General features: G+C 60.9%; 51 protein-coding genes (2 of these 51 cut by a window edge). 25 read left to right on the plus strand and 26 right to left on the minus strand.

Annotation, left to right across the window (positions count from 1 at the left end; all coding sequences use genetic code 11):
* The 6 genes from AC3WRD_RS02025 to tauD all read left to right on the plus strand — a co-directional run.
* Positions 1–66: the 3' end of a PaaI family thioesterase gene (locus AC3WRD_RS02025; RefSeq protein ID WP_085712709.1), read on the plus strand. Its footprint begins 318 nt before the window's first position; 66 of the gene's 384 nt are visible here — the last part of the coding sequence; its start codon lies off the left edge, out of view; the stop codon is at positions 64–66.
* 214 nt (positions 67–280) lie between these two features.
* Positions 281–1,864 (plus strand): glutamate--cysteine ligase, encoded by a 1,584-nt coding sequence (gene gshA, locus AC3WRD_RS02030; RefSeq protein WP_102620597.1) that lies wholly within the window; start codon positions 281–283, stop codon positions 1,862–1,864.
* A 298-nt stretch (positions 1,865–2,162) separates the two neighbouring features.
* Entirely contained in the window at positions 2,163–3,140 is a 978-nt protein-coding gene (tauA, locus tag AC3WRD_RS02035; RefSeq protein WP_102620596.1) for a taurine ABC transporter substrate-binding protein, read from the plus strand.
* 16 nt (positions 3,141–3,156) lie between these two features.
* Positions 3,157–3,951, plus strand: a complete 795-nt coding sequence (tauB, locus tag AC3WRD_RS02040; protein ID WP_102620595.1) for a taurine ABC transporter ATP-binding subunit — start codon at positions 3,157–3,159, stop codon at positions 3,949–3,951.
* Complete coding sequence (tauC, locus tag AC3WRD_RS02045) at positions 3,948–4,787, plus strand: taurine ABC transporter permease TauC (protein ID WP_064382739.1); 840 nt, start codon at positions 3,948–3,950, stop codon at positions 4,785–4,787. Before tauB ends, tauC begins: the two co-directional genes overlap by 4 nt.
* A gap of 57 nt (positions 4,788–4,844) precedes the next feature.
* On the plus strand, positions 4,845–5,687 hold the full coding sequence (tauD, locus tag AC3WRD_RS02050; protein WP_096821900.1) for a taurine dioxygenase: 843 nt from the start codon (positions 4,845–4,847) through the stop codon (positions 5,685–5,687).
* 46 nt (positions 5,688–5,733) lie between these two features.
* Here the strand turns inward: tauD and mgrA are convergent, their stop codons facing one another.
* Genes mgrA through AC3WRD_RS02065 form a run of 3 tightly spaced genes read right to left on the minus strand, consistent with a single transcriptional unit; the run spans position 5,734 to position 10,357 of the window.
* A complete protein-coding gene (gene mgrA / locus AC3WRD_RS02055; RefSeq protein WP_102620594.1) occupies positions 5,734–6,771 on the minus strand; it encodes an L-glyceraldehyde 3-phosphate reductase in 1,038 nt (345 codons plus the stop codon).
* A 39-nt stretch (positions 6,772–6,810) separates the two neighbouring features.
* Positions 6,811–8,130, minus strand: coding sequence for an LLM class flavin-dependent oxidoreductase (locus AC3WRD_RS02060; protein ID WP_102620593.1), 1,320 nt, complete (start codon positions 8,128–8,130; stop codon positions 6,811–6,813).
* Between the two features lies 1 nt (position 8,131).
* The gene (locus AC3WRD_RS02065; RefSeq protein WP_102620592.1) at positions 8,132–10,357 is read right to left on the minus strand and encodes a TonB-dependent receptor; all 2,226 of its coding nucleotides are present in this window, start codon (positions 10,355–10,357) and stop codon (positions 8,132–8,134) included.
* Positions 10,358–10,563: 206 nt separating this feature from the next.
* On the opposite strand from AC3WRD_RS02065, the gene AC3WRD_RS02070 reads away from it, so the two are divergent.
* Positions 10,564–11,601 (plus strand): LacI family DNA-binding transcriptional regulator, encoded by a 1,038-nt coding sequence (locus tag AC3WRD_RS02070; protein WP_102620591.1) that lies wholly within the window; start codon positions 10,564–10,566, stop codon positions 11,599–11,601.
* 22 nt (positions 11,602–11,623) lie between these two features.
* On the opposite strand, the gene AC3WRD_RS02075 is transcribed toward AC3WRD_RS02070, so the two are convergent.
* Positions 11,624–12,025, minus strand: coding sequence for a type II toxin-antitoxin system HicB family antitoxin (locus AC3WRD_RS02075; RefSeq protein WP_102620629.1), 402 nt, complete (start codon positions 12,023–12,025; stop codon positions 11,624–11,626).
* A gap of 59 nt (positions 12,026–12,084) precedes the next feature.
* Positions 12,085–12,267 (minus strand): type II toxin-antitoxin system HicA family toxin, encoded by a 183-nt coding sequence (locus tag AC3WRD_RS02080; RefSeq protein WP_065261145.1) that lies wholly within the window; start codon positions 12,265–12,267, stop codon positions 12,085–12,087.
* A gap of 261 nt (positions 12,268–12,528) precedes the next feature.
* Here AC3WRD_RS02080 and AC3WRD_RS02085 point away from each other — a divergent pair, with 261 nt between their 5' ends.
* On the plus strand, positions 12,529–12,789 hold the full coding sequence (locus AC3WRD_RS02085; protein ID WP_096821896.1) for a hypothetical protein: 261 nt from the start codon (positions 12,529–12,531) through the stop codon (positions 12,787–12,789).
* A 24-nt stretch (positions 12,790–12,813) separates the two neighbouring features.
* On the opposite strand, the gene betT is transcribed toward AC3WRD_RS02085, so the two are convergent.
* A complete protein-coding gene (gene betT, locus AC3WRD_RS02090) occupies positions 12,814–14,775 on the minus strand; it encodes a choline transporter BetT (protein ID WP_173861336.1) in 1,962 nt (653 codons plus the stop codon).
* Positions 14,776–15,063: 288 nt separating this feature from the next.
* Positions 15,064–15,990 (minus strand): serine O-acetyltransferase EpsC, encoded by a 927-nt coding sequence (gene epsC, locus AC3WRD_RS02095; protein ID WP_096821894.1) that lies wholly within the window; start codon positions 15,988–15,990, stop codon positions 15,064–15,066.
* A 190-nt stretch (positions 15,991–16,180) separates the two neighbouring features.
* Here epsC and AC3WRD_RS02100 point away from each other — a divergent pair, with 190 nt between their 5' ends.
* The 12 genes from AC3WRD_RS02100 (at position 16,181) to AC3WRD_RS02155 (ending at position 28,180) form a co-directional block, all read left to right on the plus strand.
* Complete coding sequence (locus AC3WRD_RS02100) at positions 16,181–17,173, plus strand: D-cysteine desulfhydrase (RefSeq protein WP_096821893.1); 993 nt, start codon at positions 16,181–16,183, stop codon at positions 17,171–17,173.
* A gap of 246 nt (positions 17,174–17,419) precedes the next feature.
* On the plus strand, positions 17,420–18,220 hold the full coding sequence (tcyJ, locus tag AC3WRD_RS02105; RefSeq protein ID WP_096821892.1) for a cystine ABC transporter substrate-binding protein: 801 nt from the start codon (positions 17,420–17,422) through the stop codon (positions 18,218–18,220).
* A complete protein-coding gene (tcyL, locus tag AC3WRD_RS02110) occupies positions 18,220–18,885 on the plus strand; it encodes a cystine ABC transporter permease (RefSeq protein ID WP_085733348.1) in 666 nt (221 codons plus the stop codon). The genes tcyJ and tcyL overlap by 1 nt, the downstream gene beginning before the upstream one ends.
* A gap of 4 nt (positions 18,886–18,889) precedes the next feature.
* Positions 18,890–19,639, plus strand: coding sequence for an L-cystine ABC transporter ATP-binding protein TcyN (gene tcyN, locus AC3WRD_RS02115; protein ID WP_096821891.1), 750 nt, complete (start codon positions 18,890–18,892; stop codon positions 19,637–19,639).
* Between the two features lie 473 nt (positions 19,640–20,112).
* Positions 20,113–20,877, plus strand: coding sequence for a hypothetical protein (locus AC3WRD_RS02120; protein ID WP_102620590.1), 765 nt, complete (start codon positions 20,113–20,115; stop codon positions 20,875–20,877).
* 209 nt (positions 20,878–21,086) lie between these two features.
* Positions 21,087–22,328 (plus strand): SfnB family sulfur acquisition oxidoreductase, encoded by a 1,242-nt coding sequence (locus AC3WRD_RS02125; RefSeq protein WP_102620589.1) that lies wholly within the window; start codon positions 21,087–21,089, stop codon positions 22,326–22,328.
* 38 nt (positions 22,329–22,366) lie between these two features.
* Complete coding sequence (locus AC3WRD_RS02130; RefSeq protein WP_102620588.1) at positions 22,367–23,560, plus strand: SfnB family sulfur acquisition oxidoreductase; 1,194 nt, start codon at positions 22,367–22,369, stop codon at positions 23,558–23,560.
* Positions 23,560–24,924, plus strand: coding sequence for an LLM class flavin-dependent oxidoreductase (locus AC3WRD_RS02135; protein WP_102620587.1), 1,365 nt, complete (start codon positions 23,560–23,562; stop codon positions 24,922–24,924). Before AC3WRD_RS02130 ends, AC3WRD_RS02135 begins: the two co-directional genes overlap by 1 nt.
* Before the next feature lie 13 nt (positions 24,925–24,937).
* Complete coding sequence (locus AC3WRD_RS02140; RefSeq protein ID WP_102620586.1) at positions 24,938–25,747, plus strand: MetQ/NlpA family ABC transporter substrate-binding protein; 810 nt, start codon at positions 24,938–24,940, stop codon at positions 25,745–25,747.
* Between the two features lie 2 nt (positions 25,748–25,749).
* Positions 25,750–26,871 (plus strand): methionine ABC transporter ATP-binding protein, encoded by a 1,122-nt coding sequence (locus tag AC3WRD_RS02145; RefSeq protein WP_102620585.1) that lies wholly within the window; start codon positions 25,750–25,752, stop codon positions 26,869–26,871.
* Positions 26,861–27,505, plus strand: a complete 645-nt coding sequence (locus AC3WRD_RS02150; protein WP_096821885.1) for a methionine ABC transporter permease — start codon at positions 26,861–26,863, stop codon at positions 27,503–27,505. Before AC3WRD_RS02145 ends, AC3WRD_RS02150 begins: the two co-directional genes overlap by 11 nt.
* A gap of 48 nt (positions 27,506–27,553) precedes the next feature.
* Complete coding sequence (locus AC3WRD_RS02155; RefSeq protein WP_102620584.1) at positions 27,554–28,180, plus strand: class I SAM-dependent methyltransferase; 627 nt, start codon at positions 27,554–27,556, stop codon at positions 28,178–28,180.
* A 3-nt stretch (positions 28,181–28,183) separates the two neighbouring features.
* On the opposite strand, the gene AC3WRD_RS02160 is transcribed toward AC3WRD_RS02155, so the two are convergent.
* The 4 genes from AC3WRD_RS02160 to AC3WRD_RS02175 all read right to left on the minus strand — a co-directional run bounded on the left by AC3WRD_RS02160 (position 28,184) and on the right by AC3WRD_RS02175 (position 35,753).
* A complete protein-coding gene (locus AC3WRD_RS02160; RefSeq protein WP_102620583.1) occupies positions 28,184–30,436 on the minus strand; it encodes a glycoside hydrolase in 2,253 nt (750 codons plus the stop codon).
* 90 nt (positions 30,437–30,526) lie between these two features.
* A complete protein-coding gene (locus tag AC3WRD_RS02165) occupies positions 30,527–33,592 on the minus strand; it encodes an efflux RND transporter permease subunit (RefSeq protein ID WP_102620582.1) in 3,066 nt (1,021 codons plus the stop codon).
* Positions 33,589–34,653, minus strand: a complete 1,065-nt coding sequence (locus AC3WRD_RS02170) for an efflux RND transporter periplasmic adaptor subunit (RefSeq protein ID WP_096821882.1) — start codon at positions 34,651–34,653, stop codon at positions 33,589–33,591. Before AC3WRD_RS02170 ends, AC3WRD_RS02165 begins: the two co-directional genes overlap by 4 nt.
* Positions 34,650–35,753, minus strand: a complete 1,104-nt coding sequence (locus AC3WRD_RS02175; protein ID WP_102620581.1) for an efflux RND transporter periplasmic adaptor subunit — start codon at positions 35,751–35,753, stop codon at positions 34,650–34,652. The genes AC3WRD_RS02170 and AC3WRD_RS02175 overlap by 4 nt, the downstream gene beginning before the upstream one ends.
* Positions 35,754–35,897: 144 nt before the next feature.
* Between AC3WRD_RS02175 and AC3WRD_RS02180 the strand changes: the two genes are divergently transcribed.
* Positions 35,898–37,094, plus strand: coding sequence for an AAA family ATPase (locus tag AC3WRD_RS02180; protein WP_096821880.1), 1,197 nt, complete (start codon positions 35,898–35,900; stop codon positions 37,092–37,094).
* A gap of 46 nt (positions 37,095–37,140) precedes the next feature.
* Here the strand turns inward: AC3WRD_RS02180 and AC3WRD_RS02185 are convergent, their stop codons facing one another.
* The 13 genes from AC3WRD_RS02185 to AC3WRD_RS02245 all read right to left on the minus strand — a co-directional run bounded on the left by AC3WRD_RS02185 (position 37,141) and on the right by AC3WRD_RS02245 (position 49,883).
* Positions 37,141–38,019, minus strand: coding sequence for a transporter substrate-binding domain-containing protein (locus tag AC3WRD_RS02185; protein WP_096821879.1), 879 nt, complete (start codon positions 38,017–38,019; stop codon positions 37,141–37,143).
* The gene (locus AC3WRD_RS02190) at positions 38,016–38,798 is read right to left on the minus strand and encodes an amino acid ABC transporter ATP-binding protein (protein WP_102620580.1); all 783 of its coding nucleotides are present in this window, start codon (positions 38,796–38,798) and stop codon (positions 38,016–38,018) included. The genes AC3WRD_RS02185 and AC3WRD_RS02190 overlap by 4 nt, the downstream gene beginning before the upstream one ends.
* Positions 38,795–39,454 carry an amino acid ABC transporter permease gene (locus AC3WRD_RS02195; RefSeq protein ID WP_096821877.1) on the minus strand — a complete coding sequence of 220 codons (660 nt, stop codon included), beginning with the start codon at positions 39,452–39,454 and terminating at the stop codon, positions 38,795–38,797. Before AC3WRD_RS02195 ends, AC3WRD_RS02190 begins: the two co-directional genes overlap by 4 nt.
* A complete protein-coding gene (locus AC3WRD_RS02200; protein ID WP_096821876.1) occupies positions 39,435–40,100 on the minus strand; it encodes an amino acid ABC transporter permease in 666 nt (221 codons plus the stop codon). Before AC3WRD_RS02200 ends, AC3WRD_RS02195 begins: the two co-directional genes overlap by 20 nt.
* Before the next feature lie 471 nt (positions 40,101–40,571).
* Entirely contained in the window at positions 40,572–41,369 is a 798-nt protein-coding gene (locus AC3WRD_RS02205; protein WP_096821875.1) for a MetQ/NlpA family ABC transporter substrate-binding protein, read from the minus strand.
* A gap of 164 nt (positions 41,370–41,533) precedes the next feature.
* Positions 41,534–42,466, minus strand: a complete 933-nt coding sequence (locus AC3WRD_RS02210) for a sigma 54-interacting transcriptional regulator (RefSeq protein WP_102620578.1) — start codon at positions 42,464–42,466, stop codon at positions 41,534–41,536.
* A 56-nt stretch (positions 42,467–42,522) separates the two neighbouring features.
* Positions 42,523–43,104: an alpha/beta hydrolase gene (locus AC3WRD_RS02215; protein ID WP_085712674.1), complete on the minus strand. Its 582-nt coding sequence runs from the start codon at positions 43,102–43,104 to the stop codon at positions 42,523–42,525.
* Between the two features lie 169 nt (positions 43,105–43,273).
* Positions 43,274–43,675: an ExbD/TolR family protein gene (locus AC3WRD_RS02220; RefSeq protein ID WP_003220570.1), complete on the minus strand. Its 402-nt coding sequence runs from the start codon at positions 43,673–43,675 to the stop codon at positions 43,274–43,276.
* A gap of 1 nt (position 43,676) precedes the next feature.
* The gene (locus tag AC3WRD_RS02225) at positions 43,677–44,402 is read right to left on the minus strand and encodes a MotA/TolQ/ExbB proton channel family protein (RefSeq protein ID WP_011331927.1); all 726 of its coding nucleotides are present in this window, start codon (positions 44,400–44,402) and stop codon (positions 43,677–43,679) included.
* A 45-nt stretch (positions 44,403–44,447) separates the two neighbouring features.
* Entirely contained in the window at positions 44,448–45,260 is an 813-nt protein-coding gene (locus tag AC3WRD_RS02230) for an energy transducer TonB (protein WP_102620577.1), read from the minus strand.
* A gap of 379 nt (positions 45,261–45,639) precedes the next feature.
* Positions 45,640–45,966, minus strand: coding sequence for a hypothetical protein (locus AC3WRD_RS02235; protein WP_007952780.1), 327 nt, complete (start codon positions 45,964–45,966; stop codon positions 45,640–45,642).
* A 189-nt stretch (positions 45,967–46,155) separates the two neighbouring features.
* Positions 46,156–47,499: an aryl-sulfate sulfotransferase gene (locus AC3WRD_RS02240; protein WP_102620576.1), complete on the minus strand. Its 1,344-nt coding sequence runs from the start codon at positions 47,497–47,499 to the stop codon at positions 46,156–46,158.
* Positions 47,500–47,522: 23 nt separating this feature from the next.
* Complete coding sequence (locus AC3WRD_RS02245) at positions 47,523–49,883, minus strand: TonB-dependent receptor (RefSeq protein ID WP_102620575.1); 2,361 nt, start codon at positions 49,881–49,883, stop codon at positions 47,523–47,525.
* A 165-nt stretch (positions 49,884–50,048) separates the two neighbouring features.
* Between AC3WRD_RS02245 and AC3WRD_RS02250 the strand changes: the two genes are divergently transcribed.
* Positions 50,049–50,993 (plus strand): LysR family transcriptional regulator, encoded by a 945-nt coding sequence (locus AC3WRD_RS02250; RefSeq protein WP_096821871.1) that lies wholly within the window; start codon positions 50,049–50,051, stop codon positions 50,991–50,993.
* Positions 50,994–51,094: 101 nt separating this feature from the next.
* Positions 51,095–52,705, plus strand: coding sequence for an alkaline phosphatase family protein (locus AC3WRD_RS02255; RefSeq protein ID WP_102620574.1), 1,611 nt, complete (start codon positions 51,095–51,097; stop codon positions 52,703–52,705).
* Between the two features lie 113 nt (positions 52,706–52,818).
* Here the strand turns inward: AC3WRD_RS02255 and AC3WRD_RS02260 are convergent, their stop codons facing one another.
* Positions 52,819–53,727, minus strand: coding sequence for a TauD/TfdA dioxygenase family protein (locus AC3WRD_RS02260; protein WP_102620572.1), 909 nt, complete (start codon positions 53,725–53,727; stop codon positions 52,819–52,821).
* A gap of 181 nt (positions 53,728–53,908) precedes the next feature.
* On the opposite strand from AC3WRD_RS02260, the gene AC3WRD_RS02265 reads away from it, so the two are divergent.
* The gene (locus AC3WRD_RS02265; protein WP_039764497.1) at positions 53,909–54,829 is read left to right on the plus strand and encodes a LysR family transcriptional regulator; all 921 of its coding nucleotides are present in this window, start codon (positions 53,909–53,911) and stop codon (positions 54,827–54,829) included.
* A gap of 39 nt (positions 54,830–54,868) precedes the next feature.
* Here AC3WRD_RS02265 and AC3WRD_RS02270 read toward each other — a convergent pair whose 3' ends face one another.
* Positions 54,869–55,882 carry an ABC transporter substrate-binding protein gene (locus tag AC3WRD_RS02270; RefSeq protein ID WP_102620571.1) on the minus strand — a complete coding sequence of 338 codons (1,014 nt, stop codon included), beginning with the start codon at positions 55,880–55,882 and terminating at the stop codon, positions 54,869–54,871.
* Positions 55,883–56,186: 304 nt separating this feature from the next.
* Between AC3WRD_RS02270 and AC3WRD_RS02275 the strand changes: the two genes are divergently transcribed.
* Positions 56,187–56,820 carry the start of an ABC transporter permease gene (locus AC3WRD_RS02275; protein ID WP_102620570.1) on the plus strand. It continues 965 nt past the right edge of the window, so 634 of the gene's 1,599 nt are visible here — the first part of the coding sequence; it begins with the start codon at positions 56,187–56,189; its stop codon lies off the right edge, out of view.

A 56,820-nucleotide genomic window follows, 5' to 3' on the forward strand; every position in this document is an offset into this window, starting at 1 on the left:
GAAGCCGACGTGATGCAGGGCGACAAACTGGTCGCAAAAGCGCAAGGCACGTTCGCTGTCCTGTAGATGTTGTTCATCATTTTGAGTTAATTTCGGCGCTGTGATCGCAGCGTCGGAGTTTTCCTCGCCCGCGTCTGCCAGATTCAGGGACTGAAGTTGGCGTTTCCAATGGGGCTTTCATGGCCCGAAAACCAGGCGAAAACGCCAGTTTCAACTTCACCCTTGTAGACCGTCCTGCCCACCCCCATATTGGGGCGACTGACGCGTGAAGGAATCCAAATTGAGCGAACTTCTCAACCGCCGCCTGGCTCTGCTCGGTGAGCGCGCCAACCTCTCTCTGCTCGAGCAGTGCCTGCACGGTATCGAACGTGAATGCCTGCGCGTGACCGGCGAGGGACGTCTGGCGCAAACGCCGCACCCTGAAAGCCTGGGTTCCGCGCTGACCAACGAACAGATCACCACCGACTATTCCGAGTCGCTGCTGGAATTCATCACGCCTGCCCTGCCAGACCCGGCCGACACCCTGGCCAGCCTGGACAAGATTCATCGCTTCGCCTACAGCAAGCTCGGCAACGAGTACCTGTGGAGTCCATCGATGCCGTGCCCGTTGCCGGCCGAGGAAGATATCCCGATCGCCTATTACGGCACCTCCAACATTGGTCAGCTCAAGTATGTCTACCGCAAGGGCCTGGCCCTGCGTTACGGCAAGACCATGCAGTGCATCGCCGGGATTCACTACAACTTCTCCCTGCCGGAAAAGCTCTGGCCGCTGCTGAAAGAAGCCGAAGGCTTCGTCGGCACCGACCGGGATTTCCAGTCGTCGTCCTATATCGCGCTGATCCGCAACTTCCGTCGCTACAGCTGGCTGCTGATGTACCTGTTCGGTGCTTCGCCGGCGCTGGACGCGGGGTTCCTGCGCGGCCGTTCGCATCAACTGGAACAGTTGGACCCGGACACTCTGTACCTGCCTTACGCCACCAGCCTGCGCATGAGTGACCTCGGTTACCAGAGCAACGCCCAGGCTGGCCTGACCCCTTGCTACAACGACCTGGCAAGCTACACCGACAGCCTGCGCAAGGCGGTGGCCACGCCATACGCGCCGTATGTAGAAGTCGGCACGCACCAGGATGGCGAGTGGGTGCAACTGAACACCAACATCCTGCAGATCGAAAACGAGTACTACTCCAACATCCGCCCGAAACGCGTGACCTACACCGGCGAGCGGCCGATCCAGGCGCTGGTCGCCCGTGGCATCCAGTACGTCGAAGTGCGTTGCCTGGACATCAACCCGTTCCTGCCGATGGGCATCGACCTCACCGAATCGCGCTTCCTCGACGCGTTCCTGCTGTACTGCGCACTGAACGACAGCCCGCTGCTGACCAACATCAGCTGCGGCAACGCCACGTCGAACTTCCTCAGCGTGGTCAAGGAAGGTCGTCGTCCGGGCCTGCAATTGCAGCGTGACGGCCAACCGGTCGAACTGAAGGAATGGGCCGCCGAACTGCTGGAAAAAATTGCTCCACTGGCGGCGCTGCTGGATCAAAGCCATGGTGGAGATGCCCACAGCAAGGCACTCGACGCACAACTGGCCAAGGTCAAGGATTCGTCCCTGACGCCTTCGGCCCAGGTGCTGGCGGCGATGGCCGAGCACAAGGAAAGCTTCGCGCAATTCTCCCTGCGCCAGAGCCAGGCTCACGCCGAGTTCTTCCGCAGCGAGCCGTTGGCGGCTGAGGAACAGGCGAAGTTTGAAGAACTGGCGCGGTCGTCGCTGGCGCAACAGGCTGAGCTGGAGCAGAACGAGGTGGGCGATTTCGACGTGTTTGTCGGGTCGTATCAGGCGAGTATTCTGGCGATCAGCAACTGACTGCCTTCCACTCGTTGATCGTTCCAACATCGAGGCGTCGAGCCGTCCGCTTGGGAACGCCTCACGCTAATGATCGTTCCCACGCTCCGCGTGGGAATGCCTCAAGGGACGCTCTGCGTCCCAGTGACGCGGAGCGTCACAAGCTGAATTCCCACGCAGAGCGTGGGAACTATCAAATACCCCCGGCTTAGATTTTTCCGCTCATAAGCTAAGTCTAAAAAGTTATTTATTTCTAGATTCTTAGATCATTTAGTCTCCTTTCACGCCGACGCTCGGTCGCCTGATATGGAGCTCTTCAATGAAACTGAATGTCCCGCTTCGCCTGCTGGCCGTGGCCTCTCTGGCTGCCGCGAGTTTCCTGGCTCAGGCCGCCGACCTCACCGTCGCCTACCAGACCACCGTTGACCCGGCGAAAGTCGCCCAGGCCGACGGCGCCTATGAGAAAGCCACCAAGGCCGATATCAGCTGGCGCAAGTTCGACAACGGTGCCGACGTCATCACCGCCATCGCTTCCGGCGACGTGCAGATCGGCTACCTCGGTTCCAGCCCCCTGACTGCCGCGATCACCCGCAAAGTCCCGGTGGAAACCTTCCTTATCGCCACTCAGATCGGCGCTGCTGAAGCGCTGGTCGCCCGCGACGGCTCCGGCATCAAGACGCCGCAGGATCTGGTCGGCAAGAAAATCGCCGTGCCATTCGTGTCCACCGGTCACTACAGCCTGCTGGCCGCGCTGAAGCACTGGAACATCGACCCTTCGAAAGTCACCGTCCTCAACCTCGCCCCGCCAGCGATCATTGCCGCGTGGAAGCGCGGTGACATCGATGCCACCTACGTTTGGGATCCGGCGCTGGGTGTGGCCAAGGAAAACGGCAAAGTGCTGATTACTTCCGGCGAACTGGCCAAGTTCGGCGCGCCAACTTTCGACGCCTGGATCGTGCGCAAAGACTTCGCCGAGAAGCACCCGGAAATCGTTACCGCATTCGCCAAGGTCACCCTCGACGCCTACGCCGACTACCGCAAGGATCCAAAAGCCTGGATCGCCAATCAGAGCAACGTCGACAAGCTGGTGAAACTGTCCGGCGCCAAGGCCAGCGACATTCCATTGCTGCTGCAAGGCAACGTCTACCCGCTGGCGGCGGATCAGGTCAGTGACCTCGGCGCGCCGACCACCAAAGCCATCACCGACACCGCTGCGTTCCTCAAGGAGCAAGGCAAGGTCGAAGCGGTTCTGCCGGACTACGCGCCGTACGTCACCCCCAAGTACATCACCAACTGATCGGGAGCTAATTGCGATGGCCTTGCTACAGCTGGAGCGCATCAGCGCACAGTATCCCGGCAGCCCGGAACCGGTGCTGGCGGATATCTCTCTGACCCTGGGGCCCCAGCAATTGCTGGTCGCCCTCGGCCCGTCCGGCAGTGGCAAGACTTCGCTGTTGAACCTGATTGCCGGCTTCGTCGAACCGAGCGCCGGCCGCATCACCCTCGACGGTGTGCCGGTCAAAGGCCCGAGCGCCGAACGCGGCGTGGTGTTCCAGGACGACGCCCTGCTGCCCTGGCAGGACGTGCTGGCCAACGTTGCCTTCGGTCTCGAACTGGCCGGTGTCGCCAAGGACAAACGCGAACAGCGCGCCCGGGAAATGCTCGCGCTGGTCGATCTCTCCGGTTTCGAAAAACGTCGCATCTGGCAACTCTCCGGTGGCCAGAAGCAACGTGTCGGCCTGGCCCGCGCCCTCGCGGCCGACCCGCGCGTGCTGCTGATGGACGAACCCTTCGGTGCCCTCGACGCCTTCACCCGCGAACAGATGCAGGAACTGTTGCTGCAAGTCTGGCAACGCACCGCCAAACCGGTGTTCCTGATTACCCACGACATTGAAGAGGCGGTGTTCCTCGCCACCGACCTGATTCTGCTGGCGCCGAATCCGGGGCAGATCGTCGAGCGTCTGCATCTCGATTTTGGCCAGCGTTACGCCGCCGGCGAATCGGCGCGAGCGATCAAGTCCGATCCGCGCTTCATCGAAACCCGCGAACACGTGCTCGCCAAAGTGTTCTCGCAACGCAGCGCCGTTCAGCGGCAGGAGCGCGCATGAGCAGTTACGACGTTTCCGCCACCGCAGTGAAACCCGCCGCCACGTCGGTGGTGATTCCTGTGCGTCGCAGCCTCAGCACTCGCTGGATCAGCCTGCTGACCTTGTTCGCGTTGCTGGTGATCTGGTGGGCCGTCACGGCCACCGGCCTGATCGAACCGCTGTTCCTGCCGCCACCGTCCGCCGTACTGCAAAAAGGTTGGTTACTGGCGACCACGGGTTACATGGATTCGACGTTGTGGCAGCACCTGGGCGCGAGCCTGAGCCGCATCGGTCTGGGCCTGGGTTTTGCGATTCTGACCGCGGTGCCGGTGGGCATTGCCATCGGCGCCAACCGCATCGCCCGAGGTGTGCTGGATCCGCTGATCGAGTTCTACCGCCCTATTCCGCCGCTCGCGTATCTGCCGCTGATCGTGATCTGGTGCGGCATCGGCGAATTGTCGAAAGTGCTGCTGATCTACCTGGCGATTTTCGCCCCGATCGCGATTGCCACCGCCACCGGCGTGCGCACCGTCGACCCGGCCAAACTGCGCGCTGCGCAATCGCTGGGCGCCACTCGCGCACAACTGATTCGCCACGTGATTTTGCCGAGCGCGCTGCCGGACATTCTGACCGGTGTGCGCATTGGCCTGGGTGTCGGCTGGTCGACTCTGGTCGCCGCCGAATTGATCGCGGCCACCAGTGGCCTGGGCTTCATGGTGCAGTCGGCTGCGCAATTCCTGGTCACCGACGTGGTGGTGCTGGGGATTCTGGTCATCGCCCTGATTGCCTTCGCCATGGAAATGGGCCTGCGCGCCCTGCAACGCAAACTGGTGCCGTGGCACGGCCAGGCCCACTGATTTTTCAGCACTGACTACCCCGACAGTTTCGGGGCCCCGGAATTGAAGAGAACCACCATGAGCAGCCTGAACATCACCCCGTTAAGCTCGGCCCTCGGCGCACAGATCAGCGGCGTCGACATCAGCCAGCCGCTGAACCTGGAACAGCGCGACGCCATCGAGCAGGCACTGCTCAAATACCAGGTGCTGTTCTTCCGCAATCAGCCGATCGAGCCGTCGCAACAGGCACGTTTCGCCCACTACTTCGGCGACCTGCACATTCACCCGATCTACCCTAATGTGCCTGAGCAACCGGAAGTGCTGATCCTCGACACCGCCGTCACCGACGTGCGCGACAACGCGATCTGGCACACCGACGTCACCTTCCTGCCAACCCCGGCCATGGGCGCGGTGCTCAGCGCCAAGCTGTTGCCGGAGTTCGGCGGCGATACGTTGTGGGCCAGCGGGATTGCCGCGTATGAGGCGCTGTCGACGCCGATGAAAGCGCTGCTCGAAGGGTTGACCGCGACTCACGACTTCACCCGCTCATTTCCGTTGGAGCGCTATGGCAACACGCCGGAAGCACTGGCGCAGTGGGAAGAGGCGCGGCGCAAGAATCCACCGCTGTCGCATCCGGTGATTCGCACGCACCCAGTGAGCGGGCGGCGTTCGTTGTTCGTCAACGAAGGCTTCACGTCGAAGATCAATGAGTTGTCGGAGACTGAGAGTGAAGCGGTGCTGAAGTTTCTGTTCGCCCACGCGACGCGGCCGGAGTTCACCATTCGCTGGCGCTGGCAGAAGGATGACATTGCGTTCTGGGATAACCGCGTGACGCAGCATTACGCGGTGGATGATTACCGGCCGGCGCGGCGGGTGATGCAGCGGGCTACGGTGTTGGGGGATGTGCCGTTTTTTCGCTGAACAATTGATCGTTCCCACGCTCTGCGTGGGAACGATCAGTGTGTCGTTATTCCGCCGTCGAAGGCTTCTCCCAAAGATTGATCCCGCCCTCCTGGGCAAACCGGTCAATCTCCGCCAACTCTTCCGCACTGAAACTCAGGTTCTTCAACGCCCCGACGTTCTCGACAATCTGCTCCGGCCGGCTCGCGCCGATCAGGGCCGAGGTCACTCGCGGATCCCGCAGCGTCCACGCCAGCGCCAGTTGCGCCAGACTCTGCCCACGACGTTTGGCGATTTCATTCAACGCCCGCACATGAGCGATGTTGGCCCCGGACAAATGTGAAGCCTGCAACGAACCACCCCCCGGACGATTGACCCGCGCATCCGCCGGCACGCCGTTGAGGTATTTGTCGGTCAGCAGACCCTGCGCCAGCGGGGTGAACGCAATCACGCCAGTGCCGAGTTCTTCGGTGGTGTCGAGCAGGTCTTTTTCCACCCAACGGTTGAGCAGGTTGTAGGCCGGCTGGTGAATCAACAGCGGCACTTTCCACTCTTTGAGCAGCGCGGCGATCTCACGAGTTTTCACCCCGGAGTACGACGAGATGCCGATGTACAACGCCTTGCCCTGCTGCACGGCAGTGGCGAGGGCGCTGGCGGTTTCTTCCAGCGGGGTGTCCGGGTCGAAGCGGTGCGAATAAAAGATATCCACATAGTCCAGGCCCAGGCGTTGCAGGCTCTGGTCGAGGCTGGCCAGCACGTATTTGCGCGAACCGCCGCCCTGGCCGTAAGGGCCGGGCCACATGTCCCAACCGGCCTTGCTGGAGATGATCAGTTCATCGCGATATTGCTTGAAGTCTTCGCGCAGCAAACGGCCGAAATTGGTCTCGGCGCTGCCGTAGGGAGGGCCGTAGTTGTTGGCCAGGTCGAAGTGGTTGATCCCCAGATCGAACGCGGTGCGCAGCAAGGCACGCTGGGTGTCGATCGGCGTGCTGTCGCCGAAGTTGTGCCACAGGCCCAGGGACAGCGCCGGCAGCACCAGACCGCTGCGTCCGACGCGGCGGTAAGGGATGGAGTCATAACGGTTTTCGGCAGCGGTGTAAGTCATCGAATCCTCTCTTGTCGGTCTTGAAATGGGTGTCGATTGCTACGCAAATCTGTTGCCGGGACGGGCGAGGCCAAGGTTCTGGCGCAAGGTCCGGCCCTCGTATTCGGTTCTGAACAGTCCGCGCCGTTGCAGTTCCGGGACCACGCCATTGGCGAAATCTTCGAGCCCGCCGGGCAGGTGCGGCACCAGCACGTTGAAGCCGTCCGCCGCGCCCTGCTCGAACCACTCCTGCAAGCGGTCGGCAATCTGCGCCGGCGTGCCGACGACGCTGTAATGCCCGCGGCCGCCGGCGATTCTGCGGCCCAGTTCGGCCAGGGTCAGACGCTCCCGGCCGGCCAGTTCTGTCAGCAGTTTCTGCCGGCTCTGCTGGCCGCTTTCAGTCAGCGGCAATTCCGGCAGCGGCCCGTCCAACGGGTACTTCGACAGGTCGAAGTTGCCCAGCATACGCCCAAGCAGGGCGACACCAACCTCGGGTTCGACCAATTGCTGAAACGTTTCACATTTTTCCTGCGCTTCGGCTTCCGTCTGCCCGACGACGACAAACACACCGGGCATGATTTTCAGCGAATCGGCGCTGCGCCCGTACTTCGGCAAGCGTCCCTTGAGGTCGGCGTAAAACGCCTGGGCGCTGGCCAGTGAGGTCTGCGCGGTGAACACCACTTCGGCCGTCTGCGCCGCCAGTTCACGCCCGGTTTCCGACGAGCCAGCCTGCACGATCACCGGCTGACCCTGTGGCGAACGTGCGACGTTCAGCGGGCCCTTGACCCGGAAGTGCTCACCGACGTGATCCAGCACATGCAATTTTTCCGGGTCGTAATACGCTCCGCTGGCCTTGTCGCGGAGGAAGGCGTCGTCCTGCCAACTGTCCCAGAGCCCGGTCACCACCTGATGAAATTCTCGGGCGCGACTGTAGCGTTCTGCATGGCCGATGTGTTCGTCGCGGCCGAAATTCTGCGCTTCGGCGGCGTTGTCCGAGGTCACCAGATTCCACCCCGCTCGCCCGCCCGAGAGGTGATCGAGCGAAGCAAATTTACGCGCCACGTGATACGGCTCGTTGTAGCTGGTAGTGGCGGTGGCGATCAGGCCGATGCGTTCGGTCACGGCGCTCAAGGCCGAGAGCAACGTCAGCGGCTCGAAGTGATCCGAACGGGCCATCCGGCTGGCGATATCCTGGGTCGGCGCAGCGACGCTGTCGGCGACGAACAACGTATCGAACTTCGCTGCCTCGGCAATCTGCGCCAGACGTTTGTAATGGGCGAAATCCAGCCCGGCGTTGGCCGGCACATCCGGATGACGCCACGCGGCGACGTGGTGCCCGGTGGCCATGAGAAACGCGCCGAGTTTCAGCTGTCTGCTCATCTCAGAAGTCCTTGCGCAGTTGCACGCCGAAGTAACGCTCGTCGTCGCGAGGCACGGCGCGGTAGATGTAATTGCCACCGCTGGCGAGCAACGGCGAATACGACTTGTCGGTGAGATTCTTGCCCAGCAATGCCACGCGCCAGCCGTTGGTGTAATCGGCCAGGGCGACGCTGGCATTCCAGAGGCCGTAGGCGCCCTGCTTGGTGTCGGCGTTCTGGCTGATGTCGTACTGCACTTCGCTCTGCCAGCTGTAGTCGGTGCCGAGTTCGATATCCAGGCCGTTATCCAGCGGGATGGTGTAGTCGGCCCGCACGTAGCTTTTCCAGTCCGGGCTGAATGGCAGCGGTTTGCCGTTGACGTTGCACGACGCCGCCGCACCCGCCGGGCAGGCGAACTGGTCGATGCGGGCGCGGGTGTAAGCCAGCGCTCCGGAGAACTTCAGTTGCTGGGTCGCCTGCAAGGCGTAATCGAGTTCCACGCCCTCGGTGCTGACGCTGCCGGCGTTGATCAGGCGCGTCACCACTTGCCCGGCGACGGTGTCGAAAAAGTTCGCCTGGTAGTTGTCGTAGTCGCTGTGGAAAACCGCGAGGTTGGTGGTCAGTCGATTGTTCCAGGATGAAGCCTTGATCCCCGCCTCCCAGGTGTTGGAGGTTTCCGGTTTCAGTGCTTCGGTATCGCGCGGCTGCATGTTGAAGAACACGTTGTAGGCCGGGCCTTTGTAACCGCGAGAGTAGGTCAAATAAGTGGTGACCGCATCGCTCAAGTCGTACTGCAAACCGAGCCGACCGGACCAGCCGTCCTCGTCCACCGAACCGGAACTGCGGGTGGCCGGTTGAATGCCGCTGACCGTGGTTGCAGAAGTGGAAACGCGACGGTGATCGTATTCCAGATCGTCGTGGGTGTAGCGCAGGCCGGCGATGCCTCGGAAGTCCGAGGTGAAATTCAGCGTGCTTTCGCCGAACACTGCGTAGCTGTCGCTGGTGGTGCTGTAATCGGCGACGCCGCGATCAGTCCGCGTGGTGGTGGTCAGCGTGCGCTGATAGGTTTCCTCGTCCTTGCCGTGCATGTAGAACAGGCCGCCGACGTATTCGAGGAACTCGCCTTTCGGCGAGGCCAGACGCAACTCCTGCGAGTACTGGTCGAAGGCCAGATCGCCCTTGTCCGCTGTGCCGGGGAACGCGGCCGTCACCGTGCCGAGGCGGTCGCCGTCCTGATACTGGGTGTTGTCCCAGCCACGCCACGCGGTGATCGACGTCAGGGTGTAATCGCCCAGTTGCCAGTCGAGCTGGCCGGACAGGCCCTTGTTGGTGTCTTCGACGTGGGTGCGGGTGTCGGTGTTGATGTCGCGGTTGTGGCTGGTGGCGCTGACCGGACTCAGCGCGTTGGCGAAGGCCGGGGTCAACGACTTGGTGACGACGCCGTTGGGGCCGTCATCGTGGGACTGCATGTAGTCGGCGATCAGGGTGAAGGTGACGTCGTCGTTCGGGGTGAATTCCAGTTTGCCGCGTACACCGCGATGGTTGTAACCGTTGACCTCCTGGCCATTGTGCTTGTTATCGACGTTGCCGTCGTAAGTGCCGAACAAGGTGCTGATCGAACCCTTGAGCGTGTCCGGAATCAGGCTGCCGCCAATGCCGAAACGGGTGCGGCTTTCGTTGCCGCTGTAGTACGACTGATCGATGTAACCGTGGGTCTCGGCGGTCGGCGCCTTGCTGGTGATGTTCAGCACGCCGGCCGACGCGTTTTTGCCGAACAGCGTGCCTTGCGGGCCGCGCAGAACCTCGACGCGCTCCAGATCCAGCAGATCCAGAGTCGACTGGCCAGGACGGGCGTAGACCACGCCGTCAATCACCGTGGCCACCGTCGGCTCGACGCCCGGCGAGGTGGAAATCGTCCCCACGCCACGCACGAACAACGAGGTGTCCTTGTTCGATGCGCCAGTGCGGAAATTCAGCGATGGCACTTGCTGGACGATGCTCGCCACACTGTTGCGGTTGTCGCGTTCCAGTTGCTCGCCGTCGATCACCGACACCGCCACCGGGACCTTTTGCAGCGACTCTTCGCGGCGGGTGGCGGTGACCGTGACGGACTTGAGTGTCGGCTCCTGATCGGTGCTGTCGGCGGCGAACGCGGCGGGCAGCGGCAGCGCGGCCAGCCCGGTGAGTAGCCAGCCCGCAGCGCGGATCGATTGCGCCAGTTTGTGTGTCGCCCCAGGAATGTTGTGCATGTTTGCCCGCTCGAAAAGTTGCCCTGAACCGCTGCCGTTCTGCGACGACAGCGCCTGTCTCGGTGTCTTGGGCATTCGCTCGAGCGAGTAGCAGACAACGCGCTTTGTTAGCGCTAACATCGCCAGTATTGGCAAGCCGGACATAGACCGTCCAATACTGAAAAATTACTTTTATATGCGTTTTGGTTTTTAAGAAGGATCGAGCCTTGAGCGAAGAAAAGCCCCGCAAACGCCGTGGCGCCGGTCGCGTGACCCTCAACGCGGTGGCGCGCCAGGCCGGTGTTTCGGCAATCACCGTGTCGCGCTACTTCAACCAGCCGGACCAGGTGTCGCCCGAACGCCGCGAGCGGATCGCGGCGGTGGTCGCCGAGCTGGGTTATGTGCCGAACCTGGTGGCCGGCGGGCTCGCCTCGGCGCGGGGAAAAATCGTCGGCATGGTGATCCCGAACATCTCCGGGCCGATCTTCGCCAACACCATTCAAGGCTTCAGCGACACCCTCAGCCGCCACGGTTATCAGTTGCTGCTGGCCTCGAGTTACTTCAGCGCCGAGCAAGAAGAAAACGCGGTACGGGCCTTCCTCGGCTGGTCGCCGGCGGCGCTGGTGGTCACCAGTCACTTCCACAGCACGGGCACGGAAAAGATGCTCGCCGAAGCGGATATCCCGGTGATCGAAACCTGGGATTACCAGCCGGATCGCGAGCCGATGCAGATCGGTTTTTCGCACTTCGAGGTGGGTGTCAGCGCCGCTCGTTATCTGCACGGCAAAGGCTATCGGCGAATCGCCTTCGTGCAGAACAGCGCACCCGGCGACTTCAGCGCACTGGAACGCCGCGACGGTTACGCAGCGACCGTCCGCGAGTTCGGTCTGGAACCGTGGGTATTCGCACCAGATGCCGATCGCGCCCCGTTCGAGGCCGGCAAGCAAGCGATGGAAGCGCTGATGAACACCTCACCGCGCCCGGACGCCATCATCTTCGCCAACGACAACCTCGCCGCCGGCGGCCTGCTCGCCGGGCAACGGGCCGGCCTCAAGATTCCCGAAGACTGCGCCGTCCTCGGCTTCGGCGACTACCCGTTCGCCGAGATGCTGCTGCCGAGTCTGAGCACGATCAAACCGCCGGCGCTGGAGATCGGCGTACTGGCGGCGACGCGAGTACTGGAAAGTCTGGGCGTGCTGCCGAGCGATGAGGTGCAGCGGTTGAATCTGCTGCAATGCACGGTCATTGAGCGGGAAAGTACCTGACCCCAAATGCTGTAAACCGGCCTTAAGCCGACAACTCACGCAAGGCAGCAGCAGCCAGAAATCCGGAGCGAGAGCTGTAACGCTGATCCCGTCGTACAGTTTGGTCAATACGCTCCAGCAACTGCTCCGGCAGCGTAGCGTTGAAGCGCACCGACTTGCCGAAATAGGGAGTGATATCAAACTCGACTACACCCCAGATACCGCCGGTGTAATCCGGGTTCTCGAGATGAGCATCAATGTCCTGAACCCGAGGCAACGGCGCGCCATCAGCGACCAATCCCTCATAGTGCAAGGCCAGTGCCTCCTGAGTGTTGTCAAAAGCTTCGGCTACCGTTGTGCCTGCGGAGAAACAGCCCGGTACATCCGGGATAATCACTCCGTAGTCTGAGTCGGCATCCTTGTGCAGAACGACCGGGAATTTCATGTAAGTGAATCCTTCCTCTGACATGTCCATAAAGGGACTTTCGTTTCCAATCACGGGCTTCATTTCAAACCCGCCTGTTTCAAGATGCTGTTGATCGTACCCTTGGGAAGATCCGAATCCGGATGCTTGATCGTCACCCTCCCTGGCTTGCCCGGATGTTTGTATTGGTGGTGACTACCTTTGACGGCGACCAGATACCAGCCATCCTCCTCGATCATCCTGATCATTTCCCGACTACGCATTTCCTTCGCCCTGTTCGACAGCAAGAGCTGCGTACTTTAGGAGCTGGACGCCTCACCCAATACACACCATACACACTTGGACAAATATTAGCCTACCAGGCAGACACGTGTTTAATATCCAGATCAGCGGTGAGCGCGCCTAACAAGCGGCCCGCATAAACAGATGGATACGTGCCGAAATGTGTCGAACGACATGAGGCTGACAGCTGACCTATGCTCAGCAAAGACAGGACGACTCCCTTTCACAGGCAGATCCCGACCATGCACACCGCAATCATCATCTTCTTCGGCCTGATCCTGCTGGCGCTGATGTTCTATATCGGCGAGCGCATCGGCTTCAGCCGGCAGACGCTGGCCTACGGCTTCGCGGCGTTGTGGCTGGCGTTGACGGTGATCAATGGCGCGGTCGGCGTGGTGCACGCCGGGCAGCCGCTGGGGTCGGAGATCGCGATTGGCAGCGCCGTGTTCGGCGTGCCGATCGCCGCGATGGTTTTGTTCATGGTGCTGAGCGCCGAGACCTGAATCCGTCCCGGCGCCCTGCCCCGATCAACGCACCAGATGCAGGAACTGCATGTGCCGTTCGTACTGGTCGAGGATGTCGTTGATGATCTGTTCTTTCGTGTAACCGACCAGATCGTAGTCCTGACTGCCCTCGCTCAGATGCACTTCGGCGCGGTAGTAGCGGCGGTTATTGAGCTGCTTGGAACCCATGCCACCACGAGCGAACGATGGCGTGAAGTAGCCACGCATCTGCACCTGGTAGATGAACGGGTGCAACTCACCATGGCCGATTTCCAGGCTGACGCTGTCATGGGCCGGGTCCGGTTGGGTGACCACGTTCAGACCTTTCTCGACGAACACCGCGGTCACTTCTTCGATGGCCGGTTTTACCGTGGTGTCCATGAAGCGGTACACCTCGTCCCGCGACGGGAAGTGCACGGCCTGACTCAGGCGCTGGCGCCAGCCACCCTTGCCACGCCGTGAACCGGACACAGGCGCCAGCGAATGCAGTTGCGCGATCTGTTTCTGCGACTCCAGATAGAACGCCTTGTGCAGCCCCCACATCATCAGCAGCAGAATCAGCGAGAACGGCAGCGAGGTCAGCACCACCGCTGACTTCAGCGCATCGATGCTGCCGGAGAACAGCAGCGCACTGGTGATCAGTGCGGTCATCGCACCCCAGAACACCCGCAGCCATTTCGGTCCGTCTTCATCCGGGTTGCCACCCTTGGCCGACAGGGTCGAGAGCACTACCGTGCCGGAGTCGGCGGAGGTGACGAAGAACACGAAGCTGATGAACACCGTCACCGCGATGACAGTTTTGCTCCACGGGTAGGTTTCCAGCAGCAGGTACAGGGTCATCGACGGGTTGTCGAGGGCCGACATGCCCAGTGCCGACATGCCGTGATTGAGCACCTGATCGATGGCGCTGTTGCCGAAGATCGACATCCACGCCAGGGTGAAACCGAGCGGAATCAACAGCACGCCGAAGACGAATTCGCGGATGGTCCGGCCACGGGAAATCCGCGCGATGAACAGGCCCACGAATGGTGACCACGCAATCCACCAGGCCCAGTAGAACACCGTCCAGCCACCGAGCCAGTCGCTCGGTTTGTCGTAGGCGTAGAGGTCGAAACTCTTCATCGGCAACGCGCCGAGGTAGTCGCCGAGGTTCTGGATCAGGGTGTTGAGCAAATGCTGGGTGGGACCGGCGAACAACACGAACAGCAGCAGCGCACAGGCCAGCAGCATGTTGATGTCGGACATGACCCGCACGCCTTTATCCACTCCGGAAACGGCGACGATGATCGCCGCGCCCATCATCAGCGTGATCAGGCCGACCTGAATCCACTGGGTGTGGGCGATGCCGAACAGGTAGTCCAGACCCGAGTTGAGGTGCAACACGCCGAAGCCCATGTCCGCACCGAGGCCGAACACCGTGGCGATGATGCCGAAGCCGTCCACCGCATAGCCGATGGGACCGTTGATGCGTTTGCCGATCAGCGGGTACAGCGCCGAACGCAGGGCCAGCGGCAGGTTATGCCGATAGGCGAAATACGCCAGCGCCATGCCGACGAAGGCGAACACGCCCCAGCCGTGCAGGCCCCAGTGCAGAAACAGAATCTGCATCGCCTGACGCGCCGCGTCCGCGGTGCCGGCCTCGCCTTGCGGCGGCTGGAGCATGTGGGTCAGCGGCTCGGACACACAGAAGAAAAACAGCGTGATGCTGATCCCGGCGGCGAACAGCATGCCGGCCCAGGACAGGTAACTGAATTCGGGTTCGTCGTGGTCGGCACCGAGTTTGATCTTGCCGTAGCCCGATAACGCGGTGACCACCACGAAGACCAGATACAGGGTCATCGCGAGCATGTAGTACCAGCCGACCGTATTGGCCGCCCAGTTTTGCGCTTCAAGGAGCCAGGCACCGGCCTGTTCCGGCATGGCGATGACAACCAGGCCAAACAGCAGAATCACTGTCGCGGCGAACCAGAACACCGGCGGATTCATGCGTACCAGGCCGCTGGCAGGGGTGGACGATGCACTCATGAACGGTGCACCTCAAGGGGTTGGAAAATGGCTGAAATGATCGGACTCAGCAAAGGCAAGCCTCCTGTTGTGAGCGGGCAGCGAGCTACCGGTTTAACTTGAATGAACGTTCAAGTTAAACATGGATAGCACGCTAAGGACTAATCGCAGGGCTCAGCGGTCGCTTTCGTACGCTAGCTCAAGGAGGGGTATGACGCTGTGGCGAGGGCGTTCGTTCCCACCTCGCGCGGGAACGAACGGACAGGAAAATTACTTCTGCGTCCCGTCATCATGCTGCAGGTTGGCCTGGGTCAGGTTGCACCCGGCCGGCACGCTGCGGGTCAGCCACACGTTGCCGCCGATGGTCGAACCCTGGCCGATGGTGATGCGCCCGAGAATCGTCGCGCCGGCGTAAATCACCACGTCGTCCTCGACAATCGGATGCCTAGGATGGCCCTTCTGCAACTGGCCGTCCTCGTCCGCCGGGAAGCGTTTGGCGCCGAGGGTCACTGCCTGATAGATCCTGACGCGCTCGCCGATGATCGCGGTCTCGCCGATCACCACGCCGGTCCCGTGGTCGATGAAGAAACTGCGGCCGATCTGCGCGCCCGGATGGATATCGATACCGGTCGCCGAGTGGGCGATTTCCGAACTGATCCGCGCCAGCAACGGCAGACCCGCGCGATACAAATGGTGCGCCAGACGATGGTGGATCACCGCCAGAATCCCCGGATAGCACAGCAGCACTTCATCGACGCTGCGCGCCGCCGGATCGCCGTGATACGCAGCCAGCACATCCGTGTCGAGCAGACTGCGCAGGCCCGGCAATGCAAGGGCGAAGTCCTGGATGATCCTGATCGCCTGCGCCTCGACTTCGGTGTCGGCCCGGGCACTGTGACGGGCGACGTAACGCAGTTCGAGTCGCGCCTGCGCCAGCAATGCATTCAACGCAACGTCGAGGGTGTGACCGACGTAAAAATCTTCGCTTTCTTCTCGTAGATCAACCGGCCCCAGACGCATCGGGAACAACGCGCCGCACAAGGCTTCGAGAATCTGCGCCATCGCATCACGGGACGGCAATTCGCGCCCGCCCTGTTCGCCGCTGGCGCGGCCATTTTGTGTGCGCCACTGATCCCGGGCGGTACGCAGTTGGCTGACGATGGTCTGCAATTGCCAATGGCTGGAACGCTCGCTCACGGTAAAGACTCCTCACGGGCGGCCGGACTGTCTGGCCGCGTCAACGGCCACTACTTTACGGCAACGCCTAGGAGGCGAATTAAGAACCGATAGTGCTGGCCTAAGCACATTTGGCTATAAGCGATTGGCGGTTGCCCCGGTAAATCGGCGTGCCTATAGTCCTGACATCTCCTTGCATCAGTACGGACTCATGATCAAACAACAGCTGGACCGCTTTAACCGCCTCGACCTGCTCGGCCAACCGACCCCACTGGAAAAGCTCGAGCGCCTGTCCACCTGGCTCGGCCGCGATGTCTACATCAAGCGCGATGACCTGACGCCGCTGGCCATGGGCGGCAACAAGCTGCGCAAGCTCGAATACCTCGCCGCCGATGCCCTCGCCCAAGGCGCGGACACGCTGATCACCGCCGGCGCACTGCAATCGAATCACGTTCGCCAGACCGCCGCGCTGGCCGCGAAACTCGGCCTGGGCTGCGTGGCGCTGCTGGAAAATCCGCTGGGCACCGACGACAGCAACTACACCGGCAACGGTAACCGTCTGCTGCTGGATCTGTTCGACACCAAGGTCGAACTGGTCGACAACCTCGACAACGCCGACGAACAACTGGCCGCCCTCGCCGTGCGTCTGCGCAGCAACGGCAAGAAGCCTTATCTGGTGCCGATCGGTGGTTCCAACGCCCTCGGCGCACTGGGTTACGTACGCGCCGGCCTGGAACTGGCGGAACAGATCAAGGACACCGGCCTGCAATTTTCCGCCGTGGTGCTCGCCTCGGGCAGCGCCGGTACACACAGCGGCCTGGCACTGGCCTTGAGCGAAGCGCTGCCGCAACTGCCGGTGATCGGCGTGACCGTCTCGCGCAGCGAAGAAGATCAGCGCCCGAAAGTGCAGGGCCTGGCCGAGCGCACTGCCGATCTGTTGGGCGTGGCGCTGCCGGAGAGTTTCAAGGTCGAGTTGTGGGACGAATACTTCGGCCCGCGCTATGGCGAGCCAAATGCCGGGACATTGGCGGCCGTGAAACTGCTGGCGAGTCAGGACGCCGTGTTGCTGGATCCGGTCTACACCGGCAAGGCCATGGCCGGGTTGCTCGACGGTATCGGTCGCGGGCGTTTCGATGACGGCCCGATCATTTTCCTGCACACCGGCGGAGCCCCGGCGCTGTTTGCCTACAAGGATTTTCTCTAGGCTGAAGCGCGTTCCCGCGCCCTGCGTGGGAACGCTCAGCACCCGCTCGAATCCATATTCATTAAATGCATAACAAATAGAAAATTCATTATTTTCCATTCTAAAAGAACCGTCTTATAGTCTCGCCGCAGGCGAATTTCGCGAGAGACGCATAAGCTGCTTTAAGGCAGGATAGCGCTGTCGTTCAACTCCCGGATTCGCCAACTTTCCTTAAGCGTCTTCCATAAGAAAACACAGGGGCTTGTCATGATTCTTTCCGCACTACGTCGAAATCTGCTGGTAGGTTCGCTGGGCCTGGCACTGAGCGCCGGTCTGATCAGCAGCGCCGTTGCCGGTGAGCAACTGCAACAGATCAAGGACAAAGGCGTTATCAACGTCGGCCTGGAAGGCACTTATCCACCGTTCAGCTTCGTCGATGCCGACGGCAAGCTGTCGGGTTTCGAAGTCGAGCTGTCCGAAGCCCTGGCCAAGAAGCTGGGCGTCAAGGCCAAGATTCAGCCAACCAAGTGGGACGGCATCCTCGCCGCACTGGAATCCAAGCGTCTGGACGTCGTGGTCAACCAAGTGACCATCTCCGACGAGCGCAAGAAGAAGTATGACTTCTCCGAGCCGTACACCATCTCCGGGATTCAGGCGCTGGTGCTGAAGGACAAGGAAGCTGCGCTGAACATCAAGTCCGCCGCTGACCTGTCCGGCAAGAAAGTCGGCGTAGGCCTGGGCACCAACTACGAGCAATGGGTTCGCGCCAACGTGCCGGGTGCCGACGTGCGTACCTACGACGATGATCCGACCAAGTTCGCCGACCTGAACAACGGCCGTACCGACGCGATTCTGATCGACCGTCTGGCCGCGCTCGAATACGCCAAGAAAGCACCGAAAACCGTAGCGGCCGGTCAGGCGTTCTCCCGTCAGGAATCCGGTATTGCCCTGCGCAAAGGCGAGCCTGAACTGCTGGCGGCCGTGAACAAGGCCCTCGACGAGCTGCGTGCCGACGGGACCCTGGCCAAGATCTCGGAAAAGTACTTCCAAGCTGACGTCACCAAATAATGGAAGCAGCTTTCCAACTCGCACTGGACTCCGCGCCCTTTCTGCTCAAGGGCGCGTACTACACGGTAGTCCTCAGCCTCGGCGGCATGTTCTTCGGCCTGCTGCTGGGCTTTGGCCTGGCGCTGATGCGCCTGTCGCGTTTCAAATCGGTCAGCTGGCTGGCCCGCATCTACGTGTCGTTCTTTCGCGGCACGCCATTGCTGGTCCAGCTGTTCGTGATCTATTACGGCTTGCCGCAAATGGGTCTGGAACTCGATCCGCTGCCGGCGGCCCTGATCGGCTTCTCGCTGAACATGGCCGCTTACGCCTGTGAAATCCTGCGGTCCGCGATCGGTTCGATCGAACGAGGCCAATGGGAAGCGGCTGCGAGCATCGGCATGACCCGCGCGCAGACCCTGCGCCGGGCCATCCTGCCGCAAGCGATGCGCACGGCGTTGCCGCCGTTGGGCAACAGCTTCATTTCACTGGTCAAGGATACCGCGCTGGCTGCCACCATCCAGGTGCCGGAGCTGTTCCGTCAGGCACAACTGATTACCGCCCGGACTTTCGAAGTCTTCACCATGTATCTTGCCGCCGCGCTGATCTACTGGATTCTGGCCACAGTGCTGTCGCACTTCCAGAACAAGTTGGAAGAGCGGGTCAATCGGCACGACCAGGAGTCCTGACCCCATGATTGTCGTGGAAAAACTGACAAAGCAGTTCAAGGGTCAAGTCGTGCTCAACGGCATCGATCTTGAAGTGAAGGAAGGCGAGGTCGTGGCAATCATCGGCCCCAGCGGTTCGGGCAAGACCACGTTCCTGCGCTGCCTGAACTTCCTCGAACAACCCACCAGCGGCCGGATCAAGGTCGGCGATATCGAGATCGATACCAGCCGCCCGCTGAACCAGCAGCAAAGCCTGGTGCGCAACCTGCGCCAGCATGTGGGCTTCGTGTTCCAGAACTTCAACCTGTTCCCCCACCGCACCGCCCTGGAAAACGTCATCGAAGGCCCGATCGTGGTCAAGAAGATGCACCGCGACGTAGCCATTGCTCTGGGCAAGAAGCTGCTGGCCAAGGTCGGCCTGGCGGGCAAGGAAGACGCCTACCCACGGCGCCTGTCCGGTGGTCAGCAACAGCGCGTGGCGATTGCCCGGGCGCTGGCGATGGAGCCGGAGGTGATCCTGTTCGACGAACCGACGTCGGCCCTCGACCCGGAACTGGTCGGCGAAGTACTGGCGACTATTCGCGGCCTGGCCGAAGAAAAACGCACCATGGTTATCGTGACTCACGAAATGGCGTTCGCCCGTGACGTGGCCAACCGCGTGGTGTTTTTCGACAAGGGTGTGATCGTCGAGCAAGGCGAAGCCAAGGCGCTGTTTGCCAATCCGAAAGAAGAACGCACACGACAGTTTCTCAGCAAGTTCCGCAACAACGGCTGATAACTTCGCAAGTGCTATCACTCACTTCCATGGATGGAAGTAGTGTTTTCCCCGCAATACAATCCCCCTCCAAAAATAAACAATAAAACCCTTCAAAGCGCAGTACATATATATGTCCTGCAACACGTTCCCTGTGCGTAAAATTCGCCGCGTCTTGATTTTCCGCTTCGGTAGAACTCACAGCGAAACAGGCTGAAAACCGCAGCAATCTGTAGCTCTCTTCCTTACAAAGCCTAGGCTGACAGCCGCGACAATGTAGGAACCTTCTGATTAATCCGTAATTCACGGATTAACTAATCCACTCGCTTGACACCTCTTCCGGCGAACTCTTATCTAGTCTCCAACCGGCACACGCTAGTTCAACAAGACACTTTCAAACTTGTACGGAACTCCGAAGTTTTATTGCCGGGTAATTCACGCCATTCGTTCTTTCGAAAACGGACTTCGCTGCAAGGCTTCAAGGAGAGAAACCGATGACCTGCATTTCAAACACCCCGCTGCTGGCACCACCGACCCTGGAAAAATCCCACGGGGCCGGTATCAACCTCATGGCGGCCGCCAACCTGACGGTCGACATCAGGCCCTGGCACAACATGGACAGTGGCGACCTGATCGAGCTGTTCTGGGATGGCTGCTACGTCGCTTCCCGCGTGCTGAATGCCGGGGATGTCGGAAGCACGGTCAGCCTGCGGGTACCGGAAAGCTTCATCATCAGCGGTTCGCCGCGCGTGCATTACCGGGTCATGCAGGTCGGAAGAAACCCGGCGCTGTCGGCCAGCGCGCAGTTCCAGGTCAAGCTCGACTGCCCGGGCGGGCAATTCGCGGCAGGCTGCGCGGAGGAAAACCAGTACCTGCTGCCGGTCAGTCTTCCCGAGGTCATTCGCCGACGCGGGATCAACCCGAACCAGATCAAGCGCGGCGTTCCCCTGACTATCGAGCCTTACCTGAACATGGCCGAGGGTGACGAAATCACCCTGCGCTGGGGCGATGTACGTATGGATCTGCCGCCTATTACCCAATCCGATATCGGTCACGGCATTCAGGTCTGGGTGCCCCCGGCAATCATCGTCGAAGCCGGCGAAGACCTGCGGCTGGATGTGACCTATTGCATCATCGACCGGGTCGGCAACAACTCGCGTTGGGCACCATCACAGACGCTGAAAATCGGTTGCGTGAATCCTTATCTGAAAGTGCCCTTGAGGCAGATTCCCATGGCCGCGGAGCGCAAAGCCGAGTGAGCTTTTGATCTTCTATGCATATTCCTAAAAGTTAGTTTATTTAATATTTATACGCGCTTAGGGTATATGAACCGGACCACCGGACATTCTTTCGTTCGCCGCACTTTTGCGGCGTTTTTCATGAGATGTGAGGTAGGTAACATGGTCCGGAACACAATCACCCCAGTGCAAAACGCCAGGGCATTGCGTGCAGCCAAGGAGTGGCACTGATGTCCAGTCTGGCAGACGCAAACGTCCAGAGTGACCTGGACATCGCCCCGCTGTTGTTGCCCGCGCAAGTGCTGCGCAACGACGCTCAAGCCATCAAGGCTGCACATGAACTGGCGCAAGTCGCCCGCGTGCAGGCCGCCAAACGTGACCGCCAGCGCAAGCTGCCGTGGTCGGAAGTCGAACAGTTCACCCGCAGCGGACTGGGCAGCATCGCGATTCCGCGCGAGTACGGCGGCCCGCAGGTTTCCTTCGTCACCCTGGCCGAGGTGTTCGCGATCATTTCCGCGGCCGACCCGGCACTGGGACAGATCCCGCAGAACCAGTTCGGCATCATCAACCTGATCCTCGGCAGCGCCACCGAAGAGCAGAAAAAACAATTGCTGCAGAGCGTGCTCGAAGGCTGGCGCATCGGTAACGCCGGGCCTGAACGCGGCACCAAAGATACCCTGGAGCTGAAAGCGCGCATCACCGCCGATGGCGATGACTACGTGATCAACGGCCAGAAGTTCTATTCCACTGGTGCCCTCTTCGCCCACTGGGTCGCGGTCAAGGCACTCAACGATGACGGCAGGCAAGTGCTGGCCTTCGTCCGTCGCGGCACGCCGGGATTGCGCATCGTCGACGACTGGTCCGGTTTCGGCCAGCGCACCACGGCCAGCGGCACAATCCTGCTGAACAACGTGCGGGTCGATGCTGGTCTTGTGGTAGACAACTGGAAGATCAACGAAAAGCCCAACACCCAGGGCGCGGTGTCGCAGTTGATTCAGGCGGCCATCGACGCCGGCATCGCCCGTGGCGCCATCGATGACGCCATCGAATTCGTCAAGACCCGCGCCCGGCCGTGGATCGATGCCAAGGTCGAACGCGCCAGCGATGACCTCTACGTGATCGCCGACATCGGCAAACTGAAAATCGAACTGCACGCCGCCGAAGCGCTGCTGCGCAAGGCCGGTCAGGTGCTGGATCAGGTGCACGCCGCGCCGCTCACCGCCGAGTCCGCCGCCCGCGCCTCGATTGCCGTGGCCGAAGCCAAGGTGCTGACCACCGAGATCTCGCTGCTGGCCAGCGAAAAGCTCTTCGAACTGGCCGGCAGCCGCGCCACCCTCGCCGAATTCAACCTCGACCGTCACTGGCGCAACGCACGGGTGCACACCTTGCACGACCCGGTGCGCTGGAAGTACCACGCGGTCGGCGCCTATCGCCTCAACGGCAAGTTGCCGGCTCGCCATTCCTGGATCTGACGACCAGAACACTTTTGACCAGATCTCTGGAGAAACACATGACTCTTTCCCATCCCGTCGCGGTCATCACCAGCGACGAGCAAGCCCTGATCGTCGCCAGCGACCTGGCCGAAGACTTCCAGCGCGACAGCAACCTGCGCGACCGCGAACGCCGCCTGCCGCTGCCGGAACTCGACGTGTTTTCCCGCTCCGGCCTGTGGGGCATTAGCGTGCCCAAGGAATACGGCGGCGCCGGCGTGTCCAACGTGACCCTGGCCAACGTCATCGCCCTGATCGCCCGGGCCGATGGCTCGCTCGGGCAGATTCCGCAGAACCATTTCTATGCCCTCGAAGTACTCCGGGTGAATGGCAGCCACGAGCAGAAACAACGTCTGTACGCCGAAGTCCTCGCCGGCCAGCGCTTCGGCAATGCCCTGGCAGAACTGGGCACCAAGACTGCCCACGATCGGGTTACCAGCCTGAAACGCGACGGCAGCGGTTATCGCATCAACGGTCGCAAGTTTTATGCAACCGGCGCCATTTACGCCCAACGGATTCCAACGTCCGTGGTCGATGAAAACGGTGTGCAGCAACTGGCGTTCGTCCCGCGTGACAGCAAAGGCCTGACGGTGATCGACGACTGGAGCGGCTTCGGCCAGCGCACCACCGGCAGTGGTTCGGTGGTGTTCGAAGACGTGTATGTCGCCGCCGAAGACGTCATTCCTTTCCAGAGCGCTTTCGAACGCCCGACCACCGTCGGCCCGCTGGCGCAGATCCTTCACGCCGCCATCGACACCGGCATCGCCCGCGCCGCCTACGAAGATGCGCTGCACTTCGTGCGCAGCAAGACCCGGCCATGGATCGACTCGGGCAACGACAAAGCCACCGAAGACCCACTGACCCTCAAGAGTTTCGGCCACTTGAGCATCCGCCTGCACGCCACCGAAGCCCTGCTCGAACGCGCCGGCGAATTCCTCGATGCGGCCCAGGCCGAGAGCAACGCCGAGACGGTTGCAGCAGCCTCGATTGCCGTCGCTGAAGCACGGGCGATCAGCACTGAAATTTCTCTGGCCGCCGGCAGCACGTTGTTCGAACTGGCCGGCAGCCAGGCCACCCTGATCGAGCACGGCCTCGACCGTCACTGGCGCAACGCCCGGGTGCACACCCTGCACGACCCGGTGCGCTGGAAGTATCACGCGGTGGGCAATTACTACCTCAACGATGAAAACCCTCCGCTGCGAGGGACCATCTGATGAGCAAGAAAAAGATCCTGCTCAATGCGTTCAACATGAACTGCATCGGCCACATCAACCACGGGTTGTGGACCCATCCACGGGACACCTCGACCCAATACAAGACCATTGAATACTGGACCGAACTGGCGCAATTGCTGGAGCGCGGGCTGTTCGACGGGTTGTTCATCGCCGACATCGTCGGCGTGTACGACGTCTACCAGAACTCGGTGGACGTCACGCTGAAAGAGTCGATCCAACTGCCGGTCAACGATCCGCTGCTGCTGGTGTCGGCCATGTCAGCGGTGACCAAAAATCTGGGTTTCGGCTTGACCGCCAACCTCACCTACGAGCCGCCGTATCTGTTCGCCCGACGCATGTCGACCCTCGATCACCTGAGCCGTGGACGGGTGGGCTGGAACATCGTCACCGGTTATCTGGACAGCGCCGCCAAGGCCATGGGCCTCAGTGAACAGGTCGAGCATGACCGGCGTTACGACCAGGCCGACGAGTACCTCGAAGTCCTCTACAAACTCTGGGAAGGCAGCTGGGAAAACGATGCGGTGCTCAACGATCCGCAGCAGCGGATCTACGCGCAGCCAGACAAGGTGCACAAGGTCGAGCACAAGGGCGAGTTCTATCAGGTCGAGGGTTATCACCTCTGCGAGCCGTCACCGCAGCGTACGCCGGTGCTGTTCCAGGCCGGCAGTTCGGATCGCGGTCTGCTGTTCGCCGGGCGTCATGCCGAGTGCGTGTTCATCAGCGGTCAGAACAAGCCGTCAACCAAGGTGCAGGTGGACAAGGTCCGCGCCAGCGCCGTCGAGGCAGGTCGCAATCCCGAGGACATCAGGGTGTTCATGGGCCTGAACGTGATCGTCGGCGAGACCGAGGACGCGGCCTGGGCCAAGCACGCCGAGTACCTGAGCTACGCCAGTGCCGAAGCCGGCGTGGCGCATTTCTCGGCGTCCACCGGGATCGATTTTTCCCAGTACGAAATCGACGAACCGATCCAGTACGTCAAGAGCAACGCGATCCAGTCCGCCACCAAAAACCTGCAGAACAACGACTGGACCCGCCGCAAGTTGCTCGACCAGCACGCCCTCGGCGGGCGCTACATCACCGTGGTCGGCTCGCCGCAGCAAGTGGCGGATGAACTGGAATCGTGGATCGCCGAAACCGGCCTCGACGGCTTCAACCTGACTCGCATCGTCACCCCGGAAAGCTATGTGGATTTCATCGATCTGGTGATTCCGGAACTGCAACGGCGCGGCTCGTACAAAACCGCCTACGACAACGGCAGCCTTCGGGAAAAACTGTTTCACGGCGAAGCGCACCTACCGGAGCAACACACCGGCGCCCACTACCGACACACCTCCTCGCACTGACTGGAAAAACATCATGACCAAGAAGATCCTGTCCCACCCAGTCAAAGCACTGGCCCTGGCCTTCGGCCTGTTCAGCTCGGCGGTTTTCGCCGCCGATGCCCCATTGAAAATCGGCACCACCGCCGCGTTCGCGATTCCGCTGGAAGCCGCTGTCGAAGAAGCCTCCAAACAAGGCCTGAAAGTCGAGCTCGTGGAGTTCACCGACTGGATCGCTCCGAACGTCAGCCTCGCCGCCGGCGACATCGACGTGAACTACTTCCAGCACATCCCGTTCCTGGAAAACGCCAAGGCGGCCTCCGGTTTCGACCTGGTGCCGTTCGCCCCGGGGATCATCAACAACGTCGGCCTGTACTCGAAGAAATACAAAAGCTTCGCTGAGCTGCCGGAGGGCGCCAGCGTCGCCATCGCCAACGACCCGATCAACAGCGGTCGCGGCCTGCAACTGCTGGCCAAGGCCGGTCTGATCACCTTGAAAGCGGGCGTCGGCTACAAGGCCACCGAAGACGACATCGTCGCCAACCCGAAGAGGATCAAGATCCTGCAAGTCGAAGCCGTGCAACTGGTACGCGCCTACGATGACGCCGATCTGGTCCAGGGCTACCCGGCCTACATCCGTCTGGCGAAGACCTTCGATGCAGGCTCTGCGCTACTGTTCGACGGCCTCGACCACAAGGAATACGTGATCCAGTTCGTGATCCAGCCGAAGAGCAAGACCGACCCGCGTCTGATCAAGTTCGTCGACATCTACCAGCATTCGCCGGCCGTACGCGCCGCGCTGGATAAGGCCCACGGCAAGCTGTACCAGGCCGGTTGGGAAAGCTGAGGATGACCGCAGCCATTCAACGGCGACTGGATCTTCCAGAGCCACCCGCGCTGGCACAGCGCACCGAGCTGCATCCCGAGCTGAACCGCGCCCATGTGCGTTTCGTCGGGCTCGGCAAAACCTACGACGGCAAGCAAGGCCCGGTCGCAGCCCTGCAAGGCATCGACCTGGCGATCCAGCGCGGTGAGGTGTTCGGCATCATCGGTCGCAGCGGCGCGGGCAAGTCGTCGCTGATCCGCACCATCAACCGCCTCGAACAACCGACCTCGGGCCGAGTGCTGATCGATCAGGTGGACATCGGCGAGTACGACGAGGATCGCCTCGTCGCCCTGCGTCGGCGGATCGGCATGATCTTCCAGCACTTCAATCTGATGTCGGCAAAAACGGTGTGGCAGAACGTCGAACTGCCGCTGAAAGTCGCCGGTGTCCCGAAGGAGCAACGGGAGAAAAAGGTTCGCGAACTGCTGGAGCTGGTGGGCCTGCAAGCCAAGCACAAGGCGTATCCGGCGCAGCTGTCCGGCGGGCAGAAACAGCGCGTCGGCATCGCCCGCGCACTGGTGCACGACCCGGACATTCTGCTGTGTGACGAAGCCACTTCAGCGCTGGATCCGGAAACCACTCAGTCGATCCTCGGCCTGCTGCGCGAGATCAACAAACGCCTGGGCCTGACCATCGTACTGATCACTCACGAGATGGCCGTGATCCGCGAAATCTGCGACCGCGTCGTCGTGCTGGAACACGGGCGCATCGTCGAGCAAGGCCCGGTCTGGGAAGTGTTCGGCAACCCGCAGCACGAAGTCAGCCAGACCTTGCTCGCACCGCTGCAACACGCCTTGCCCGAAGAATTGCAAAGCCGTTTGCAGGCGCAACAGTCGTCCGATGCGGCCGTGGTGCTGCGTTTGCAGTTCACCGGCAGCCAGCAAGACGAACCGGATCTGGCCGCGCTGTTCGCCGCGCTCGGTGGCCGGGTGAAATTACTGCAGGGCGGCGTGGAACGGATTCAGGGGCACGCGCTCGGGCAACTGTTGCTGGCGGTGGCAGGCTCGAAGCTGAACGCCGAGGAATTGCGTCAGCGCGCCGGCCAATGGGCACAACGCACGGAGGTGCTGGGCTATGTGGTTTGATCGCTTGTTGCAGGGTTTCATCGATACGTTTCTGATGGTCGGCGTTTCGTCGCTGATCGCGCTGCTGGCGGGTATTCCGATGGCAGTGATTCTGGTCACCAGCGACAAGGGCGGGATCTACGAAGCGCCGGTGCTGAATCGCGCGCTGGGCGCGTTCGTAAATCTGTTTCGCTCGATCCCGTTCCTGATCCTGATGGTGGCACTGATTCCGTTCACCCGGCTGATCGTCGGCACCACGTACGGTGTGTGGGCGGCCGTTGTGCCGCTGACCATTGCGGCCACGCCGTTTTTTGCGCGAATCGCCGAAGTGAGCCTGCGCGAAGTCGACCACGGTTTGATCGAAGCCGCGCAAGCCATGGGGTGCCGACGCTGGCACATCATCTGGCACGTGTTGTTGCCTGAAGCGCTACCGGGGATCGTTGGCGGTTTCACCATCACCCTGGTGACGATGATCAATTCGTCGGCCATGGCCGGGGCGATCGGCGCCGGCGGCCTGGGTGACATCGCTTATCGCTACGGCTATCAGCGCTTCGACAGCCAGATCATGCTGACCGTAATCGTGCTGCTGGTGGCGCTGGTAGCGGTGATTCAGCTGGGCGGCGATCGTCTGGCACGAGGGTTGAACAAGCGCTGAACTGCATGGCGTATAGTCGGCAACATCCATTGCCAGCGCAGCCCGACCATGAAACAGACCCCCACCGATCTGGAACAGATCACCTCCACCACCCTCGGCCACTACAACTCGGTGGCCGAGGATTTTCGTGAAGGCACCCGCGATCACGATGTCAGTCAGAACATCGACGCGCTGTTGCGGCAAATTCAGGCGGAGGCGCCGTTTTCCATCCTCGATTTCGGCTGCGGGCCGGGGCGAGATTTGCAGACGTTCACGCGCATGGGTCACGTCGCCGTCGGCCTCGACGGCGCGGAAAAATTCGCGCAGATGGCCCGGGAAGACAGCGGCTGCGAGGTGTGGTGCCAGGATTTTCTGAAGCTGGATCTGCCGGCAGAACGCTTCGACGGCATCTTCGCCAACGCGGTGCTGTTTCATGTGCCGTTGCAGGAATTGCCACGGGTTCTGCAGCAGTTACACGGGACACTGAAGCCGGGTGGGGTGTTGTTCAGCTCCAATCCACGCGGAGATAACCGTGAAGGCTGGAACGGGCCGCGTTATGGCTCGTACCACGATCTTGAAGCCTGGCGCGGATTGCTGACCGCTGCCGGGTTCGTGGAACTTGAGCATTACTACCGACCGGCGGGGCTGCCGCGTGAGCAGCAGCCTTGGTTGGCCAGTGTCTGGCGCAAGGCCTGAAACTCAGGGCCTCGCTTCAACCTGAAACCAGGTTGGCGCACTCCCCGGCGAGCGCACCATGATGCTTCGCCCAGGCACTGTCTGCCCCTGCACCTCATGCGTCTGCACATCAAAGTTGGCCAATAAGCGCGTGCCGTCTTCAAAGGATGTCTGCTGAACCAGCCGGTCCGCGCTCAACCATTCGAAACCGGTGAGCGCCTGGGTTGCCAGACGTTCATGCAAAGGCCGGAAGAATGCATCCTGACGGGCAATCTGCGGCAATCGCTGCGCAAGCGTGTCGACACTGAGGTGATACAGCGGCGCAACGTTGTAGAGCAACTGCGCGAGTTCGTTGTCCGCCCGTACATTGGTCAGCTTCAGGCTATCGAACAGCCAGTGGTGGGACGTGATCACCGAGCCATGGAACACCGCTTGGTACATCGGCAAACGGCTGGCCGGATCAAAGTGAATACGCCGCAACGACTCCTTGATCGGCACAGGTTTGAAGAAAACCTCTGGCTGCTCCGGCGGATACCACTTGCCTGCAAAGTACCTGGACTTGGGGTTCTTGCTCATTTCGACATCGCCCCAACCGATCACCGGCGTCTGCATGCCATGGGCGAACAACACGCCTTGCGCGGTCGTTGCGTTGCCATCCTCGGAACCTGCGGGCAGTTTCAGCACTTCATTGATCCAGCGTGATGCCCCGATGTTGCCTTCGGCATTCTGTGCCTGGGTCATCGTTGCCCCGAGACGGTAGCTGTCGAACAGCATGCCGGTGGCATAGGCATCGAGAAACCAGCTGTTGAAACCGGCGGCGTCGCGAATGGCCGCGACCCGCTGCTCAAGCAGCGGTCGCACGCAACGGGGGTCGGTGTAATGCCCCGATTGCTGGAAGCCGCTTTTCAGCGTTCCGTCGCTCTTCACGATTGCGCACTCAAGATTTGCCTTGTCCCCCAGGTGTGCAGTGGTCCAATCAGAGTTCTCGCTACGGCTCAGCGCCGTCTCATAAGAGTCGTACGGCGCGATCAGATAACCCGCCGCCACGCCTGCCTTGATCGTCTCGGGGTGCCAGAGGCCACCTTCCCAACCGTCACCCAGTCCCAACCACAAACGGGACAGCCCGGCGTTCTGTAATTGCTTGATCGTATCCAGCGACAAGGTGTTGCCCCAGCGCTCGGGTTCTGACGTCAGCGCCTCACCGAGGTGGGCTGCCACTTGTGCGCGCACATCAGCGTAACCGTTGACCAGAGCCTGCATGTCCGGCACGGCCCGAGCCTGCCAGGTCTTGCGTGCCAGGGTATTCAGGGCGTGGTTGAGACCGCGCAAAAGCACTTTTTTCTGATAGCCGTTCAACTCCCCGCCAGTGGCGAGGATCTGCAACGCCTCACGATCCATTCCTGCTTTCAGCTCACTGGCCAGTGAGCCCCCACCGCGCAAGGTGTCGAGCAGCACGGACCAACTGCGCACATCTTTGGCTCCCAGCAGGTCGTTGCCCCACAGGTACAGATGACTGGCGCCGGGCAGTCGCCTCGCCTCAGGTGTTTTCGTGAATTTGCTGCTCAAGGTTTCATAACGATCGTTATCGATCAGCCATTGCCGATAGCGCTTGGCGCCGGCCAACGGGTCGGTTGCCCCGAGAAACAGCGTGAACGTCAATGGCGTCGACGGATCGAGTGAGGTGAAGCGATGCCGGGCGGACAGCGCCAGAGTCTTGCCTTCGGCGCTGAACAGCAGTCGATTGTTGTAGGGATTGGTCATCAGCCAATGCAGGCTGAATCCATCATGTTCAACACCCCAAAGCGGCAAACTCAGATCCTGAGTGGTATTGAATTCGCCCTGATTCAAAAGAAACGAATGCCACACCGGATCGCCGCGCGGCACGTAGTGCCCCTCGGCCAGAGGCCAGATCAGCCCCTTGCCCATCGCGCTGGCGGGTTGACGGAGAAATTCCAGTTCTGCGGGCTCACGCGCCGTGATCGAGAAGGACAGATCACGTTGATCGAGCGTGGCGCTGAGGATCCAGGCTCCGTCATCCCATTGCCAGTCGATGCGGTTGTCGCGCCTGATCAATTGACTGACCTTGTGCGGGGCAATCCCCGTCGACGCCTGCACCGTCTCCCGGCCCGCAGGGGTGATACGGACAGCCAGCGTTGCCGGATCGAGTTGCACGCGCCACAACGAGTTTTCCAATAACGTGTCGGCCCAGGACAGGGACGACAGACATAAACCGACAATCAGCAATAACGCGCGCAGCCAGCAAGTAACGGTAAGCATCAGACGTCCCTTCTCCTAAAGGAGGAGGGACGTTAACCGAATACGCCGACGCTGTAAGTCAGGCCCTTCGCAAATATGTAACAAGCGCACTCACTGTGCCGATGACGAGGCGTCCTTCTTCGGCTCGCGAATCTTGTACCAGGCCACATACAGCGCCGGCAGAAACAGCAGCGTCAGCAACGTCGCAATCACGATCCCGCCGATCATCGCGTAGGCCATCGGCCCCCAGAACACTTCCCGGGCGATCGGGATCATGCCCATGCTCGCCGCCGCCGCGGTGAGCAGGATCGGCCGGCGCCGGTGCTCGGTCGCTTCCACCACCGCATCCCAGGGCGCGTAGCCTTTTTGCTCGTACTCTTCGATCTGCGTCACGAGGATCACCGAGTTGCGGATGATGATGCCGATCAGCGCCAGAATCCCCAGGATCGCCACGAAGCCCATCGGCGTACCGGTCGGCACCAGCGCCAGCACCACGCCGATCAGCCCGAGCGGCGCGACACTGGCCACCAGGAACAGCTTCTGCACGCTGTGCAGCTGGATCATCAGGAAGGTCGCCATCAGGAACAGCATCAGCGGCAAGACCTTGGCAATCGGCCCCTGAGCCTTGCCGCTCTCCTCGACCGTACCGCCAGTGGCGACTTTGTAGCCCACCGGCAGTTTGGCCGCGAAGGCATCGATGGTGGGCTTGAGGACTTTCACCAGATCGGTCGGCTGGATTTCATCGCGCACCGAGGCCTTGATGGTGATGGTCGGCAAACGGTCGCGACGCCACACCAGCGGCTGCTCCAGTTCATATCGCACCGTGGCGAAGGCCAGCAGCGGAATCGACGTGCCGTTGGGCGTGACGATCTGCAGGTTTTGCAGGGTTTCCGGTGTACCGCGTTCGGAATCCACCGCGCGACCGACCACGTTGATCAGGTAGATATCGTCGTCGACCTGGGTCAGCGGCGAGCCACTGACAATGCTGTTCATCAGGTTGGCCACATCTTCCGATGACAGGCCGAGCTGACGCGCCTTGTCCTGAGCGATGTCGATGCGCAGGACTTTGCCGGGTTCGTTCCAGTCGTAAATGATCTCGCCGATGTGCGGGCTCTTGTCCAGTTCGGTGGCCAGGTCGATGGCGTGCTTGCGCACCTGATCGACGTCCTTGCCGCTGACCCGGTACTGGATCGGACGGCCCACCGGCGGGCCCATTTCCAGGGCTTGCACGTAACTGCCGATGCCGACGAAATCCTTGCGCAGACGATCACGCAGGCGCTGGCTCAAGGCTTCGCGGGCCTTGAAGTCTTTGCTGACGATCACCAGTTGCGCGTAGTACGGGTTCTGCAGTTGCTGATCCAGCGGCAGGTAGAAACGGATTGCGCCCTGGCCGATGTAAGTGCTCCAGCGCACGATGTCCGGGTCGCCCTTGAGCGAGGCTTCGAGCTTGTCGACGGCCTTGCGGGTTTCATCGATCGAGGCGTTTTGCGGCAGGTTCAGATCGACCAGAATTTCCGGACGATCGGACGACGGGAAGAACTGGTTCTGCACAAAGCGCATGCAGAACACTGCCAGTACGAAGCACAACACCGTGATGCCGATCGCCCACCAGCGATTGCGCATGCACCACAGCAGACCGCCATTGAACGCCCGCCCGATGCGTCCGGGTTCGGCTTCATGGGGTTTTACGTTGGTGCTGAGGATGTGCACGCCGATCACCGGTGCGAAGAACACCGCCACCACCCACGACACGATCATTGCCACCGCGATCACCGCGAACAGCGTGTAGGTGTACTCACCGGCGGAGCTGGCGTTGAGACCAATCGGCACGAAACCGGCCACTGTCACCAGCGTACCGGTGAGCATCGGAAACGCTGTGGAGGTGTAGGCGAACGTCGCCGCCTGCTCCTTGCTCTCGCCCATCTCCAGACGCGTCACCATCATCTCCACGGTGATCATCGCATCGTCCACCAGCAACCCGAGGGCGATGATCAATGCCCCCAGAGAAATCCGCTGCATGGTGATGCCGCTGTACTCCATGTACACAAACACCATCGCCAGCACCAACGGGATCGAGCACGCCACCACCAGCCCGGCACGCACGCCGAGGCTGATGAAACTCACCACCAGCACGATGACCACCGCTTCGAACAGCGCACTGGTGAAGCCACCGACCGCCTCTTCCACCACCACGGCCTGATCGGAAACCGTGTGCACGCCAACCCCCACCGGCAGGTCGGCGGTGAGTTCATCGATGCGCGCGTGCAGGGCCTTACCGAATGCCTGAACGTTGCCACCCTTCTGCATCGCAATGGCCAGGCCAATGGCCGGCTTGCCGTCGAAGCGGAACTCCGGCGTTGCCGGGTCGACATAACCGCGACTGATCTCGGCGATGTCGGCCAGACGATAGAAGCGGTCATTGAGCTTGAGATTGACCTCGGCCAGATCCTTTTCCGAGGCGAACTGCCCGGAGGTGCGCACCGAAATGCGTTCCGGTCCGGCCTCGATCACACCTGCCGGGGTCACGGCGTTCTGCGATTGCAGGCTCTGCACCACCTGACGCTGGTCGATGCCCAGCGCCGCCAGTTTGCGGGTCGAGAAGTTCAGGTACAGCACTTCGTCCTGCTGGCCGATCATTTCGATCTTGCCCAGCCCCGGCACACCGCGGATCTCGGCGCGGGCCTGCTCCACATAGTCGCGCAACTGACGCATCGTCAGGCCGTCGGCCGTGAACGCATAGACCGAACCGAAGACATCACCGAACTCGTCGTTGAATCCCGGCCCCTGAATGCCCTGGGGAAACTGGCCGCGAATGTCGTTGATCTTCTTGCGCACCTGGTACCAGATTTCCGGAATGTCCTTGGCGCTGGTGGTGTCGCGCAGATAGACGTAGACCGTCGACTCGCCGGGGCGCGTGTAGCTTTTCACGTAGTCGAGGGAATCGAGTTCCTCGAGTTTTTTCTCGATGCGGTCCGTGACCTGCTTGAGCGTTTCTTCCTGGGTCGCACCCGGCCACTTGGTCTGGATCACCATGGTCTTGATGGTGAACGACGGGTCTTCCTCGCGCCCCAGATTGATGTACGAGAACACCCCCATCAGCAGCCCGACGAACATCAGGTACCAGACGAACGACTGATGCTTGAGGGCCCATTCGGAGAGATTGAAAGACCCTTTCATTGACTGTCCTCGTCGAGTTTCACGGCTTGTCCGGGTTTGAGGCTGTTGACGCCAGCGCTGACCACACGCTCGCCGGACTTGACCCCACCGGCCAGCACCACGGTGCTGTCGGTGCGGCTGGTCACGCTGACGTCACGCGGGGCAACGGTTTTGTTTTGCGGGTCGATCACCCAGATCCGGGTTTTGCCGTCGGCCTCCTGCAAGGCTGTCGCGGGCAATTCGATTCGCGGCTTGATCGCCGAACTGAGGGTCACGCTGATCGCCGTACCGAGGCGGAATCCGGGCGGCGTTGAAGCCAGCGTCAAACGCGCGCGGCGGGTACGGGTGGCGCTTTGTGCCTGAGGCTCGATTTCACGGATGACGGCCGTGGTGTTGATGCTCGGATCGAGTTGCCCGGCCACCAGAAACACCACGTCGCTGGGAATCTGGTCGACCAGCGTGTCCGGCAGATCGATCACCGCTTCCTTGATATCCGGTTGCGCCAGCGTCACCACTTGCTGGCCGGCCGTCACCACCTGACCGGCTTCGGCGTTCCATGCGGTGACCACGGCTTTATGGTCGGAGCGCAGCTCGGTGTAGCCGAGCTGATCCTTGCTCTGGTTGACCGCCGCCCGCGCCTGATCGAGGGACGCCTGGGTGGTCTTCAGATCAGTGGTGGCGATGTCCAGTTGCGCCTGGGCGCCGACGCCGCGATCAAACAGCGCCTGCTGCCGCCGAGCGTTGGCCTGGGCGTTGATCAGTTGTGCTTCGACTTTCGCCAGATCGCCCTGGGCCGAACGCAACTGGTTCTGCTGGTCGGACGGATCGAGGGTGGCGAGCAAGGTGCCCTTCTGCACCTCGGCGCCGACATCGACGTTGCGGCTGGCGATGCGCCCGCCGACGCGAAAACCGGTGTTGCTCTCGTAGCGCGCCTGAATGCTGCCGGCAAAACGCCCGAGGTTTTCCTCGCTCAGCGCTTCGACCTTGATCGACAGCACCGGGCGCACCGGTTCCGGCGGTGGCTCGTTCTTGGAACAGGCACCCAGCAGCAGCCCGATCGACATCACCCACAAAGGCTTCATGGCTGCGCTCCCGATTGCAGATCCTTGTAGGTGTTCTCGGCGATCTCGACTTTCATCCCGGGATGCAGCAGTTGGCCGCCGGCAATGATCACTTTCTCGCCGCCCGTGAGGCCGGCGCTGATAATCACGTGCCCGGTCAGGTAGCGGCCGACGGTGACGTTGTGCAGTTGCGCCTCACCCTTGTCGTCCACCATCCACACCGCAGGTTCGCTGATGTTTTTGGTCAGGGCCGACCATGGCAATTCCACCGCCGATTTGCCGCTGCCCTTGGCGGTGGCGCTGACCACCGAACCGAGCTGCATGCCCTGCGGCAGACTGTCGAGGGTAACTTTGACCTGCACCGTGCCGGACTGCGCCGACACCGCCGGGGTGATTTCACGAACAGTGCCAGTGGTCTTGATTTGCGGGTTGTCGAGCAGGCTGACGACAATCGAACGCTCCGCCGGGCGCTCGGCCAGCAGCGATTCGTAAACGTTGAACACCGCGTCGCGGTCGCCGTCCCGGGCCAGGCTGAAAATCGGCGCGGTGGCCTGAACCACCTGGCCGACTTCGGCCTGACGCTCGGTGATGATGCCGGGTGCATCGGCGATCAGCGCGGTGTAACTCAGTTGATCCCTGGCATTGGCCAACTGAGCCTGGGCCGCGCTCAAGGCACTCTGGCTGCTGCGCAATGCGGCTTGTGCGGAATCGTATTCGCTCTGGCTGGTGTAACCCTTGGGCAACAGTTTCTGCTGCCGGACGAATGCGGCGGCGCTCTGTTTGACCCGCGCCTGCTCGGCCAGCACCTGGGCCTGGGCGGAGTCGACGTTGGTCTGCAAGTCCTTGGGATCGAGTTTGGCCAGCACTTGTTTGGCCGAAACGCGGTCACCGACATCGACCATGCGCTGGATGATCTTGCCGCCGACCCGGAACGACAATTCGGTCTGTACCCGCGCCTGAACGTCACCGGTGAGGGTCACGGACGCCGCGAAGTCCGCGGGTTTGACCTCTTGTACAAAGACCCGTGGCAGGTATTCCTGAGGCGGCTTCTTTTCGCTGCAAGCCGCGAGCAAAGCGAGCAGGCTCAGCATCACCGCTGTTTTCAATCCGGGACTCGCCATGCAGACTCCTTCCTGTGTACGAACGTGCAAGTGACGGTACGACTGTGAGCTTAGAACAGGGTTCAACCTTCGTCCGGGCGATATATGCATTTATGTGCAGCAGGTATCCTGACCCGGAATTCGGGGCACCCAAGAAGGATTTTCATGCTCAAGACCCTCGCGGTGGCCAATTACCGCTCGATCAACAAATTGGTAATCCCGCTGGGTCGGCTGAACCTGATCACCGGCCCCAACGGCAGCGGCAAGTCCAATCTTTACCGGGCATTGCGGCTGCTGGCGGAAACCGCTCAGGGCGGCGTGGTCAATGCGCTGGCCCGTGAGGGCGGGCTGGACTCGACGTTCTGGGCCGGGCCGGAAACCATCAGCCGGCGCATGCGCAATGGCGAAGTGCCGATTCAATCGACGGTCCGCCAGGGCGTGAAACGTCTGCGGCTGGGGTTTGCCGGAGAAGATTTCAGTTATTCGATCAGCCTCGGGCTCCCCGACTCCAACGGGCATTTCATGCTGCCTGGAGACCGTGTACCGACCCCTTCGCGCTTCAGCCTTGATCCGCAAATCAAGCGGGAATGCATCTGGGCCGGGCCGCTCTATCGACCTGCCAGCTTGCTGGTGGACCGCGACGGGCCAATGATTCGCACCCGTGATGGTCGCACCTGGGATGTCATGGCCCAGCACACGCCGACATTCGACAGCCTGTTCGATCAGGTCGGCAGCCTGCGCACCTCGCCGGAAGTGTTCCAGATGCGCGAGTTCATCCGCCGCTGGCGCTTCTATGATCACTTTCGCAGCGACGCCGACGCCCCGGTGCGCCAGCCACAACTGGGCACGCGCACGCCGGTGCTGCATCACGACGGCCGGGATCTGGCGGCAGCCTTGCAGACCATCCGCGAAATCGGCGACCCCGAGGCGCTGCAGGCCGCGATCAGCGATGCGTTTCCCGGCGCACGGTTGAACATCGCGCCGCTGGCGGGCGGACGCTTTGCCATCGAGTTTTTTCAGGAAGGGTTGTTGCGACCGCTGTCGGCGGCAGAGTTGTCGGACGGCACGCTGCGTTATCTGCTGCTGGTCGCCGCACTGCTGACGCCACGTCCGCCGTCGCTGATGGTGCTGAACGAACCGGAAACCAGTCTGCATCCGGATCTGTTGCCGGCGCTGGCGCGGTTGATCATTCGCGCATCGCAAGAGTGTCAGGTGTGGGTGGTTTCACACGCACGGCGATTGATTTCGGCGTTGCAGGAAGATGAGGAATGCAATTGCATCGTGCTGGAAAAAACCCTCGGCCAGACCGGGATCGTCGGGCAGAGGGTGCTGGATGAGCCGGCGTGGAACTGGCCGGATTAGCTTGTTGATCGATCGTTCCCACGCATGCGTGGGAACGATCATCGGCTTAGCCCTGCCACTTCCCACCCTCAACAATCACGCTCTCAGGCTTGGTGTCATCACTCAGCTCTTTACGCACATATTGGTCATACAGCTTGAGCAGGTATTTCTCTTCACCCAGCTTGGCCAGCTCGGTGTTCACCCAATCGCGCAATTCGATGTTGCCCTTCTTCACCGCCGGTGCAATCGGGGCTTCGGCACCGAGTTTTTCATCCAGCACGCGGTAGCCCGGGTTTTGCTTGGCCCAACTGAACAGCACCAGATTGTCCTGCGCGTAAGCATCGCCACGGCCGTTGGCCAGGGCTTGCAGGGACTCGGAGTTTTTCTCGAACTTCAGCAGTTTCCAGTCCGGGTGATTCTTGGTCAGCCAGATATCGGCGGTGGTGCCGGTGGTAACGATGGTGGTGCGGGTCGCCAGGTCATCCAGTTTCTTCACTTCGCTGCCCTGAGCCACCAGCGCCTGTACCGCGACTTTCAGGTTCGGGTTGGTGAATTCCACCGCTTCCTTGCGCTCCGGGGTCACGGTCATGTTGGCTAGGATCAGGTCGACCTTGTCGCTTTGCAGGAACGGAATGCGGCTGGCTGGCTCCACGGCCACGAACTCGACCTTGTTTTCATCGCCCAGCAGATCCTTGGCGAATTGACGGCCGATGTCGGTATCGAAGCCGACATAGCGACCGGCTTCATTGACGAAACCGAACGGCGGCTTGTCGGTGAATACGCCGACGATCAGTTTGTCGCGGGCCTTGATCTTGTCCAGATAACCGGCCGGCGCAGTGCTTTCGCTGGCGACTTTCGGCTTGGCCGGTTCTTCGGTCTTGTTGCAGCCGGCCAGCAGCGCGAGGCTGATCAGCGGTAATGCGAATAGAGCTTTGGCAGTTTTCATGGCAGTTCCAGTTCCTTGGTTTGAGTCGTTGTGGGCAGTGCTTCAACGTAGGAGAACTTCTCCAGGAACTGCTGCGCGCGTGCGGTTTGCGGGTTCGTAAAGAAAAGCTCGGGCGGGTTCTGTTCAAGGATGCGCCCGGCATCCATGAACACGATGCGATCGGCCACTGCGCGGGCGAAGGCCATTTCATGGGTGACGATCAACAGGGTCATGCCTTCGCGGGCCAGGCCCTGAATCACTTCCAGCACTTCCTTGACCATCTCCGGGTCGAGGGCAGCGGTGACTTCATCGAAGAGCATGACCCGTGGGTTCATGCACAACGACCGGACGATGGCGATGCGTTGCTGCTGGCCGCCGGAGAGCTGGCGCGGGAAGGCATCGCGCTTGTCCGCCAGGCCCACGCGTTCGAGCAATGCTTCGGCTTGCTGCCGTGCTTCGCGGCGTTCGCGTTTCTGCACCTTGAGCGGACCGAGCAGCAAGTTATCGAGCACGCTCATGTGCGGGAACAGGTGATAACTCTGGAACACCATGCCGATCTGCTGGCGGATTTCACGCCAGTCGGTGGCCTTGTCCAGCAGTTCCCGGCCGGTGAATTTCAAGTGACCGCTGTGGGCGGTTTCCAGGCCGTTCAGGCAACGCAGCAGTGTGCTTTTTCCGCAACCGCTAGGGCCAAGGATGACGATGACTTCACCGGATTTCACTTGCAGGTCGATGCCCTTGAGCACCTGCTGTTCGCCGAAGAATTTGTTGAAACCCTGAAACTCGATCAATGCGCTCATGCTTGCGTCCAGCGCCGCTCCAGCACGCGCGAGGCGGCCGACAGCGGGTAGCAGATGAAAAAGAAAAACAGGAACAGCGCGCCGTAGATCAGCACCGATTCGTAGGTGCGCTCGATGATCTGCTGGCCAACCTTGATCACATCCACCACGCCGATCAGCACCGCCAGCGAACTGGTCTTGATGATCCGCGTGTAGACGTTGATGGTCGGTGGCGTCATGCGTTTCAGCGCTTGGGGCAACAGCACGTAGCCATAGAGCTGCGCCGCGTTCAGACCGATCGACAGCCCCGCTTCACGCTGCCCGCGCGGCAACGAATGCAGCGCACCGCGCGCCACTTCGCCGACCTCGCTGGCGCCCCACAGCGACAGCACCAGCACCGCGCACCAGAAACTCGGCAGGCTCAGGCCAAAGAAAATCGGCAAGCCAAAAAACAGCAGGTACAACCAGACCAGCACCGGAATCGCCCGGAACAGCTCCAGATAAATTCGCAGCACCGCGTTCAGCCACGTCACGTTGAGCGTGCGCAGCACACCGTAGAGCACGCCGCCGACGGTACTGATGGCGATGCTGAGGAACGAGATCGACAGGGTTTGCCCGGCGCCTTTTGCCAATTGCGGCAACGACACCCAGAGCAGTTCAAGACCCGAACTGGCCATGCTGGAGCCTCCTTTCCAGACGGCTCAACAGCAGCGACAGCGGCAGGAACAACAGCACGCAGATCAGCGTCAGCACGGCGAGCATTTCGTAGGTTTTGTAGTAGAGCGCGATGTAGCTCTTGGTGGTGTAGAGAATCTCCGGCACCGCCACGGCCGAGACCACGGTGGTCTCCTTGAGCAGGAAAATGAAATTGGCGAACAGCGACGGCAGGCTGAGGATCCCCGCTTGCGGCAGGATCACGTAGCGCAGCAACTGACCGTGGGACAAGCCGATGGAACGACCGGACTCCAGTTGCGCCTGAGGCACCGCATCGACGCCGGCGCGCAGCACTTCGGTGAGGTAGGCGCCGCCGAGAAAAGTCATGGTGATGATTGCGGCAGTGAAACCGGAAACCTTGATCCCCAGTGCCGGCAAGGCGAAGTAGACGAAGAACAACTGGATCAGCAGTGGCGTGTTGCGCGCCAGCTCCACATACAGCCCGACCAGCTTTTGCAGGTAAGGCGTGCGGAACACCAGAATCGTCGCATTGAGCAACGCCACCAGCAGCGAGGTGCCGATGGCGATCAAACCGACCTGCAGCGTCACGCCCACGGCTTTGAGAAACGCCGGCAGGGTGCTGAGGATAAATGCGTAATCGAAGTTCATGAAACATCCTGACGCCGCTCGGTAAGCGACGGTGGTGCAGTCCATGGGCAGCGGATAGCTGTCCGGCAGGCACCGACTTTAAAGGTATAAAAAGAAGAATTTAAATACCGATAAAGCATATTGATATCACACAAAAAACTAATCGACGGGTTTGCCGGGAAGGAGGAGGAAGGCTATTGTCCCCAGCGCTGTAGGACGGATCTTTTTTTCATCAAAGCCCTCCAAGGACGAACAGCTTTTGGCCAGACTCCCTCGGCCGAACCCCATAACAAGGAAGAGAACATGGACGTAAAAGTGCCGCAGCGACTGGATCCGCATGAGATTGTGAAATTGTTGGTGGCGTTGCGCCGGGCGTTGAAGACCGGGATAGCGTGAGCTTAAAAACCCCTCACCCGCACACACAAAAACGCCGATGACCATCACTGGCCATCGGCGTTTTCATACCTGAAGGGGTTGTGTTGCTGCGTCAGATCAGAACGCCGGCAGTACCGCGCCGTTGTACTTCTTCTCGATGAACGCTTTGACTTCCGGGCTGGTCAGGGCCTTGGCCAGCTTCTGGATCGCGTCGCTGTTCTTGTTGTCCTCACGGGCCACCAGGAAGTTCACGTAAGGCGAATCGGCACCCTCGATCACCAGAGCATCCTTGGTCGGGTTCAACTTGGCTTCCAGCGCGTAGTTGGTGTTGATCATGTCCAGGTCGACTTCTTTCAGAACACGCGGCAGCAGGGCCGACTCCAGTTCCTTGAACTTGAAGTTGTGCGGGTTCTTGGCGATGTCTTTTGGCGTCGCCAGGGCGTTCTTCGGATCTTTCAGTTCGATCAGGCCAGCCTTCTGCAGCAGGATCAGTGCACGACCGCTGTTGCTGCCTTCGTTCGGAATGGCGATGGTGGCGCCGTCCGGCAGCTCGGCCAGGGTCTTGTACTTGCTCGAGTAGCCGCCAAACGGTTCAACGTGCACACCTTGCACGGTCACCAGGTACTTGGCTTTGTCGTCCTTGTATTTGCCCTGGTTGAAGCTGTTCAGGTACGGCAGGGTCTGGAAGTAGTTGGCGTCCAGACGCTTCTCGCCAACCTGTACGTTCGGCTGAACGTAGTCGGTGAAGACTTTGATTTCCAGATCCACGCCTTCTTTGGCGAGGGTCGGTTTGATCAGTTCGAGGATCTCGGCGTGCGGAACCGGGGTCGCGGCGACAACCAGTTTCTCGCCGGCCTGCGCCAGGGAAGCCGTCAGAGCAGCCGCCAATGCGGTAAACAACAGAACCTTTTTCATGCAGTGTCCTTATCGAAAATCGGTCGTCATCGACGACGGCATTAATACGTGTGCCAGCGATGTGCTACTGCTGGCGTGAAGCGGACAATACCGGGATTTTTTATTCCCGGACAATAACGTTTATTCAGCTTCATATTCCATTTTGTTCATGTTGAACAAAATGGTTACAACGCCTCGCCCAGGCTCAACAGTAATTTTTTCAATGCCTTACGTTCCTCGGCTGTCCCTTTGGCAGTGATGCTCGCCACCTGACGTTCAATCTGAACCAGCGTCCCAGACACCTCGGGCAGGTTCAGGTGCTCTGGCAGAATTTCCTCGCCAGTGCTCACCAGCAACGCAAAATGAATGACGTTTTCCAGCTCCCGGGTGTTGCCCGGCCAACTGTGTTGCTCCAGCACCTCCTGCGCCGCTTCGCTGATCAGCGGCACCGGCAGATCCAGGCGCTGGCTGTAGATGCCGAGGAAGTACTCGGCCAACGACAGAATGTCGCCGACCCGCGCGCGCAACGCCGGCAGTTCCAGATGCCCCTCGCTGAGATAGTGATAGAGCCGCTCGTGGAATTTCCCCGCCGCCACCGCCTGGGCCAGATCGATGCTGGTCGCCGCCACCAGGCGCACATCCACCGGGCTCGGTTGATGGGCACCGACGCGGGTGACTTCGTGGTTTTCCAGCGCGGCGAGCAACTTGATCTGGATCGGCAACGGCAGGTCGCCGATTTCATCCAGGTACAACGTGCCGCCGTTGGCCGAACCGAACCAGCCAGCGCGACTGCTGGCCGAGCCGCTGTAACTGCCGGCGGCATAGCCGAACAACTCGGCATCGGCATACGTCGGGCTGATCGCTCCGCAGTTGACCGAAACAAATAATCCGCTGCGATCACTGGCGCGGTGGATATGGCGGGCGAGCAATTCCTTGCCGGTGCCGGTCTCGCCGCGAATCAACACCGAAATCGAGCGCGGTGCGAGTTGGGCCATTTCCTCGCGCAGTTGGCGCGAGCGTGGATCGACGAACACCAGCGCCTTCGCGCGAATGCTCAGGGGACTTTTTTCCGCATCGGGAAAGGTCAGCAACGGCTGACCGAAGGTTTCGAAACTCATGGCAGACTCCCGCCCCAAATCGCCGGGAGACGGGGGCGCTGAAAAAATAAAAATGGTCAGGCACGACGCCGGGCGTGGTGTTCCATGCGGTTTTGCAGGCGATACAGATAAGCGAATCCCTGCTCCCAGCGTTGATGCCCGGACTTCACGTTGATATGGCCGGCACCCGCGAGAATTCCCGCCTCGGCACCCCAGTTGCGTGCCAGCTCCAAGGCACGCGGCGCACTGACGGCGGCGTCGTTGTCGGAGCTGACGACCTGGCTCGGGAAAGGCAGCAGGTCGGTTGGAATCGGTGCGAAATTGCGCAGCGCCGGCACGCAGGCCGGACGTTCTACATCCGCAGGCGCGACCAGCAGCGCACCGCGCACCTGACGCAAATGCTGCAACGGCGCGGTGGCCGCCCAGTGCGCCACGGTGATGCAACCCAGGCTGTGGGCGATCAGGATCACCGGCGTGCTGTCGGCGGCAATCGCCTCGGCCAGCGCCGCGACCCAGTCTTCACGACGCGGCGTCAGCCAGTCGGCCTGCTCCACCCGCGCGCTGTTCGGCAGGCTGTTCTGCCAGTGGCTTTGCCAATGATCTTCTGGCGATCCTTGCCAGCCCGGCACAATCAGATAGCGGATTGATTCGTTGCGCATGGGGGAGCTCTCCTGCGTCGTGTCTGTTCCTGAAGGAGTATAGGGACGGGATTTATATTCGTTAAGGAATAAGAAGCTATTTATTAAGACCTGAAAAGAATATAAATCCTCGGGCAAAAAAAGGGGCCGCACCCTGCCAAGGAGACGGCCCCGGAAAAACGTGAAACCCTTATCGTGCAGTGATCACCGACAGTTTGGTGATGCCTGCCCGCTCAATCGAAGCCATGGCTCGCGCCACTTCGCCGTAATTCACCCCGTCGTCAGCCTGCAATTGCACGCGCACTTCCGGGTCCTTGGCCTTGGCCGACTTGAGGTTGAACTCCAGCAGGTCCGGCTGGATTTCGTCCTTGTTGATAAACAGTTTTCCCGCGCCGTCGATGCTCACCACCAACGGGTCTTTCTGCTCGACCGGCGCCACCGCTTCGGTCTTCGGCAGGTTGATCGGTATCGCGTTGGTCAGCAGCGGCGCGGTGACGATGAACACCACCAGCAGCACCAGCATCACATCCACCAGCGGCGTCACGTTGATCTCGCTCAGCACCTCGTCGCTGTCTTGCGTGGAGAAGGCCATATCAGGACGCCTCCTTCACTTTTGTTGCGTTGCCCTGGGCCGCAGCCTTGTGCGCGGTCGGGTGGATCAGCACGCGGAACGAACTCTTTTGCGCCAGGCTGTAGAAGTCGTGGGCAAAGTCGTCCAGGTCCGCCGCCGTCAGTTTCAGACGACGCAAAAAGTAGTTGTAAACCAGCACCGCCGGCACCGCGACCGCGATCCCCACCCCGGTGGCGACCAGCGCTGCACCGATGGGACCGGCCACCGTTTCCAGACTCGCCGAGCCTGCCGCGCTGATGCCTTTCAACGCTTCCATGATTCCCCACACCGTGCCGAACAGACCAATGAACGGCGAGGTACTGCCAATACTCGCAACCACCGCCAGACCGGTTTCCAACGAACGACGCTCGCGGACGATCTGCTGACGCAAGGCACGTTCGAGGCGATCCTGATGGTTGATCGCCTGGCTCAGGTCATTGGCCTGCGGCGCCTCGCCCACTTGAATCGCCGCATAACCGGCCTGTGCCACCCGCGCTGCTGCGCCGGGCTGGGTTTCGCTCAACTCGGCGGCGGAGTCCAGACTCGACGCCGCCCAGAAGCGCTTGTGAAATTTGCGATCCTGCGCCTTCAACCGGCCGAACTGCACAGCCTTGAGCAATGCCAGGCCCCAGGTGGCGACAGAGAAGACCACCAGCAGCCAGATCACCGCGCTTTCGATGGATTCCAGTGGAGATGCCAGTAACGTCATGATGTGTTCCCTCGTGTAAACGTTTAGCGCGAAATTGGTTTCGGTTTAATGAATCTTGAAATCGATGGGCACGCTGACCCAGCCGTCCTGGGCGACATCACCCTGCTTGGCCGGCACGAAGCTCCAGCGCTTCACGGCGTCCAGCGCCGCGTCGTCGAGCTGTTGCCGGCCACTGCTTTTCTGAATCTGGATCTCGCCGGGCTTGCCGCTGGCCAGTACGTGTACCCGGAGCAACACTGTGCCTTCCCAACCGCGACGCTGGGCCAGCGACGGGTATTCCGGCGCCGGGTTCTTCAGGTACGCGGCGTTGGCCGAGGCCGGGGTCACCGGAGCAGGCGCCGGTGGTGCAGGTGGCGCTGGTGCGGCGACCGGGGCCGCCGGTTGTGGCGGAGCCGGGGGTTGCTCGACGGCTTTGGGGGCCGGTTTCGGTACGGGTTTGGCGACCGGTTTCGGCTTGGGAATCGGCTTCGGTTTTGGTGGTGGCTTGGTTGCCAGTTCGTCTTCCACCGGTGGCGGTGGCTCGACCACAGGTGCCGGTGGCGGCGGTACAACCACAGGTGGTGCCGGTGGTGCCGGGCGCGAAAACTCGATGGTCATCGGTGGAATTTCCGGCGGCACGATCGGCAGCGCCGGCGTCGGGTGCTGATTGATCCAGTAGATCACCGCGCCATGCACCACCAGCGCCAGAACGCCGAGCAGAATCATTTCGCGGCGGCTCAGAATGCCCTTGGGCGCGCGCTGCAAACGCAGTTGCCCCAACGGCACGCGATGGGGCCGGCCGAGATCGACCAACTCGCCGCTCGGCGCCTGGCGCCACAGCACCTCCTGTGCACTGGCGGCGGTCTGGACATTGCCCATTGATTTACTCCCTGCGGTCTCTTTGCGTTTTTTCGCGTAGCCGATGCGCCGCTTGTTGAATCCCCCACGGCGTGATCGATGGGTTAATCATTGGGCTAGAGGCTTATCTCCGAAAGTAATCTTTCATGTTATGGATAGATGTTTATGGAATATAAAAAACGGTCATTTCCGCCAAAGCCACGGCCCGCAAGGCTTCCAGCGATTCGCCAGAATCGACATGCTTTCCCGGCATAAAAAGTATTCATCCAAGGCATCGGGTTATCGACGCCCCGGCATTCAGTGACAACTAATACCAAGGTGATAGTTGACGAACTTTTCAAGAGGCAAATAAAAAGGCCGATGCATGTTTAATGCATCGGCCTTCGACTTACAGAATTTCTTATTGCTTCACAAACTCCCCGGCCAGACCGACTACATCACCGTCAAAGTTGGTGCGTGAACCCACCGCACGAACTTTCGAGTAGTTGTGATCCGGCGAGAACAGGGTCCAGGACTGATAGCCAGTGCCGTCATTCAGAGCCGCGAAAGTAATGATCGTAGGCTGCCCGGTGCTGTTCTGGAAGTGGTAGTGACCGTACGCGATGTCGTAGTTCACGCCGTTCTGGCTGAATTTGCCGCTGAAGGTGCCGTTGGAGTCGTTGCCATCGGTAATCGTCAGTTTGGCGCCAGCGTTAGCGTTTACATAGTTGCCATTAATGCTCGACATAACGAGATTTCCTTTATCGTTGGATAAGTGTCTTCCGATGAGAGCAAGTTTCCTCCTGGAAACTCACGACACTCAGGATGGTTGGACATTTACTTATTGTCCACGCGACTTTTCAACGATATTGCTATATGCACTATTCATGTCGCTCATAACTTATTTCGAATCTGAAGAGTGTTAATAGCATTTAAACTAACGGCTGGCGTTGGTCTGTTGCACACCGACTACCGGCGCAATCACTGCCGTCTCCGAACGCGGCGTTCCGGCCGGTACCCAGTCATAACTCACAGGCAGTGCTCGATACACCCAGTTGCTGATCGCATCGCTGCCTGGCGCCTTGCCCAGATAAGGGCTGACGTATTCCCAGACGTTTTCACCGCTGGCCGTTACCTGGAAAAACCGCCCGTTCATGCCCTCGTCGATCAACGTGTTGCCGTTGGGCAAACGCCGCGCGCTGCTGATGAACGAGCTGTAGAACGCCCACCCCGGCTGCTTCGAATTGGCGGCGCTGTACTGCCAGACGATTTCGTTTTTCACCGGGTCGATTTCCAGCACCCGCGAGCCGGAAATCAGCCCCAGCGTGACGTTCGGATAACCCGCCGAACCCTGGTTGTCGAACACCAGCAGATTGCCAGCGCCAGGCAGCCCGGCCGGGATGATGTGTGCGTCATGCTGGCCGACGAACTGGTCTACCGGGCGCGGTATTTTCTGCGCGGTTTTCGGGTTGGCCAGCGGCAGGTTCGGCCCCAGGCGCCAGACCACTTTGCCGCTGTGTTTGTCGATGATTGCGATGAAATTGGCGTTGCGTGAGTCGAGCAGCAGATTGTCCGGATTGAAGCGCTTGTCGCCTGCATCAAACCATTTGTTCGGCCCGACCAGGCTGAGGTTGTTGATGTGCAGGTAATCCGGATTTTCACTGGCACGCACCAGCTTCAATTGCTCGGCAGTGAAACCGAATTCGTTCAAGTGATCCGACGCCAGCCACTGCCATTTCACCTCGCCTGCGGGGCTGACTTCATAGATCGCATCGTCGATCACCTCGGGCACTTTGAAGCCTTTGACCTTGTGCACCTTGTTCGCCAGCACCACGGTGTTGCCGTTGCTCAGGCGACGCTGGTCGTGATGCTGTTGCGCCGCGCCACCGGGTGCCTTGTCGCCCCACTGCCAGACGACTTTGCCACTCCAGTCCAGCTCGCCGACACTCTGATTACCCAGGCCGTTACCGGCGGAACCGAGCTTGCCCGGATCCTTGTCGCTCAGTTGCAGCAGGACGTGACCGCGCTCACCACCGACCAGTTTCGGGTCGATGATCGCTGACGGGAAGCCGGCCTGAGACCAGCTCTTCACTTCGTTGCCGTTCATGTCGATCAGGTGCGTCTGCTTGTCGGCACCGCTGAAGATCACATATTGGTTGAAGGCCTTGGCCGGGTCGTATCGGGTGACGCCTGTGGGATAGACGCTGGGCGCGGCGAGCGCTCCGGCACTGAGCACTGCGCCGGACAACAACACCGGTAAAACGGTTTTGATGCGCAACATGATGCAGCTCCTTGAAGGATCGATCAGAAGTCGTAGCGACCGGTGACGCCGAGGGTGCGCGGCGTGCCGAGCAGGCCTTCATAACCGCCGTTGCCGCCGGTCCACAGGGTCGTGTAGTAGGTTTTGTCGAAGGCGTTTTTCAGCCACAGCGAGACGTCCCACTGACCCTGATTGAAATCACCGCGCAGGCCGGTGGAGAGATTGACCACCGCGTAACTCGGGATCTGGCCGTAGTCGGAATCCTCGACGGTGCCCACCGCTTTGGAGCGGAATGCGTAGCTGCCGGTGACGTAAGGTTGCAGCCCGTTGGCCAGATTCCATTCGTATTTGCCGTTGGCGTTGCCGATCCATTTCGAGGCACCGACGACCTGATGACCGCTGAGGTCGCAAGAGGCCGGAGCCCCCGGTGCCAGGCTGACTTCCGGCGGGCACGGCGCGTCTTTGTACGAGAGGTAACTGACGTCGTTGAACGAGCCGTTGAAGTTCAGGGTCAGGCCACGCAGCGGGATCACGGTGCTTTCGAATTCCACACCACGCGAGCGCACAGAACCGGCATTGGTCAGGTATTGCACGCGGTTGACGTCATCGTAGGCGTTGGTCTGATAGGCGTTGACCTGAGTCCAGAACAGGTTGGCGTTGAGCTGCAGGCGGCGGTCCCACAGGGTGCTCTTGAAGCCGAGCTCGGCGTTGTTGGCGCGCTCCGTGCCGATCAGCAGCGAGTCGGCGCCAGCGGTCGGAGCGGAACCGACCACGAGGTTGACCCCGCCGGATTTTTCGCCGTGGGACAGCGTGGCGTAGCCGAGCAGATCATCGGTAATGCGATAGCTGAGGTTGAGCAATCCGGATGGGCTGGAGCTGTACTGGTTCAGATCGCCAGAGTCGTAAGCGCCGGTACGTCCGCGTCGTGCAGTGGCCGCTGCACCGGTGACAGCGGCGCCACCGACCGGTGCATCGCGAGTGACCCAGGCATTCTTCTCTTCATAGGTGCCGCGCACCCCGGCGGTGAAATCCAGGCGCTCGGTGAGGTGCCAGGTGCCTTGGGCGAACAGGGCGAAACTGTCAGTCTTGATGTGACCGTTGCCGACGCTGCCGACGTTGGCCAATGCGCCCCGTGGCGTGCCGTTCCAGATGTCGGCCTGCGGGCCGTAATAGGCGAAGGATTTGTTGTCCAGATCCGAACCGAAGTAGTACGCGCCTAGCACGTAATCAAAGAACTCACCCTTGGGCGATGCGAGGCGAAATTCCTGCGAGTACTGTTTGTCCTCGACGGAAACCCCGGCGTTGTAGGTCGCCGCGACATTGAGGCCATCGTCGTTGGCCGGGGTGAAATTCCAGAAGCGATAGGAGCTGATCGACGTCAGGGTGAAATCGCTCGGCAACGTCCAGTTAGCCTCCACCGATGTGCCGCCCTGATGCACCGTGACGTGCTGGTCGTTGTCCAGATTGACCTTGCGGTGCGAGCCGTTGACCAGCGTTGCGCCGGCGGCGTTGGCCCGCGACTGATAGAGGTTGACGCCGTTGATGGTCGGCCCGGTGTTGTACAGCACGCGGGTGCCGGCGCTGGAGTCCTCTTCGTTGTAGTCACCGATCCAGCGCAGATTGAAATCTTCGTTGGGCTTGAACAGCAACTGCGCACGGAAGCCGTCGCGGGAACCGCCGTTCAGGTCATGACCGTTGAATTCGTTTTTGATGTCGCCGTCGCTGCGGGTGCGATAAGCGGAAATGCGCCCGGCCAATTGATCGTTGAGCGGTCCGGAAAGCGTGCCCTTGGTCTGGAAATAACCGTCCTCGCCGACCGAGGTTTCGATGCTGCGCTCCGGGGTGAAACTCGGCGCGCGGGTGCTGATGTTGATCACCCCGGCGGTGGTGTTTTTGCCGAATAAAGTACCTTGCGGCCCGCGCAGGACTTCGAGCTGTTCGATGTCCATCAGGTCGAACACCGCCATCCCCGGACGGCCCAGATAAACGTTGTCGATGTACAGGCCGACGCTGCCTTCCAGACCGTCGCTGGCCGGGTTGTTGCCCAGGCCCCGGATCGACACGCTGGACTGGCGCGCATGCATGTAGGCGACGTTGACGCTGGGCACCAGTTGCTGCAGATCCTGAATCCGATAGACCCGTTGCGTCTCCAGAGTCTGGCCGCTGACCACGCTCATCGGCGTCGGTACATCCTGCGAACTTTCTTCGCGACGGCGAGTGGTGACCGTCACGGTCTCCAGTTGCGAAGTGGCGGTGGCGTTTTTGCCTGCCGGGGTCGGTACAGGGTTTTGAGCTTCATCGGCGTAACCCTGATTCCAGCTGGCACTCCCCGCCAGCAACAGGGCCAGAGGCAAGCGTTTGAGCCGTCGTGGCGGCGGCGGTGAAGCGAGGTTCAACGGACTCATGGGGCTGCTCCTGGTCAAAAAACACGCTGACATCTTCTGTGCCGCATATTCTTTTAAGTTATTTATTTATGTTTTTACAAAGATTTACTGCATAAGAGATTGCCTTTATAAGGAGTCGACCTAATGCATATCCAATGCATTTCCCGGATATTTTTTATGTGAAAAATGCATATCGACTTGCGCCAGCTCCGCCACTTCATCGCCCTCGCCGAACAACGCAGCTTCGTCGCGGGCGCGCAGGCGGTGAACCTGTCGCAGTCGGCATTCAGCCGCAGCATTCAGGCGCTGGAGCACAGCGTCGGTTGCCAGTTGGTGGATCGCGGGCGCAAGGAATTGCCGCCGACCAAACAGGGCCAGGTGCTGCTTGAACACGCACGGCGACTGGTCAGCGGCGCCCAGCAAATGGCCAATGAGATCAGCCAGTTCAACGGGCTGGAGGCGGGAGAGTTGCGCTTCGGTTGCGGCCCGGCGCCGGCGGCTGGATTGATCCCACGGGCGATCGGCAGTTTCATCGGCCGATACCCGAAAGCGCGGGTGCATTACCAGGTCGATGACTGGCAGAGCCTGAGCAAGCGGCTGCTGAGCGAAGAGTTTGAATTTTTCGTCGCCGACACCCGGCATTTCGAGGCGGATCCGGATTATCTGACCTACCGATTGCGGCCACGCAAATGGCATTTCTGCTGCCGCGCCGGCCATCCGCTGGCTGCTTTTGAGCGGGTCTCGGCCGAGCAATTGATGAGTTATCCACTGGCGGTCAGCATTCGCCCGCCGAATCTGCGCAAGGTCATAGTCGACCTCAGTGGCCGCCCGGATTTCATACCCAATGTCGAGTGTGAGAACAGCGCCAGTCTGCTCGGTGTAGTGCTGCGCTCCGACGCGATCGGCATCGTCGGTGCCTATTCGGATGCGCTGCATCAGGCCCGGGGTGAACTGGTGTGTTTGAAAATCGAGGGGTTGGCGGATGATCTCGAGGAGCTGTACACGCGTTACGGAATTGTCAGTCGCGCCGGGTATCGGTTGTCGCCATTGGCCGAGGCGATGATCGAGCAAATCAAGGCGATTGATGCGGTGGATGAGGAGGTGTGCTCGCTGGCAAACCTCGCCGTCTGAGCCCATGCGTTTCATGCATCACAAGCATTCCCCGAATGCACTTGCCGAACACCCTCGCCGAAAGCGAAAAACCTCGCCTGTCTTTCTGACTGGTGAACCCCATGTCCAACCCGCAAAACCCCGTGCGCAATGTGCTGTACATCATGTGCGATCAACTGCGCCGCGATTACCTGTCCTGCTACGGCCACCCGCACCTGCACACCCCGAACATCGATCGCCTGGCCGCTGCCGGCGTGCGCTTCAGCCGCGCCTACACCCAAGGCACGATCTGCGGGCCGTCGCGGATGTCGGCCTACACCGGGCGTTACGTCAGCAGCCATCAGGTGGCGTGGAACGCCGTGCCGCTGCCGCTGGAAGAACTGACCATCGGCGATTACCTGCGGCCCCACGGCATTCGTACTGCGCTGGTCGGCAAGACCCACGCCACGGCCAACGTGGATGCCTTGCAGCGGCTGGCGATCAACCCTGAAAGCGCACAGGCCGAAATGCTGAATGAAGTCGGCTTCGAGCCGTACTTTCGACACGACGGCATCTTCCCCGACGACCCGCGGTTCGATGACAAACGCGAATCCGCGCCGTACACCCGTTACCTGCGCGAGCAGGGGTTCGAGGGGCGTAACCCCTGGCACGACTGGGCCAACGCGGCCGAAGGTGACAACAGCGAAATTCTCAGCGGCTGGAAAATGCGCAACGCCCATTTGCCGGCGCGAATTCCCGAGCAACATTCAGAGACTGTCTACACTACAAATCGAGCCATCGACTTCATCGGTGAGCAAGGTGAAAAACCGTGGTTTTTACACCTGTCCTATATCAAACCCCACTGGCCCTACATCGTACCGGCGCCGTACCACACTTTGTACAGTACGAAATCGATTCTCGAACCGGTACGTAATGCCTCTCCAAGCGACCACCCGGTCTATCAGGCCTTTCGCCAGCATGAGGAAAGCCTGAACTTCTCCAAAGATCCGGTACGACAGAATGTGATCCCGACGTACATGGGCCTGGTCAAACAGGTTGATGACCAGTTGGGGCGGCTGTTCGATTTCCTGCAAAGCAACGGTCGCTGGGATGACACCTTGATCGTGTTCACCAGCGATCACGGCGACTTCCTGGGCGATCACTGGCTGGGGGAGAAGGAGTTTTTGCTGGAGCAAGCGGTGGGCGTGCCATTGATCGTGCGCGACCCGCGTGCGGCGGCGGACATCACACGGGGCACGGTGGACGAACGCCTGGCGGAAACCATCGACGGCGTGCCGACCTTTCTCGAAGCACTGGGCGTGACTGGCGCGGAGCATCGACTGGAAGGTCGCTCGTTGATTCCATTGCTGCACGGTGAAAACCCTGACTGGCGCCACTATGCGATCAGCGAATACGACTACGCCTTCCAGGCCCCGGCACGGGAGCGACTGGGCCAGCCGATCGACCGTTGTCGCATGACCATGGTGCGCAGCGAGCGCTGGAAATACCTGGCGTACGACGGCTTCCGGCCGCAGCTTTTCGATCTGTTGAATGATCCACAGGAGCTGCAGGATCTGGGCGCCGATCCTACGTATGCGGCGGTGCGCGAGGAGCATGCGGGGTATCTGTTCGAGTGGGTGCGCGGGCTGAAGCGGCGCACGACGATCAGTCATCAGGAGATTGATTTGCGTGGGCAGCGGTTTCGTTATGGGGAGCCGGAGACGGAGAAAATGGTGCAGATCGGGGTTTGGTGACAGTGATCGTTCCCACGCTCCGCGTGGGAATGCAGCCCGGGACGCTCTGCGTCCCAAAGCGGACGCAGAGCGTCCATTGAGGCATTCCCACGCAGAGCGTGGGAACGATCATCTTAATCGCGCCCTTTGATGGTCTGGCTACGCTGCCCGTTCGCCCCGACCGGCACTTCCCCTTTGAGCGTCACCCGACGCACCACCCGGTCCTGAGTGCCGTAATCATCAATCGCGTAATGCTGCGTCGAACGGTTATCCCAGATCGCCACATCACCGGCCTTCCAGCGCCAGCGCACGGTGTTTTCCTGACGAATCACATGACTCTGCAACAAGCCGAACAGGTGCGCCGAATCAGCCTGGGAGTAACCCTTGATGCGTTTGACGAAATGCCCCAGCAGCAAGCTTTTTTCGCCGCTGATCGGGTGTACGCGGACCACCGGATGCTCGGTCTCGTAGACGGTCGAGGTGAAGATCTTGCGATAGCGCTCAAGCTTCTCCGCCGACACGTCCGGCTTCGCCCCGGCGTAGTCGTACTCGTTGCTGTGCACGGCCACCAGTTTGTCCGCCAGCTCGCGCAATTCGGTCGGCAGTTCGTTGTACGCGGTCGCGGTGTTCGCCCACAGGGTGTCACCGCCGAATGCCGGAGCCACCACCGAGCGCAGGATCGACGCTTTCGGGTAGGCATCAACGAAGGTCACGTCGGTGTGCCAGGAATTGGCTCGCTGCCCTTCGGCGCCATCCAGCTCCAAGAGATAACGAGTGCCCTCGCGGGACGGCACAGTCGGATGCGCCACCGGCTCGCCGAGCAAATGTGCAAAGGCTTCCTGGCGCTGATCGTCAAGTTGAGTCTGCTCGCGGAAGAACACGACCTTGTATTGCACCAGCGCCTGTTGAATGGCTTCAACCGTCGCGGCATCCAGCTCACCGGACAGGTGCACGCCCCGGATTTCGGCGCCGATACGGCCGGCCACCGGATGAATCTCCAGCGCGTGGACAGCGGGTTTTACAGCGAGTGCGGCATTGCTCATGGGTAGACCCTCATCGACTGCTTGCGGTTGGACGGCAGCGAAACAACGCTCTATCTATATTCCATTTACATCTAATAGATATTCACATGCTTCGTTGACGGAATAAGAGCTTGCATTTAAAACCTCAAGCAACCCTCGTCGCAAATGCCTTCGAGCTATTTTTAGGATGCCGGAAAAGCATATGGATCTTCGCCAGTTGCGCTACTTCATCGCCCTCAACGAACACCGCAGTTTTGTCCGCGCGGCCGATGCCATGGGCATCACTCAACCGGCGTTCAGCCGCAGCATTCAAGGGCTGGAGCAGGAGTTCGGCTGCGTGCTGGTGGATCGCGGCAACAAGGATCTGCGCCCCACGCCCGAAGGCCAGGTGGTGCTGCAACACGCCTTGACCCTGGTGCAGGGCGCGGCATTGCTCAGCGCCGAGGTGACGCAGATGACCAAGCTCGACGCCGGCGAACTGCACTTCGGTTGCGGACCGGCGCCAGCGGTGAAACTGGTGCCGGACGCGGTGGCGCAATTCATCAATGCGCACCCGAAAGTGCGCACCTGTTTTCAGGTGGATAACTGGGAAAAACTCAGCCGCGCCCTGAGCCGCGAAGAGATCGAATTCTTCATCGCCGACATCCGCCATTTCGAGTCCGACCCGAACTTCCAGACCCAGCCGCTGACACCCAAGCGCGGGGTATTTTTCTGCCGGCCGGGGCATCCGCTGCTGGCCAAGGAAAGCCTGTCGACCAACGACATGTTCGACTACCCGCTGGCGACCACGCTGATCCCGCCGGGCATTCGCAAACTGCTGGCGAACCTCAGCGGCCGGATCGACTTTTCCCCCACCATCGAGACCGAGCATTTTCCGGCGCTGGTGAAAGTGGTGTTGCAATCCAACGCGATTGGCGTGGGCACTGAAGAGGCGTTTGTCGAAGACATTGCCCAGGGCTCGCTGGCGCTATTGCACTGGCGCAACCTGCCGCAGAATCTGGAAAGCATGAATGCGCGGTGCGGGATTGTGAGCCGCACGGGATTCCGGCTGTCACCGGCGGCGCGGGCGATGATCGAGACGTTGGTGGCGGTGGATAAACAGGAAATCAGTGTCGCGGTTTAAGGATCCTTCCCACGCTCAACGTGGGAAGGATCACATCACTCAGAGCTTCGCAGCCGCCAGCTCAGGCGCCACCCACTCGTTCACCTTGAACGGCTTGCGGATCAGCTTCTGCTGCGCCGCCAGATCCACCTTGCCCTGCAGGTTTTCGAGGAACAGAGGATCCAGTGTCGACGGGAACACTTCGCTCAGGTTCTGATCCTTCAGATCCTGAGTCAGGATGACCGGCGGATAGCTCGCCAGCCCCGAAACCAGTTGCACGTAGGCGTCCTTGTTGCTGTCCTGAGTCAGCCACTCTACCGCCTGTTGCTGCGCCTTGAGCAGCTTCGCCACGGCTTCCGGGTGCCCGTCGACAAACTTGCCGGTACCCACCAGCACCGACTGCACACTGCCGGCACCACCGAGGTCCTTGGTGTTCAGTGGCAACTCGGCCAGGCCCTTGGCCTGCAAGGCAGAGAGCCCGGAGCTGCCCCACGACGCATCGATCTGCTTCGCCGCCAGCGCGGCAACCGCTGCGTTGAAATCGAGGTTGATCACCTTCACGTCCTTCTCGCTCAGGCCCACGCTGGCCAATGCCGCATCGAACGACAACTGGGTCGCGGTGCCCCGGAAGATCGCCACGCGCTTGCCCTTGAGATCCTGCAACGTTTTGATCCCCGAACCCGGCACCACGCCCAGGTATTGCTTCACACCCCGGGCGCTGGCGCTGAGCAGACGCGTATCCAGCCCGTTGGACTTGCCGATGATGGCCGCCAGATCACCCAGATACGCCAGGTCCACCTGACCGTTGGCGAACGCCTCGTTGATCACCGGCCCGGCGCCCTTGAAGAAACTCCACTGAATCTTGATGCCCTGATCGGCGAAGGCCTTTTCGAAGATCTGCTGATCGCGCAGCACGTCCACGATGCCCCCGCCGCTGTGCTGGGTGCCGGCGCTAAGATCAGGCACGGCGATCCTGATTTCCTTGAGTTCGTCGGCCTGGGCAGAGAACGCCAGCAGACCCGCCAGTGCCGGCGCGGCAAACAGGCTGATGACACGTTTGAAGGGAAGGTTCATGGGTGCGGCTCCTGATCACGGCGGGCATTGAGGAGCCGAAAGTAGGCGCAATCCGTACCAGCGCTTAAATACTTAAAAAGCACATTTTTATAGCTTTTAAAGCTAAGCCAGCAAAGTCGGGACATACAGGCCGGTATGCATGGAGAGCATCGAAAATATTCTTCGAATGCATTGGATGCGTGCAGGGCTGGAGGCCTTAAATGGCGCTGCTTATCTCCAAAATGATTATTTTTTAATTTACTTATAACAATTGGTTTTTAGCTAATTCCGCTGACTCGATCCAACCCGACAACGGAGGTCACCCATGGCCCGTGAATCCCTGCTCAGCCTGCCACTGGCCGCACCGCCGTTGAAAAACCGGCGCACTTGGCCAAGCCTGAGCCACCGCGTTTTACCCTGGCTACTGCCGCTTGGACTGTTCGCCCTGTGGTGGCTGGCGGCGCGCAATCAATGGATGAGCGAACAGATCCTGCCGGCGCCATCGCTGGTGTGGAGCAGTGCCGTCGAGCTGTCCCAGGGCGAGTTGTGGAGTCACTTGTGGATCAGCCTGCAACGACTGTTCTGGGGCCTGCTCGCCGGGATCTCGGCTGGTGCCGTACTCGGTGCAGCGCTGGGGTTCAGCCGTCGCCTCGAACGCCTCATCTTTCCGACCTTCGCCGGTCTGGCCCAGGTGCCGACGCTGGCGTGGATTCCGCTGTTCATGGTGTTTTTCGGTATCGGCGAAACACTGAAACTGGTGGTGCTGGTCAAGGCCATCGTGGTGCCGGTGACCCTGCACACACTGGTCGGCGTGCGTGACGCACAACCGAAACTGCGCGAAGCCGCCGCCGTGTTGCGCCTGCCGCCACGCCTGCTGATCCGCCGACTGGTGCTGCCCGCCGCCCTCCCGGCGTTCATGGCCGGCGTGCGTCTGGCGCTGGCCGCTGGCTGGACTTCAT

This window comes from Pseudomonas sp. FW215-R2, from assembly GCF_058789255.1.

Excerpts from the sequence above, each read along its gene's own strand:
- AC3WRD_RS02145 (WP_102620585.1), top strand. The coding sequence starts at position 25,750 with ATGACCGCAGCCATTCAACGGCGACTGGATCTTCCAGAGCCACCCGCG.
- AC3WRD_RS02265 (WP_039764497.1), top strand. The coding sequence starts at position 53,909 with ATGGATCTTCGCCAGTTGCGCTACTTCATCGCCCTCAACGAACACCGC.
- tcyL (WP_085733348.1), top strand. The coding sequence starts at position 18,220 with ATGGAAGCAGCTTTCCAACTCGCACTGGACTCCGCGCCCTTTCTGCTC.
- mgrA (WP_102620594.1), bottom strand. The coding sequence starts at position 6,771 with ATGACTTACACCGCTGCCGAAAACCGTTATGACTCCATCCCTTACCGC.
- AC3WRD_RS02120 (WP_102620590.1), top strand. The coding sequence starts at position 20,113 with ATGACCTGCATTTCAAACACCCCGCTGCTGGCACCACCGACCCTGGAA.
- AC3WRD_RS02135 (WP_102620587.1), top strand. The coding sequence starts at position 23,560 with ATGAGCAAGAAAAAGATCCTGCTCAATGCGTTCAACATGAACTGCATC.
- AC3WRD_RS02175 (WP_102620581.1), bottom strand. The coding sequence starts at position 35,753 with ATGGCGAGTCCCGGATTGAAAACAGCGGTGATGCTGAGCCTGCTCGCT.
- AC3WRD_RS02155 (WP_102620584.1), top strand. The coding sequence starts at position 27,554 with ATGAAACAGACCCCCACCGATCTGGAACAGATCACCTCCACCACCCTC.
- AC3WRD_RS02180 (WP_096821880.1), top strand. The coding sequence starts at position 35,898 with ATGCTCAAGACCCTCGCGGTGGCCAATTACCGCTCGATCAACAAATTG.
- AC3WRD_RS02230 (WP_102620577.1), bottom strand. The coding sequence starts at position 45,260 with ATGGGCAATGTCCAGACCGCCGCCAGTGCACAGGAGGTGCTGTGGCGC.
- AC3WRD_RS02255 (WP_102620574.1), top strand. The coding sequence starts at position 51,095 with ATGTCCAACCCGCAAAACCCCGTGCGCAATGTGCTGTACATCATGTGC.
- AC3WRD_RS02270 (WP_102620571.1), bottom strand. The coding sequence starts at position 55,882 with ATGAACCTTCCCTTCAAACGTGTCATCAGCCTGTTTGCCGCGCCGGCA.
- AC3WRD_RS02235 (WP_007952780.1), bottom strand. The coding sequence starts at position 45,966 with ATGTCGAGCATTAATGGCAACTATGTAAACGCTAACGCTGGCGCCAAA.
- AC3WRD_RS02130 (WP_102620588.1), top strand. The coding sequence starts at position 22,367 with ATGACTCTTTCCCATCCCGTCGCGGTCATCACCAGCGACGAGCAAGCC.
- AC3WRD_RS02140 (WP_102620586.1), top strand. The coding sequence starts at position 24,938 with ATGACCAAGAAGATCCTGTCCCACCCAGTCAAAGCACTGGCCCTGGCC.
- AC3WRD_RS02200 (WP_096821876.1), bottom strand. The coding sequence starts at position 40,100 with ATGAACTTCGATTACGCATTTATCCTCAGCACCCTGCCGGCGTTTCTC.
- tauC (WP_064382739.1), top strand. The coding sequence starts at position 3,948 with ATGAGCAGTTACGACGTTTCCGCCACCGCAGTGAAACCCGCCGCCACG.
- AC3WRD_RS02245 (WP_102620575.1), bottom strand. The coding sequence starts at position 49,883 with ATGAGTCCGTTGAACCTCGCTTCACCGCCGCCGCCACGACGGCTCAAA.
- tauD (WP_096821900.1), top strand. The coding sequence starts at position 4,845 with ATGAGCAGCCTGAACATCACCCCGTTAAGCTCGGCCCTCGGCGCACAG.
- AC3WRD_RS02195 (WP_096821877.1), bottom strand. The coding sequence starts at position 39,454 with ATGGCCAGTTCGGGTCTTGAACTGCTCTGGGTGTCGTTGCCGCAATTG.
- AC3WRD_RS02220 (WP_003220570.1), bottom strand. The coding sequence starts at position 43,675 with ATGGCCTTCTCCACGCAAGACAGCGACGAGGTGCTGAGCGAGATCAAC.
- AC3WRD_RS02065 (WP_102620592.1), bottom strand. The coding sequence starts at position 10,357 with ATGCACAACATTCCTGGGGCGACACACAAACTGGCGCAATCGATCCGC.
- AC3WRD_RS02185 (WP_096821879.1), bottom strand. The coding sequence starts at position 38,019 with ATGAAAACTGCCAAAGCTCTATTCGCATTACCGCTGATCAGCCTCGCG.
- AC3WRD_RS02150 (WP_096821885.1), top strand. The coding sequence starts at position 26,861 with ATGTGGTTTGATCGCTTGTTGCAGGGTTTCATCGATACGTTTCTGATG.
- AC3WRD_RS02215 (WP_085712674.1), bottom strand. The coding sequence starts at position 43,104 with ATGCGCAACGAATCAATCCGCTATCTGATTGTGCCGGGCTGGCAAGGA.
- tcyN (WP_096821891.1), top strand. The coding sequence starts at position 18,890 with ATGATTGTCGTGGAAAAACTGACAAAGCAGTTCAAGGGTCAAGTCGTG.
- AC3WRD_RS02205 (WP_096821875.1), bottom strand. The coding sequence starts at position 41,369 with ATGAAAAAGGTTCTGTTGTTTACCGCATTGGCGGCTGCTCTGACGGCT.
- AC3WRD_RS02085 (WP_096821896.1), top strand. The coding sequence starts at position 12,529 with ATGCACACCGCAATCATCATCTTCTTCGGCCTGATCCTGCTGGCGCTG.
- AC3WRD_RS02125 (WP_102620589.1), top strand. The coding sequence starts at position 21,087 with ATGTCCAGTCTGGCAGACGCAAACGTCCAGAGTGACCTGGACATCGCC.
- AC3WRD_RS02100 (WP_096821893.1), top strand. The coding sequence starts at position 16,181 with ATGATCAAACAACAGCTGGACCGCTTTAACCGCCTCGACCTGCTCGGC.
- AC3WRD_RS02060 (WP_102620593.1), bottom strand. The coding sequence starts at position 8,130 with ATGAGCAGACAGCTGAAACTCGGCGCGTTTCTCATGGCCACCGGGCAC.
- AC3WRD_RS02165 (WP_102620582.1), bottom strand. The coding sequence starts at position 33,592 with ATGAAAGGGTCTTTCAATCTCTCCGAATGGGCCCTCAAGCATCAGTCG.
- AC3WRD_RS02075 (WP_102620629.1), bottom strand. The coding sequence starts at position 12,025 with ATGAAATTCCCGGTCGTTCTGCACAAGGATGCCGACTCAGACTACGGA.
- AC3WRD_RS02260 (WP_102620572.1), bottom strand. The coding sequence starts at position 53,727 with ATGAGCAATGCCGCACTCGCTGTAAAACCCGCTGTCCACGCGCTGGAG.
- tauB (WP_102620595.1), top strand. The coding sequence starts at position 3,157 with ATGGCCTTGCTACAGCTGGAGCGCATCAGCGCACAGTATCCCGGCAGC.
- AC3WRD_RS02225 (WP_011331927.1), bottom strand. The coding sequence starts at position 44,402 with ATGACGTTACTGGCATCTCCACTGGAATCCATCGAAAGCGCGGTGATC.
- AC3WRD_RS02250 (WP_096821871.1), top strand. The coding sequence starts at position 50,049 with ATGCATATCGACTTGCGCCAGCTCCGCCACTTCATCGCCCTCGCCGAA.
- tcyJ (WP_096821892.1), top strand. The coding sequence starts at position 17,420 with ATGATTCTTTCCGCACTACGTCGAAATCTGCTGGTAGGTTCGCTGGGC.
- AC3WRD_RS02160 (WP_102620583.1), bottom strand. The coding sequence starts at position 30,436 with ATGCTTACCGTTACTTGCTGGCTGCGCGCGTTATTGCTGATTGTCGGT.
- tauA (WP_102620596.1), top strand. The coding sequence starts at position 2,163 with ATGAAACTGAATGTCCCGCTTCGCCTGCTGGCCGTGGCCTCTCTGGCT.
- AC3WRD_RS02210 (WP_102620578.1), bottom strand. The coding sequence starts at position 42,466 with ATGAGTTTCGAAACCTTCGGTCAGCCGTTGCTGACCTTTCCCGATGCG.
- AC3WRD_RS02240 (WP_102620576.1), bottom strand. The coding sequence starts at position 47,499 with ATGTTGCGCATCAAAACCGTTTTACCGGTGTTGTTGTCCGGCGCAGTG.
- AC3WRD_RS02190 (WP_102620580.1), bottom strand. The coding sequence starts at position 38,798 with ATGAGCGCATTGATCGAGTTTCAGGGTTTCAACAAATTCTTCGGCGAA.
- betT (WP_173861336.1), bottom strand. The coding sequence starts at position 14,775 with ATGAATCCGCCGGTGTTCTGGTTCGCCGCGACAGTGATTCTGCTGTTT.
- AC3WRD_RS02170 (WP_096821882.1), bottom strand. The coding sequence starts at position 34,653 with ATGAAGCCTTTGTGGGTGATGTCGATCGGGCTGCTGCTGGGTGCCTGT.
- AC3WRD_RS02080 (WP_065261145.1), bottom strand. The coding sequence starts at position 12,267 with ATGCGTAGTCGGGAAATGATCAGGATGATCGAGGAGGATGGCTGGTAT.